This is a genomic window from Aurantimonas sp., assembly GCF_964217435.1.
GTDB classification, from domain to species: Bacteria; Pseudomonadota; Alphaproteobacteria; order Rhizobiales; family Rhizobiaceae; genus Aurantimonas; species Aurantimonas coralicida.
Genome location: NZ_CAXPJM010000055.1, coordinates 227,898 through 283,546 on the forward strand (window position 1 = coordinate 227,898; position 55,649 = coordinate 283,546).

Consider the following 55,649-nt stretch of genomic DNA (forward strand, 5'->3'; position numbering starts at 1 on the left):
GGATACCGAGCGTGACCGAGGGCAGGACGAGATGCGAGAAGGTGCCGTAGCCACCGATCGGGAACCAGTCGAGGCGCACCGCGAAGACGTAGAGAAGCAGGAGGCCGACGACGAATTGCGGCGCCGAGACGCCGACGAAGGAGCCGACCATCAGCGTCTGGTCGGTTGCCGAGCCACGCTTCAGCGCCGCCACCAGCCCCATGGTCAGGCCGAGCACCAGTTCGCAGACGATGGCGCCGAGCATCAGCAGCAGCGTGGCCGGCAGCCGTGCCGCGATCAACTCGGAAACCTCCGAGCGCTGCAGATAGGAACGCCCGAAATCCAGCTGCACGAGGCCGAGCAGATAGCGGCCGTACTGGACGAGGAAGGGCTGATCGAGGCCGAGTTCGCGGCGGATGTTCTCGACGGTCTGGGCCGTGGCGCTGCGGCCGGCGATCTGGCGCACCGGGTCGGCCGGCAGCAGGTAGAGCAGCGCGAAGGTGATCAGCGACACGCCGAGCAGGATCAGGGCCGACTGGATCAGCCGACGGGCGAGATAGGCGATCATGACAGCCGCCCCCGCTGGGTAGGATCGAGGATATCGCGCATCGCATCGCCGACGAGGTTGAAGGCCAGCGCCAGCGCCAGGATGGCCGCGCCGGGGAAGAACACCAGCCAGGGCGCCGCCTGGAAATAGGTCTGGTTCTCGAAGATGATGTTGCCCCAGGACGGGGTCGGGGGCTGCACGCCGACGCCGAGATAGGACAGGGTCGCCTCGAGCAGGACCGTGGTCGAGATCCCGAGCGTGCCCCAGACGATGATCGTCGGCAGCAGATGCGGCAGGATGTGGCGGAACAGGATGCGCGGCGTCGAGGCGCCGATGGAGCGCTCGGCGTCGATGAACTCGCGCTCGGCCAGGGAGCTGGTCTCGGCGAAGACGATGCGCGCGGTCTGCACCCAATTGACCAGCGCGATCACCATCGCGACGATCCACAGGCTCGGCGACAGCACGGCGGCGAGGCAGATCGCCAAGAGCAGCGCCGGAAACGCCATCATCAGGTCGGTGAAGCGCATCAGGACCGCCCCGATCCAGCCGCGGAAGAAGCCGGCGGTCACGCCGACCAGAGTGCCGATGATCAGCGCGACGCCATTGGCGACGATGCCGATGATCAGGGATGTGCGGGCACCGTAGAGCATGCGCGTCAGGAGATCGCGGCCGAGCAGATCGGTGCCGAGGACGAAGGCGCCGCCCGGCGCCATCGGCGCGCCCTGCAGCGTCAGCCCGTCGAAGAGCTGGTCGTTCGGATCGTAGGAGGTCAGCCAGGGCGCGGCGATCGCGCCGACGACCGTGACGACGATCAGCACGAGGCCGATCACCGCCAGCGGGCGGCGCAGCAACTGCGCCAGGACGCCGGCCGGCTTTGCGACCACCACGGGCGCCGTCGGCTCAGAGACGAGTTCTGCGCTCATCGCGACCTCCCTCTTCGAGTGCGAGGACGCGGCGGGCCGCTTCTTCCATCGTCGTCTGCCAGCTCATGGCGAGCGCCCGCAGCTGGGCATAGGCCCTCTCCTCGCCGACGCCGCCGGCGCTGAGCGCCACGGCAGCGCGCACGATCGTCTGGCGTTCGGCAACCCGCCCCTTCAGGCCGCGAACCTCGTCGGCGAGGCTCCGGCGCGCCTCGAAGCCCTGCCGGGCGATCAGCAGCGCCGAATAGATGCCGGAATTGGCCACCGGCTTGACGAGGTGGGAGTGGGCGCCGTGCGACAACGCCCATTCGATGCGTCCGGGCGCCTCAGAGCCGATCAAGGCGATCATCGGCATCGGGGCCTCGCCCGGCGTCCACGGAAACTGCGCGTCATAGCCGAGATCGGCGTCGAAGAAGATGAAGTCGGCCGCCAGCGCGTCGGCCGGCAGGTCCGGCCAGCATTCGACGGGATCGAGCCCGATCGCCGCCAGCTGGCGAACCAGCGCGGCAGTGGTCGCATGCGGTGGGTGCAGCACGAAGGCCTTGGCCCCGCCGAGATTGGGAATACGACTGCGGCGGGTCACGAGACGGCTCGCAGCGAAGGACGCGGGAAGATCCGCGCCGGATCGTAGCGCGAGAGATAGGGGTCGGGATCGACCCGCTGCGCGCTCTCCTCCACCACGTCGAACCCGCCGTCCCGCACACGACCGATGCGGATCGGCAGGCTGGCATGCTGGGTCTGCGGGTCGATCGCGATTTCGCCGAAGGGCGTGGCGAACCGCCGGCCGGTGAAGTCGGGAATGCGGCGCGCCGCCCCCGCATCGGCAGCAAGCCGGTCGGCAAGGACGAGAACGGCGCTGTATGCGGCGGCGAAGAAGGACGAGGGCCGCGACGTGAAGGCCGGGTCCGTGGCCTGGCTCGGCCAGGGCTTTGCCCTGTCGTGGAAATACGGCCCGACGGCGATATGGCCCTCTGCCGCGGCGCCGATCGCCGGCAGTTCGATCTCCGTCAGATTGCAGGAGAGGATCGGGCAGGACGCGGCGGCGAAATGCGGATCTTCCCGCGCCAGCTCGTCATAGGCCGCGAAGAAGGCATAGGAGGACGGGCCGATCAGGTGGTTGAGGATGAAATTCGGCCGTGTCGCCCGGATCTCGTCGATCAGCCGGGACACGTCGGTATCGCCAAGCGGCAGATAGCGTTCGCCGAGGACGCGTCCGCCGGCATCGCCAACCAGATCGCGGGCGACGCGATTGGTCTCCCAGCCCCAGATGTAGTTCGAGCCGACCAGGAAGGCGTCGGCGCCGAAGCGCGGCACGACATGACCGAGCAGCGGCACCAGATGCTGGTTCGGGCAGGCATTCATGTAGACGACGTGGTCGTTCGTTTCGAAGCCCTCGTAAGGGCAGGCATACCAGAGGGTCCCGCCGGTCTTCTCCAGCACCGGGATGACCTCCTTGCGGCTCCAGGAGGTGATGCACCCGATGACATGGCGGGCGCCGCTGTCGCGCAGGATTTCCTCGCAGAGCGGCGCATAGCGATCGACCTGCCCCTCCGGATCGCGCTCGACCGGTACGAACTCGATGCCGAGCGCCGGGTCGCGATTGACCGCCGCGATGGCGCTCAGGGCGCCGGCGCGGCAGGCGTCCGACAGCAACTGGTAGTTGCCGGAGCGCGAGTAGAGAATGCCGATGTCTATGCGTTGCGTCACGTCGATCCCACAAAAAAGCCCCGCCGCCCGTCGACAGGAATCGACGGGCGGGCGGGGCTCGAATGCCGTCCGGCGAACAAGGCCGGTATGTGAGGTCAGCGTAGCAGGGAGCGAGGCCGAGTCAAGCGCTTCTGCCTCGCACCGGGCACGCCTATTTTTTGAGCGTGAGGCAGCCGTGACGCTGCAAACGGACCGTGCAGTCCAGACGGTTCAGCCTTCGACCTCGGGTTCTTCGTAATTCACGATGTCGCCCTCAGGCGCGTTCGAGGCTTCGGATCCGTAGAAACCGATCACCCCGACGATGATGAAGAGCACGACGCCGATGGCGACGATGATGCCGGTTTTCCCTGCCATGCCGATCTCCCTGGCTTGCGCTTTGCGCAGCAATGCCCCTCCCGGCCCGCGGGTTCCCGGACGCTTAGCCGCCGAAGGATAAGGTTCGACGGCGCGGAGGATGATCGTGCGCAACCCGAGGGTTACTGGCGCTTGCGCTTGGTGAAGACGCGTTCGACATGGTGGGTTTCGACGAAGGCGGCGAGACGTTCGGCGATCTCCGGTGGCATCGGCGCGATCTCGACCATCAGATCGCCGATCTCGGTCAGGGATTCGCCCTCGGCCGGATCAGCGGTCACCGAGATGAGCCGGATCCCGGGCTCTTCGTCGGCGAGGGCCAGGGTCACCCAGAGACCGGGGCTGCCCGAGGTCAGATTGTCGCGGTAATTGCCGGTCTCGACCCGGTGGAATTCCACCGACCGCGCGCCGGCATAGAGCAGCACCGCGTCGCCGTCGTGGCCGAGCACATGGCCGGGCTCGGTGCCGATCGCCTCGGGAATGATCGCCACGATGCGCCAGGCATGGTCGACCCAGGGGCTCTTCGACGGCCGCCGCTCGACCACCACCCCGACGCGAAAGGTCGGCGCATCCATGCTCACGCCACCTCCGCCGGCGAGCGCAGCGGCAGGCCGACAATGAGGTTCTGCGGCTTCAGCCGCACGACGCCGTCCTTCGGCCTGGCAAGGAACAGCCAGACCGGCCGCGCGCCGATGGCCGGCAGCGCCTCGGCCGGATCGGCGAAGGTCAGGGCGAAGATGCCGATGATCTTCTCCAGATCGGCGGGGGCCACCGTATCGCCGCGCCAGACCTGGTTGCCGATCCGGCTGGCCTCGGCGTCGAGCCCGACGAACCAGGCCCAGTCGTCGTCATCCACCCGGGCGACCGGCTCGACCTTCACCCGCACCCCGAGGAGATGCGCGATCCAGCGCTCGATCGCCTCGGCAAGGCCCGCCCGCGCGGCCGGACCGGAGGCGAAACTCAGCACCAGCTCGAAGGCTTCGTCGCGGTGGAAATAGGAGGCGGCATTCTCGGCATCGAGGACGTCGAGCTCGCTCACCGTCGGCTCAGCGAACATCGCCAGAAGCGGCGAGGCATGGCGATCCTGCTCCTGCATCTCGACGATCTCGGCATCGGCGAGAAGCAGGGCGCCGTCATGGACGCTTGCCCGCTGCGGCCGGAAGAACAGCTCGGCCGAGCGCAGGACGAACGGGTCCGTGCAGCCATCCAGCGCATTGCGCAGGACGACCTGGGCGAGCTGGTTCACGAACAGATGCGGCGTGCCGGACATGTCGCCGCGCACCAGCGTCAGATAGGCCGCCTCCAGCGTCGGCGCCGCCATGAGCCGGTCGCGGAAGGCCAGCATCACCTGCCAGTTCTCGCGTGCATCCGCATCGTCGAGCCCGGCGATCTCCGCCTCGCTCACCGGACGGCGCGGATCGGCCAAGAGGCTGGCATGCAGGGCCAGCTCGGCGGCGCAGGCCTCGGGCGGCGGCACCAGTTCGGGCCGGGCGAAATAGGCCTTCAGGAATTCGTCGGTCAGCAGCAGATGGCCCAACGCATTGCGGTCGAGAAGCTGATGGCCGCAGGATACCCAGAACTCGCTCATCTCGTCTCTCCAGCGTCCGGGTTCATGGCTGCGTCTTGCCGAGGGTGCGGATGTCCATATGCTCGGCATAGGCGTCGTCGTCCTCGTCGATCTCGACGAAGCCGAAGGCGCGGGAATGGTCGACGGCGCCCTCGCGCCGATGCAGGGTGCGGAAACGCTCGCGAATGTCGCCATTCTCGACGCTGCGCTGCACCGCCAGCATGGTGTTTACCGGGTGGTCGCAGAGCGAGGCGGCGAAGGCCACCTCTTCCTGCGCCGCCGGCCGGGCGGTGGCGACATCCGGCGCGCCGAGATGGGTCACGAGATGGCGCGCCAGTTCCTCCACCACCGCGTCGCGCTCGGCCTCGCTGGCCTCGCTGACGATCGCCAGGGTCGACCAGCCGAAGCTGGCAACGCCCAGAAGCCCCGAGCGAAACGCCTGGCGCTCCTTGCCCTCGAGCGCCGCGACGTCGCGGTTCCAGAAGCGGAAGGTGCCGCTGACGGCCCATTCACCGGGTTCGGCCGCGTCCGTGAAGACGAAGGCGTCGGACGGGTCCATGCGGATCGTGCGCGGCAGTTTCAAAGCCATGGGGCCCCCTTTGCGGGCGCGCGCCGTAACGGCGGCGTCATGGCCGCAGCGAGCAGCCGGCGCTCCCCATCGCGCATCGGCCCATCGCTGTCCAGCCGCGCCCGTTCATGACGATCCGCCGTACGGGAACGCCCCAACGCGGGATAACGCCGCAGGCGGACCGGCGCATCGGGACCGATGCGGAAGACGCAAAGGCGGTGGCCGCCCGCCTTGCGGGTTCCAGATGGGGAGACAAGGCCGCGAAACGGGCGGTGATCGAGCCCGAGGGTCGATGGCGACGACATGAAAAAACCACGTGATACTATTGACTTGCGCCAGTTTAAAATCGTTCTACGCCAATGGTGGACGGTGAGACAACCGGCTGCCTGAAATGCCGTACACGCCCGAAGGATTGCGTCCATCGTGACCGATACGCCAGCCCATACCGGCCCCCGCGACACAGCCGAGGCGGCGCTCGCCGCCCTGCCCCCGGCGCAGCCGCCGATCTTGTCCCTCGTCAGCGATGGCACGATCCTGATCTGCGGCGACGGCGCGGCCGCGATCGATGCGGGCCTGCGGCTGGCGACGTCCCTCGACGTGACGGTACTCCTCGACGATGGCGGCCTGACGGCGGTGCCCGATGGCCTGCCGTTTCCGGTGGCGCGCGGCCGCATCGCCGGCGCCACGGGGCATTTCGGCGCCTATCAGGCCGTCGTGGACGGCTACATGCCGCCGGACGGCATGGCGCTGCCGCGCGACGGCGCCGTGTCGCGCTGCGACGTGATCCTCGACCTCGCTGCCCGGCCGCCGCTGTTTCCCGCCCATGAAGCGCGCGACGGCTATCTGCGGGCCGATGTCGCCGACCCGGCCGGCCTCGACGCGGCGATCGCCGAAGCGTCCGAGCTCGTCGGCGAATTCGAGAAGCCGCAATATATCGCCTTCCGCAAGGAGCTCTGTGCCCATTCGCGCTCGTCGATCACCGGCTGCACCCGTTGTCTCGACGCCTGCGCCATGGAGGCGATCGCGCCGGCCGGCGAGCATGTGACGATCGACGCCTATGTCTGTGCCGGCTGCGGCAATTGCGCCGCCGTGTGCCCGACGGGCGCGGCCTCCTACACGCTGCCGACGGTGGACATGCAGCTCGACCGCCTGCGCACGCTCCTGACCAGCTACCGGTCCGCGGGCGGCCGTGATCCGGTCGTCCTCTTCCATGACGGCTATGTCGGCCAGCCGCTCATCGACGCCGCCGGATCGGCGCTGCCGGCCCATGTGCTGCCGATGGCCGTCAACGAGATCAAGCAGATCGGGCTGGAAAGCCTCGCTGCGGCATTCGCCTATGGGGCAGCCGGCATCGGCATCCTGGCGCGCCGCGCGCCGCGGAACGGCATTGCCACCCTTGCCGGGACCGTCGATCTGGCCGGCGCCTTTGCGGCAGCGCTCGGCTATGGCGAGGATTCCTGCCGGATCCTCCATGCCGATACGCCGGACGAGATGCTCGCCGAACTGGCGGCCCTGCCGCTCGGCCGCGCCGCACCGGCGCCCGCCAGCTTCGCACCGGCCGGCAGCAAGCGCGAGCTTCTGGAGCTGAGCCTGCGGATGCTGCATCGGGTCGCGCCGGCACCGGTCGAGCAGGTGGCGCTGCCGCAGGGCGCGCCCTTTGGCAAGGTTCATGTGCAGACCGATGGCTGCACGCTGTGTCACGCCTGCGTGACCGCCTGCCCCACCGGCGCGCTGTCGGCCAGCGAGGACCGGCCGCTGCTCAGTTTCTCCCATGGCGCCTGCGTCCAGTGCGGCCTGTGCGAAGCGACCTGCCCGGAACAGGTGATCACCCTGGAGCCGACGCTCGATTTCGCTGCCTGGAACGCGCCGCGGCAGATCCTCAAGGAGGAAGAGCCCTTCTGCTGCATCCGCTGCGCCAAGCCCTTCGGCACGAAGAGCACGATCGAGCGGATCATCGCCAAGCTGGAAGGCAAGCACTGGATGTTCGCCGGCGAGAATGCCCGCCGCCTCGACGCGATCCGCATGTGCGAGGACTGCCGGGTGGAGGCGGTGCTGAACGAGGGGATCGATCCCTATGCCGGCACCGCCCGGCCGAAGCCGCGCCTTGCCGAGGATCACCGGGCGCCGACAGACTTTGACGGCCACCGACATTGATGCGGCCGACACCCTCGACCCGCTCGGATCGCAGGCTAGTTTTCCCTGCGGCAGATCTGAACGCACGAACAGGACGGCAAGGGCGACCGGTTTGAGCAGTGATTTCCTCTCCCGCTGGTCCCAGCGCAAGCGCGAAGTCGCCGACGCGGATCGAACGTCCGCCGCCGTTACGGATGCGGGCCCTGACGCCGAGGCCGCTGGCGTATCGCTTGAGCAGGCTGCGCCGGGCGACGCGCCGCAGCCTGCGGTCGATGCGCCGATCACCGCCGAGGAACTGGCGGCGCTGCCCGACCCCGAGGATCTGACCGCCGCGTCGGACATGACGGCGTTTCTGCGCAAGGGCGTCCCGGCCTCCCTGCGCAATCGCGCCATGCGGCGGCTCTGGTCGCTCGATCCCGCCATCCGCGACTATGTCGGTGACGCCAGGGACTATGCCTGGGACTGGAACGTGCCCGGCGGCGTGCCGGTCTCCGGCCCCTTGTCGGCGACGACCGACGTCAAGCAGATGGTCAAGGACATCTTCGGCCGCGAGAAGGCTGCGCCCGCCGAGGCCGCGGAACCGACCGTGGCGACCGATCGAACCGACCCCGCCGAATCGCCGCCCCCCATGACCGCGGCCGACGCCACGCAGCCTTTGCCGAACGAGACGGTTTCCGCCGCGCCCGGCCCACAGGGTTCGACCCTACCGGGGACGCCGGAAAACATCCCCGAAACCGCTGCGGAAACAGCGCAGCAAGCTCCGCGAAACCGGCCGCTGCGACATGGCAGCGCGCTGCCGATTTGAATAGCCGTCAACGAAACTGGAATGGTTCAAAAGAGGCTTGCACAAACCCCGGAACCATCTAGGTTCTCGTTCCAGATCAACGGGTAACCGGACACCCATGAAAGCGCCACGATGACCGACGGGCCTTCCGAACAGAGCGCTCACGACGTTGCCGCAACGGCGACGGCGCCCTTGCGCGCGGCGCTCGATCCGGTCGACCAGTTCCGGGTCCAGCATTACGGCCTTCTCGCCGTTCTCATGGCCCGCGAGCCGAGCCCCGAGACGCTGGCGCTGGTCGCCGGCCTCAGCGGCGACGCGACCCCGCTCGGGCGCAGCCACGCGGCGCTGGCCGAGGCCGCCCGCCGGGCCGATCCGGCGCGTCTGGAGCGCGAGTATTTCGACCTCTTCATCGGCGTCGGCCGCGGCGAACTGGTGCCCTACGGCTCCTATTACCTGACCGGCTTCCTGCGGGAGAAGCCGCTGGCCCGCCTGCGGCAGGATCTCGCGCGGCTGGGCATCGAACGGTCCCGCTCCCTCGTCGAGCTCGAGGACCATGTCGGCGTCCTTTGCGAGACCATGGCCGGGCTGATCGACGGGCGGTTCGAGGCTCCCGAGGGCGCCGCCCGTGACTTTTTCGCCCGCCACATGCAGCCGTGGATGGGCCGCTTCTTCGCGGATCTCGAAACGGCCCGGTCGGCGGATTTCTACCGCTGTGTCGGCCGTGTCGGCCGCAGCTTCATGACAATCGAGACCGAGTCGCAGGCGCTGGTCGCATGACAGTGCCGCGAAACGACCGCACGGCCCGCGCGCCGGCAGGGAAATGGGAGACGACCATGGCGACGGACAAGCCTGATCTCAATCGACGCGCCTTCCTTCGCAAGGCCACGGGTGCGGCTGGCGCGGCGACCGCGGCGGCCGTGACGGCGCCGGCCTTCGTCGACGAGGCCGAGGCCTACGATCCGGGGACCGACGAGACCCAACCGAAATATCAGCCCGGCAGCCCGGACGTTCAGGCGTTCTACCGGACCAACGGCTACGAAACGCTGCAGGACAAGTGAGGCGGACATGCTCACCAAACGCAAGGCCGGTCAGCCCGGCCAATTCTGTTCTTCCGTCTCGTCGACCCGTCCTGCCGGACTCGATCGCCGCGCCTTCCTGAAGCAGTCGGGCCTCGCCGTCGGCGGCCTCGCAGCTTTCGGCACCATGATGCCCGGCGCTGTGCAGAAGGCCGAGGCGGTCAGCGCGCCGATGCCCGGCGTGCCGATCGAGATCAAGAAGAACATCTGCACCCACTGCTCGGTGGGCTGCACGGTGACCGCCGAGGTGCAGAACGGCGTCTGGACCGGCCAGGAGCCGAGCTGGTCGAGCCCGATCAACCGCGGCACCCACTGCGCCAAGGGCGCCGCGATCCGCGAGATCGTGCATGGCGACCGGCGGCTGAAATATCCGCTGAAGCTGGTCGACGGCCAGTGGCAGCGGCTGTCCTGGGAGCAGGCGATCGACGAGATCGGCGACAAGATGCTGGAGATCCGCGAGGATTCCGGCGCCGACGCCATGTATCTCCTCGGCTCGGCCAAGTTCACCAATGAAGGCGCCTATCTGTTCCGCAAGTTCGGCGCCTTCTGGGGCACCAACTCGGTCGACCACCAGGCCCGCATCTGCCACTCCACCACCGTGGCCGGCGTCGCCAACACCTGGGGCTACGGCGCCCAGACCAATTCCTACAACGACATCCGCAACGCCAAGACCATGATCATCATGGGCGGCAATCCGGCGGAAGCGCATCCGGTCGCGATGCAGCACGTCCTGGCCGGCAAGGAGCTGAACCGCGCCAATCTGATCGTCATCGATCCGCGCTTCACCCGCACCGCGGCCCATGGCACCGAATATCTGCGCCTTCGCGCCGGCACCGACATTCCGGTCATCTGGGGCATTCTCTGGCACGTCTTCGAGAATGGCTGGGAGGACAAGGAGTTCATCCGCACCCGCGTCTACGGCATGGACGAGGTCCGCAAGGAAGTCGCCAAGTGGACGCCGGAAGAGGTCGAGCGGGTCTCGGGCGTGTCCGGCGAGCAGCTGAAGCACGTCGCCTATCTGTTCTCGCAGGAGCGGCCCTCGACGCTGATCTGGTGCATGGGCGCCACCCAGCACACGGTCGGCACCGCCAATGTGCGCGCCTACTGCACCCTGTGCCTGGCCACCGGCAATGTCGGCAAGCCCGGCACCGGCGCCAACATCTTCCGCGGCCACACCAATGTGCAGGGCGCGACCGATCTCGGCCTCGATGTCACCTCGCTGCCGCTCTATTACGGCCTGACCGAGGGCGGCTGGAAGCATTGGTCGCGGGTCTGGGAAGTCGAATATGAGTGGCTGCAGAGCCGCTTCGACGAGGTCCCGGCCAAGGGCGGGCGCGAGCCGCGCACCCGCAAGGAAAACATGGAGACGCCGGGCATCACCTCGACCCGGTGGTTCGACGCAGTCAGCATGCCGCCGGAGGAGATCGACCAGCGCTCGCCGCTGCGCGGCATGTTCGTCATGGGCCATGGCGGCAACACCGTCACCCGCATGCCGGAAATGCTGCAGGCGCTGGAGAAGCTGGAACTGCTGGTGGTCGCCGACCCCCATGCCACCACCTTCGGCGCCATCAAGGGCCGCCGCAACGGCACCTATCTCCTGCCCATCGCTACCTCGCTGGAGACCGACGGCTCGCGCACCGCGTCGAACCGGTCGCTGCAATGGGGCGAGCAGATCGTCGAGCCGGCCTTCGAGTCCCGCGACGACTACGCGGTGATCCACGACTTCGCGGTCAAGCTCGGCTTCGCCGACCGGATGTTCAAGAACATCGCCGTGGAGAACAGCAAGGTCTCGGCCGAGGACATCCTGCGCGAGATCAATCGCGGCGGCTTCTCCACCGGCTATTGCGGCCAGTCGCCGGAGCGGCTGAAGGCGCATATGCGCAACCAGGACAAGTTCGACCTGGTCAGCCTGCGCGCCCCGGCCGACACGCCGGAAGTCGGCGGCGAATATTACGGCCTGCCCTGGCCGTGCTGGGGCACGCCGGAGATGAAGCACCCGGGCTCGCCGATCCTCTACCGTACCGACGTGCCCATCTGGGAAGGCGGCGGCACCTTCCGCGCGCGCTTCGGCGTCGAGCGGAACGGCGAGACGCTGCTGGCCGAGGATTCCTATTCGGAGGGCTCGCAGCTCACCGACGGCTATCCCGAGTTCAATTACGGCATCCTGCGCAAGCTCGGCTGGGACGCCGATCTGCGGCCGGAGGAACTGGCGACGATCCAGCGGGTCGGCGGCGACAAGGTCGACGCGGTGAGCTGGGCGACCGATCTGTCGGGCGGCATCCAGCGCGTCTGCATGGATCATGGCGTCATGCATTACGGCAACGGCAAGGCCCGGGTGGTCGCCTGGAACCTGCCCGACCCGGTGCCGGTGCACCGCGAGCCGATCTATACGCCACGTCCGGACCTCGTCGAGAAATACCCGACCCGGCCCGACGAGCGGCAGTTCCGTATCCCGAATATCGGCTATTCCGTGCAGCAGGCCGCGATCGAGCGGAACGTCGCCGGAAACTTTCCGATCCTGCTCACCTCGGGCCGGCTCGTGGAATATGAGGGCGGCGGCGAAGAGACCCGCTCCAACCGCTGGCTGGCGGAGCTGCAGCAGGAGATGTTCGTCGAGATCAATCCGGCCGACGCCACCGCCCGCGGTGTCGAGGACGGGCAATATGTCTGGGTCTACGGCACGGAGAACGACGCGAAGACGCGGGTGAAGGCGCTGGTGACCGAGCGCGTGGCGCCCGGCGTCGCCTTCATGCCCTTCCACTTCTCCGGACATTACCAGGGCGAGGACTGGCGCGAGCACTATCCGGCGGGCACCGACCCGATCGTGCTCGGCGAATCCGTCAACACCATCACGACTTACGGTTTCGACCCGGTCACCGGCATGCAGGAGACCAAGGTCGTGCTGTGCCAGATCGCGGCGGCATAAGGGGAGCGACAGACAATGGCGCGGCTTAAATTTCTCTGCGACTCCGATCGCTGCATCGAGTGCAATGCCTGCGTGACGGCGTGCAAGAACGAGCACGACGTGCCCTGGGGCATCAACCGGCGTCGCGTGGTGACGCTGAACGACGGCAAGCCGGGCGAGCGCTCGGTGTCGATGGCCTGCATGCACTGCACCGACGCGCCCTGCGCGGCGGTGTGCCCGGTGGACTGCTTCTTCACCACCGAGGACGGCGTGGTGCTGCATTCCAAGGATCTGTGCATCGGCTGCGGCTACTGCTTCTACGCCTGCCCGTTCGGCGCGCCGCAATATCCGCGCGTCGGCAATTTCGGCTCGCGCGGCAAGATGGACAAGTGCACCTATTGCGCCGGCGGTCCGGAAGCCGACAGCTCCGAGGCGGAATACGCCAAATACGGCAAGAACCGCATCGCCGAGGGCAAGCTGCCCATGTGCGCCGAGATGTGCTCGACCAAGGCGCTTCTGGCCGGCGACAGCGACATCATCGCGACGATCTACAAGGAGCGGGTCGCCAAGCGCGGCTACGGCACCGGGGCCTGGGGCTGGCAGACAGCCTATCGCGAAACGATCGAGGCCTGAGATGGCGACGATGACCACGCTTCGCACCATCCTCACCGCCGGCGGTCTGGCGCTCGCCCTCCTGGCGACGCCCGTTGCCGCCCAGCAGGGCGACGACAATCTCGCGCCCCAGAGCGACGTCGCGCCGACCGACGGCGCGCAAACCGATCCCAGCGGCCAGAACCCCACCGCCGAGGCGCCGACCGAGCAGCAGCTCCTCAACGCGCTGCAGGGCGGCCAGATCAGCGGCCGGGTCAGCATCCCGGACAGCAAGGCGGCGGTGCTCGAGCAGCCCGAGGGGCGCGACTACCAGAGCTTCCATGAAGGCTGGCTGCCGTGGATCGGCGCCATCGCCATCATCGGCATGGTCCTCGCGCTTGCCGCCTTCTACTTCTCGCGCGGGCGGATCATGATCGAGGACAGCCCGGAGGTCGGCCGCAAGCTGCTGCGCTTCAGCTTTTTCGAGCGGCTGAACCACTGGATGACCGCCACCGCCTTCATCCTCCTGGCGATCACCGGCCTCAACTACGTCTTCGGCAAGCGGTTGCTGTTCCCGCTGATCGGGCCGGACGCCTTCTCCACCTGGAGCTACTGGGCGAAATACGTCCACAATTTCGTCTCCTGGGCGTTCATGGTCGGCCTCGTCTTCATGATCATCGTGTGGATCAAGGACAATCTGCCGAGCCGCACCGACATTCGCTGGATTCGCGAATTCGGCGGCTTCGTCGGCGACAAGCATCCGCCGGCGCACCGCTTCAACGCCGGTCAGAAGATGATCTTCTGGTCGGTGACGCTGGGCGGCCTCGCCCTGTCGATCAGCGGCCTCCTGATGCTCTTCCCCTTCTCGGTGCTGAACATCGAGGGCATGCAGATCGCGCAATATGTCCATGCCACGGTCGGCATGGTGCTGATCGCCATCATCATCGCCCATATCTATATCGGCTCGCTCGGCATGGAGGGCGCCTACGACGCCATGGGCAACGGCAAGGTCGATCTTGCCTGGGCCCGCGCCCATCACAGCCTCTGGGTCGAGGAAGAACAGGCCAAGACCGCCAAGGGACCGCAGCCGATCCCGCAAACCCATCCGGCGGAGTGAAGACCATGCGCCACAGTCTCATCCTACTCTTCGCCACCACGGCGCTGGCCACGGCGGCCGCCGCCCAGACGACGTCAGAGCCCGCCACCGGAGCGCCGCAGGCACCGGCGGCAAACGAGGCTCCGGCCGCGAACGCCCAGCAGGCGCCCGCGCCTGACGGCACGCAGCCGGCGGAGCAGAATCCGGCCGCCGACGCTGCTCCGGCAAATCCCGCGGCAAATGCCGGCACCGCGACACCAGCGCCCGGCGCGACCGGCACGGATACGGCCTCGTCCGGCCCCGCCAATATCTGCACCGAGCTGGTGGCGTTCCTGACCCCGGCTCCAGCCGAGGATGCAGCGACCGCGCCCGGCCAGCCGGCAGCCGCTCAGGCGAGCGCCGACCAGGCCCCTGCGGCGCAGGCTGGTCAGGCACAGGTCGGTGAAGCTCCAGCCACGCAGCCGTCGGCCGAAAGCGGCACGGACAAGGAGTCCGCCGGTGGTGCGGCCTCGGACCAGCCGCAGCAGCAGGCGACAAGCAGCGGCGAAGCGGCGGCCGAGAACGAGCAGCAGGCCGCGGGCGTGCCCGACGGCAACCAGTCGGGCTCGGCGCAGGAAGCCTCCAACCAGGCCGGCGCCGCCGTCGAGGCCCCCAGCGACGCCAATGCGCCGGCTCCAAAGGCCGGCAATGCCGACAACGCGCCGCAGACCTCGGGTCTCAGCGCGCCGATCCCCGAGACGCCCGAAGCGACCAAGAAGCAGCCGGACATGACCCTCGCCGAAGGCCAGGCGTTGGCCGATGCCAACGATATCGCCGGGTGCCATGGCGCGACCCGCGAGATGCGGCGCGCGGGCGTCGACCTGCCCCCGGCGCTGATCGCGCTGGCGGCGCTCGACCTGCAATATCAGCGGAACGCGGCGCCGGCAGCGCCGACGACGGGAGACGCGCGTTGAAGGCCATTCTCATCGGCATCGCGATCGCCGCCGTGATCGGCGTGGTCGCCGGGCTCGTCCTCCCCATGGCGCAGGTCCCGGCCTTCCAGGCCTACGCCACCGACAGCGTCCGCGTCGGCAATCCCGGCGAGAACCTGATCGGCCCCGAATGGGACGAAGCCGCCGAGGACCAGGAACGCCATTGATCCGACGCCCGGTCGCCATCGCGGCCGGGCGCGGGACACATGCGGCGCATGCGTCGCCTGCCCTGTGGCGCTGCCCGACAGTGACCTCCGGGCGGTGAGCTCAGGCAAATCAGCCAAAGACGCGGCCCGCCGTCGAACCGGCCTCACCCCTTCCTGTCGCTCAGACGCGGTCGCCTCTCACCCGGGCTGAGCACGACCGGCCGGATCTTGCGCCAGAATGCTGTGTGCGAGCGCGGCGATCAGATCGGTGCGGGTGACGACGCCGACGATCCGCGCGTCCTCGATCACCGGCACGGCATCGGTCTGGCTTTCGGCCATCAGGTGGAAGAAGGCGGCCACCGGGGTCGAGGGTTCCGCGCGCGGGCTTGCGGTATCCATGATGTCTTCCGCCCGCAGGCGCCGCTTCTTTTTGCCGAGCAGCGACCGCGTATCGCTCCCTCTCAGGGCGATCAGGTGGATCTGCAGGATCACGCCGAGGAACCGGCCATCCGCGGTCTGGACGGGGAGCGAGGTGAATCGGTGTTGCGCGAACAGCGCCGTGATCTCTGCAAGCGAGGCTTCCGGCCCCACCGTGACGAGGTCGCGCGACATGAAATCCGAAGCGACGGTCGGATCGATCCTGTGGGTCGCGGCCTGCATCTGCGCTGCGCCGATCAATCGCGCCAGATCCTCGACCCCCAGATTGAACGATTGCCGGTATCGCTCCAGGATGTTCGTCAGCTCCGCGCTCGACAGCCCGAGCCGCTCGAATGGTTGGCGATCCACCGTTCCATGCGGGTTCGGGTCGTCGAACTGGCGGAACGGATAGCGCCTGCCGGTCATCCGCGCGTAGACGATGGCGATCAGAACCAGGAGCACCGTGCCGATCGCGACCGGCGCGAGGGCGAAGCGGAACCCCAGTTCGGTGATGGCCTCGGGGTTCATGGCCGCCGTCATCGCGACCGCGCCTGCCGGTGGATGGACGGCGCGGCACAGGATCATCGCCGTGATGGCCAGGCCGACGGCGAGCGCGATGCGCAGGGCCGGATCGGCGACGAGAAGGCAGACCGCGACGCCCACCAGCGCGGCGATCGTATTCCCGCCGATCGCCGACCACGGCTGCGCCAGCGGGCTGTTCGGAACCGCGAAGAGCAGGACCGAACTCGCACCGAACGGAGCGATCAGGTACAGACCGAGTTGCAGATCGACAGTCGGCGCCAGCACCAGCAGGGCGCACAATCCGAGCCCGATGAAGGCGCCGGTTCCGGCCCGCACGGCTTCCATGGGTGTCGTCTGCGGCACGGCCGGGCCGAAGGATTTCAGGAATGACGGCATGACGGTCCTTCACGGGTTGAAGCGACCGGGATCGCAGGCGCCGTCCGCCCCGGCAAGGGATGGAATTTCGCCCGATGCGCCAAGTGTGCAACGCCATGCTTTCGTCAGCGCCCCCAGCGTTCCTCACTGCGTCAGCCCTCTCGAGCCGTCTGCTGGACGCCGTCGGACTGCTTCGGCAGGCGGTGCAAGAACAGGCCCCCAACCGGATTGTGGTTCCGAGACCGGGGAAATCACCGAAACCTGGTGCCTAGGGGAGTCCCCGCGACTGACTGCGAGGGAGCAGCATCCAAGGGACCGCCGGCCGCGAACCACCGTGAATGCCCGAAGACCTCATTTTTCGGCAGAGCAGGTCCACCTACGCGACAGCCGCATGCCGCCGACGCACCGCATGCGACGGGTCGGCCGCTGGCGGAATTCCCTGTCACGCAAGCGCATCCAGCCCTGCCCGCACGGCATCCGGGTCGGGGACCGCGGCCTCGACTGCCGCCTGGGTCGCGTGCCAGAGCGGCACCGCCTCCGCGAGGACGGCCCTCCCCTCCTGCGTCAGCGAGAGCAGCCGCGCCCGTCGGTCGGCGGGATCCGGGGTCACCGTCAGAAGGCCGCGTTTCTCGAGGGGCTTGATGTTCGCCGTCAGGGTGGTGCGATCCATCGCCAGAAGCTCGGCGACGGAACCGAGCGTCGGCGGCTTGGGGCGATTGAGCGACATCAGCAGGGAGAACTGGCCGCTGGTGATGCCAATGGAGCGGAACGCCTCGTCGAAACGCCGCGCCATGGCGCGCGCCGCGCGCTGCGCCCGCAGGCAAAGACAATGATCCCGGACCAGAAGCGTGGTCTCGTATGGAACCGGTGTCGGCGAATCGCTGAACGTTGACATGACCTCTTTATGTTGATATCAACATTTTAGTCAAGCAGATAAACGGCGCCGTGGATTGGATCCGGTCTGTGGACCATCGGGAAGCGCCGTGCCGATACCAACCGTCAGGTCAACGCGACGCCGGGTCGTGCACGACCCGGCAAGGCTTGAGGACGCGACCATGCAGAATTCCACCATCGGTGTGACGGCCTATGACTGGGTGCCGTCCTTCGCCCAGGGACTGGTGCGCGATCTGCGCGTTCGCTGGGCGCTGGAAGAAGCCGGGCTGGCATACAGGCCGATCATTCTCGAACAGGGGTCGCAGCGCGGCGCGGACAATATCGCCCGCCAGCCCTTCGGCCAGGTTCCGGCGATGGAGATCGATGGGCAGACCATGTTCGAATCCGGGGCCATTGTCTGGCGGATCGCCGAGGCAAGCGACAGGCTGCTGCCGTCCGATCGCCATCAGCGCGATCTCGCCCTCTCCTGGGTCTTCGCAAGCCTAAATACGATCGAGCCGCCGATTGCAGCGCTTGTCGATCTCGACTTCTTTGCCGGCGACGCCGATGCGGCAGCGAAATTGCGCGATGGCGCCATCAAGTCCGTCGACAAACGTCTCGAGCAGCTTCAGGCAGCGCTCGGCGATCGCGACGGGCTTCTCGGCGATTTCTCGGTGGCCGATTTGATGATGACGGCGGTGCTGCGCATTCCGCGCCACACCGACATTCTCCAGAATTTTCCAGCGCTCGACGCCTATGTCACGCGCCACACGGCGCGTCCGGCCTTCCAGAAGGCCCTCGCCGATCAGCTCGCCCCGTTCCGGGAGAATGCGGCGCGCTACGAACGCGCGGCCTGAGCCTGAGGATCTCGGACTGGGAGACGCCTTGCATCGCGTGCGGTTGAAGACGGGAGAGGAAGAGGGTCGAGATGCGTCAGATCACGGCAGGCCTGTTCCAGTCGATGGACGGCGTCGTCCAGGCACCGGGCGGTCCCGACGAGGACCGCAGCGACGGTTTCTCGCTCGGCGGCTGGATCGTGCCCCATGTCGGCGAGACGGTCGGGAGCTTCATCGACACAATCTTCGACGGGGAGTTCGACCTGCTGCTCGGCCGAAGGACCTACGACATCTTCGCCGCGCACTGGCCCCGCATTACCGGCGACGCCTTTGCCGACAAGTTCAATCGCGCCGCGAAATACGTCCTCACCTCGTCGAGCGAGCCGCTTGCCTGGGCCAATTCCCATGCACTGCCGGACATCGATGCGGTGGCGGCCCTCAAGCGCACCGAGGGCCCGAAGCTGATCGTCCAGGGCTCCACCACGCTGTACCCCGCGCTGCTGTCGGCCGGTCTCGTCGACCGGCTCTACCTGATCACCTTCCCGCTGATCCTCGGCCGCGGCAAAAGGGCCCTGCCCGGCGCAGACCCCGGCGCCTGGCGCCTCCTGGAACACCGCGTCTCGGAAGGCGGCGCGATCGTCGCGGTCTACGCGCCGGCCGGTGCCGTGGCGACGGGCTCCTTCGCGCTGGACGATTGAGGCCGCCCATGCTGACGCTCTTTTTCCATCCGTTCTCGTCCTACTGCCAGAAGGTGCTGATCGCCCTTTACGAGAATGGCACGGCCTTCGAACGCCGCATCCTCGGCCCCGACGATCCGGCAGCGATGGACGAACTGCGGGCGATGTGGTCGATCGGCAAGTTTCCCCTCCTGGTCGATGGCGGCGACACGGTCGCCGAGGCCTCGATCATCATTGAGCATCTGGCGCTTCGTCACCCCGGCCCGGTCGCCCTGCTCCCCGCCGACCCGGTCGCGGCGCTGAAGGTCCGGTTCTGGGACCGGTTCTTCGACAATTACGTCGCGACACCGCAGCAGACGATCGTCCTCGACGCGTTGCGTCCGGACGGCAAGCGCGATCCCGAGGGCGTTCGCATCGCACGACAGTCTCTCGATGCCGCCTATGCGTATCTCGACAGGCGGATGGCGGATCGGGACTGGGTCGCCGGCGACAGCTTCAGCCTCGCGGACTGCGCCGCCGCTCCGCAACTCTTCTACGCCGACTGGACCCATCCGATCGCCGAGCGCTTCGCCCATGTGCGCGCCTACCGCAATCGCCTGAAGGCCCGACCGTCCTTTGCCCGTTGCATCGACGAGGCCCGCCCGTACCGTCCATTCTTTCCGCTCGGGGCGCCGGAGCAGGACTGATCGCCACGGCCGGAACGGGTCCGTCGCGACCGCTCTCGGCATGTACCAACGCCATCGGCCCTAGCCGGCGAGGACAGGGCATATGGGACCCTGGAAAGGCGTGCCTTTCCTATGGAGACGGAGGAGATGGGCATGGCCAACCCCGCAGGAACACCGATCTGGTACGAGCTCCTGACGCCCGACCCGGACGCGGCGCAGGACTTCTATACCCATGTCGTCGGTTGGACGATTGCGCCTTCGAACCATCCAGGGATGGATTACCGCATCATCTCGGCGCCGGACGGCGTGCCCGTCGCGGGACTTCTGAAGCAGCCGGACGGGATGACGGCCGGCCCAGTATGGTTGAGTTATCTTGCCGTTGCGGACGTCGACGCCGCGGTCGATGCCATCGAGAGGGCCGGCGGCGCAACGCATATGCCGGCGATGACGATCGACGGCGTCGGCCGCATGGCCCTGGTCGCGGACCCGCAGGGCGCGACGCTCTATGTCATGCGCGGAGAGAGCGCCGAGGAAAGTCTGGCCTTCCGGCAGGCGGAGGAGGCAACACCCGGCCATGCCGTGTGGAACGAACTTTCGGCACGAGACCCGGAAGCTGCCCTCGACTTCTACGCCGCAGCGTTTGGCTGGCGCCAGGACGGTGCGATGCCGATGGGGGAACTTGGCGACTACCGTTTCGTGTCATGCGGAACGACGCGTCTCGGCGCCATCATGGGCGAGGTGCCGAACGGCCGCATCGGCTGGCAGTACTACTTCATGGTGCCGGACATCGATGCCGCGCAACAGCGCCTCGGATCGGCTGGCGGCAAGACGATACAGGGGCCCGACGAAATCCCCGGCGGTTCGTTCGCGCTGGTCTGCGAAGATCCCCACGGCGCCCGCTTCGGGCTGGTCGGCTCCGGCGGCGCGAGCCGGAGGAAGGAGGATCCGATCTGACGAGACGGTCTATTTCAGCGGACCGAACCGCCTGAGCACTGCCCAGCTCCGCAGATCCCACAGGGCCCCGGCGGTCGCGGCGAGGACGAGGGCGCAGAGAGCGACCTTCGAGACCGTGCCCATCGTGCCCTCGATCAGCAGCGCATGGACGACGCTGCCGACCACGACCACGCTCGCCAGCGCCGTATGGGCGAACCGCCAGACCGGCGGTCGCAGGCGCAGCGTCCGGCGCAGGGCGGCCAGCAGAGCCGCCGCGAACAGCGCCCACATGGCGATGACGCCCCAGTCCGAAAACGGCGTCGGCGAGGTGAAGAGCAGCGCATCCACGACATCCGGCGGGCTCGTCAGCCAGAGCCCGGCCACATGGGCGACGATCGCGGCAACAAGTGCCGTGCCGACCCAGCGGTGAATGCGGCGCCCGTCCCGCATGCCGATGCCGGGCAGATAGCCGGCCGCCAGAAGCGGCTGGAAAAGGAGCAGCGCCATCGCCACGATCCCGGCGAAGCCGGCCGCAATATAGATCCCGCTGCGATAGGCGAGATACTCGCTCGTCGCCGCAATGGCGACCGGACCGAGAACCGCGACGGCCAGCGCCGACCAGCCGAGAACGGCCCGGATGGACAGCGTCACGGAGTCAGGCCGGCTGCAGGACGAAATCGGCGCTGAGGCTCGTATCCTTGGGGCTGGACATGACCGGCCGCAGGAAGACCGTCTCGAATTCGGGATCGTCATAGGCCAGATGGCCGTGCGCCTGGCCGAATGCGGGCACGATCTGCGGCATTTCCAGCCGGAACGTGCCGTCGGGACCCGTGAGCGTCGCTCCATGGCTTTCCGGATCGCGCTCATAGGCCTCGGTCGTATGGGCCCAGATCTGGATACGGATGCCTTCGAGCGGCGCACCGTCGCCGGCCTGGCGCACGCGCCCCGACATCCAGAAGCCGCCATTACCGATCCGTTCGACGACCGGCGCGCCGGGACGATAATTGTTCGAACCGCCGCGCATGGAGGGGGTCGGCGCAAGGCCCTGTGCCCGCGCGGGAACGAGCAGGCCGGACATGCCACTCGTCGCGAGGGCACCGCCGAAGGCGACACCAGCCGCCAGCATCGTTCTGCGGTTCAGACGGGTCCGAGACAAGGCAGCCTCCCAGTCGCTTCGGCAGACGACACGGTCGTCCCTCAAGATCGCGGATCGGACGCGACCGTCCGCGGATCGCTCGACAGCGGCATCGCTCACCAACGCCGCGCGTCACCCTTGAAATGGAGACCGCGCCAAGCCGAAGCAAGTCGGCACGCTTCACAAAGCGCTGAGGTGACGTTCAGGTCGCAGGCATCATCGCCTTCCGGTCTGATCGCGCGCCCAACCCTAGCTGTTGAATTGCAGGCTACTGGTTTTCTGCAAGGCGGTCTGGGTGAATTCCATGAAGGCGCGGACCTTGGCCGAGACGTTGTTGCGCTCGGGATAGACGCCGTAGATGTCGGCGTCGACCTGGGCGTAGCGCGGCAGCACCAGTTCCAGCTTGCCCTCCCGGATCAGCCGGACGATGTCCCATTCCGACCGCAGCATGATGCCGTGGCCGTCGATCACCCATTGCAGGGCGATCTCGCCGTCATTGCTGGACAGGCGCCCCTTCACCTTGATCGACTCGGTCAGCTGCCCGCGCTGCAGGCGCCAGACGTCGTAGATCTGGTTGTGCTGGCGCAGGACGATGCATTCGTGATCGGTGAGATCGTGCAGCCGCTGCGGGCGGCCGTATTCCTCCAGATAGCTCGGCGCCGCGCACAGGAAGCGCCGGTTGCGATGCAGCCGGCGGCTGATCAGCCGCGAATTCGGCGGGCTGCCGAAGCGCACCGCGAAATCGTAGCCCTCCTCGACCAGGTTGATCGGCGCATCGGTCAGGACGAGCTGGGCCGAGATGTCGGGATATTCCCGCGCGAATTGCGACACGATGGGCGCGATGAACTCCCGTCCGAAGCCGAAGGTCGCGTTGATCCTCAGGAGCCCCTGCGGCTTCTCGCCGGCCGAGCGGATACGGTTTTCCAGGCTCGCAATGTCCTCGAGGATCGCGGCGCTCTCGTTCAGGAACGTCTCGCCCTCGCTCGTCAGGCTGACCCGGCGCGTGGTCCGGTTCATCAGCCGCACGCCCAGCCGGTTCTCGATCTTGGCGAGCCGCTTGCTGACGCCCGAGGTCGACAGGTTCAGCTCGAGCGCCGTCTCCGAGAAGCTGGCCTTGCGGGCAAGAAGCGCGAAGAAGGCAAGGTCACTGTCCATGGATTGTGTCCGTCAGTGCAATAATCATTTTCCATATTCGATATTATCCCTTCTCCATCATCAATTACAGTGGCCGTGATCGAAGCGACAGGAGGGTCGTCGATCGACAGGTCCGGCTTGCCGGGCCGGCCCGGTGGAGGAGCGGGTCGAGGAGAGAGGGACGCGGTGCACGGCGCCGCCCCGAATCCCGCAGCTCCATCGCAACAGTCCATCGCTGGCGTCGCGGGCATAAAGCCGCGCCGACGGCGCCAACGCTTCGACGAGCGCAGGCGATGAGCGCCGGTGCTCCATTTCGAATTGGGAGGTTCTTATGAAGTTCACCGCGATCGCACTCGCACTGCTCGCCAGCACGGCGACGGCCAGTTTCGCCCAGACCGCCGGCGACTATCCGACCAAGCAGGTCGACTACATCATCCCCTTCAATGCCGGCGGCGAATCCGACGTGTCGGCGCGCTTCCAGCAGGCGAGCTGGGAGAAGATGTTCGACCAGCAGCTGATCATCCAGTACATGGCCGGCGCCGGCGGCGCCCAGGCCTGGTCGCAGCTGAACGGCCTGCCCGACGACGGCTACACCATCATGGGCATCAACCTGCCGCACACGGTGCTGCAGCCGATGGAGAAGGACATCGGCTACAAGACCGAGGACCTGACCCCGGTTAATTACTTCCACTACACGCCCGACGCGATCTTCGTGCCGAAGGACAGCGAGTTCCAGACGCTCCAGGACCTGATGGACTACGCCAAGGAAAACCCGGGCATGGTCACCTTCAGCGGCTCGGGCTCGAACTCGTCCAACAACCTCGCCCAGGCCCGCTTTGATGGCCTGACCGGCCTGACCACGACCTATATTCCGTTCTCCGGCACCGGCCCGGCGGTGACCGCCGTCCTCGGCAGCCAGACCATGGCCGGCTTCAACTACGCCACGTCGGGCGTCAATCAGGGCGACGCCCTGCGCATGCTGGCCGTCGCCTCCGAAGAGCGCCTGCCGGTCTTCCCGGACGTGCCGACCTTCACCGAGCTCGGCATCGATCTGGTCGGCGGTGCCTATCGCGGCGTCGCGGTGCCGAAATCGACCTCCGAGGAGATGCGCAAGGCCGTCTCGGACGCCGTCTCCAAGGTCAATGCCGACCCGGATTTCGTGAAGAAGATGGAAGATGGCGGCTTCGTCCTGACCGACATCCCCTACGAGAAGATGCAGGACTTCGTCGCCGAAAAGACCGAGGAATATGCGGCCGGCGCCGAACAGCTCGGCATCGTCAAGAAGTAACGGATCGGGCCAGGCCACCCCATGCAGCTCTTCGAGTACTTCCTCGACGCACTCACGCCGCTCAATCTGCTCCTCGCCCTCGTTGGCGTGGTGCTCGGCACAATGATCGGCGCCCTTCCGGGCCTGTCAGCGACCATGGCGGTGGCCGTCCTCGTCCCCTTCACCTTCACGATGGATCCCGCCTCGGGGCTGATCGCCCTGGGCGCCATCTACACCGGCGCGATCTATGGCGGCTCCTACGCCGCCATCCTGGTCAACACGCCGGGCACGCCGTCGGCGATCGCCACGACCTTCGACGGCTACCCCATGGCAAAGAAGGGTGACGGCGGCCTTGCCGTCACCCTCGCCACCCTCGCTTCGGTCTTCGGCGGTCTCGTCGGCGGCCTGTTCCTGCTGTTCCTGTCGCCGCCCCTCGCCCGCGTGGCGCTGGCCTTCGGTCCGCCGGAGTATTTCTGGCTGGCGATCTTCGGCCTGACGCTGATCTCGGCGCTGTCCGTCGGCAACACCATCAAGGGCCTCATCGGCGCCTGCCTCGGCCTGCTGATGTCGATGATCGGCGTCGCCGTGGTCGGCGGCGACATCCGCTACACCATGGGCACCAACGTGCTCCTCGGCGGCATCGACATCACCTCGGCGTTGATCGGCCTCTATTGCGTGCCCGTCGTCATCGACCTCGTGGCGACCCGTGCCCAGCATCTCACCGTCGAGGACGATCTGAAGGGCATTCGCCTCAGCGAAGCCCTGTCGATCAGCTGGGCCCGCAAGTTCAATGTCGTCCGCAGCTCGGTCATCGGCACGGTGATCGGCATTCTGCCCGGCGCCGGCGGCTCGATCGCCGGCCTCGTCTCCTATTCGGAAGCCCGGCGCGCCTCCAAACATCCCGAGCGCTTCGGCCAAGGCGAGCCGGACGGAGTCATCGCCACCGAATCGGCCAACAACGCCACGGTGGGCGGCGGCTTCATCCCGACGCTGGTGCTGGGCATTCCCGGCACCCCGCCCGACGCCATCATCCTCGGCGCGCTGCTCGTCCAGGGCATCAAAATCGGCCCGACGCTGTTCACCGCCCAAGGCAACATCGTCTACACCTTCATCTTCGGCCTGCTGATCGCCACCGTGCTGATGCTGCCGGCGGGCCTGCTGATCGGCAAATACGCCTATCGCTCGATCATCGCGATCCCCAAGCCGCTGCTGGTGCCGACCGTCGCCTTCCTGACGATCATCGGCAGCTTCGCGATCCACAGCAACCTGCACGACACCCAGACCATGTTTGTCCTGGGCATCCTCGCCTGGATCCTCAACCGCTTCGGCTTCACCCCGTCGCCGATCGTGCTGGGCCTGGTCCTCGGCCAGATCGCCGAACAGGGCTTCGTCCAGAGCTATCTCATCGGCAATGCCCAGCAGGCCGTCCTCGGCATGTTCTTCGGCCGCCCGATCAGCATCGCGATCATCGCCGGCGCCGCGCTGACGCTGCTCTATCCGCTGCTCTCCTCGTATCTGGCGAAGCGCCGCACCCTGAAGACGGTACCGGTCGATGCCGTGGAGGACGCCGCACCGGTCCAGGCCGTCTGGCGCGACGTTCCGAGCATGGTCTTCGCGGGCCTGTTCGCGGCGATCGGCGTCGCCGCCGTCATCGGCACCGGCGACATGACCCCGATGGGCTCGGTGTTCCCGACGACCATCGCGGTCGCCCTATCGGTCCTGTCGGTGATGCTGATCGTCCAGCACATGCGCCGGCCGGTGGCCCCCGCGGTCGCAGAGGGCGGCGTCGATGCCGACGGCGCGGCGCTGAAACCGGCGCGGGAGCCGGTGGGCTGGCGCCGCATCGCCGCCACGATCGCCATCGGCATCTGGATCGCCGCCATGCCGCTGCTCGGCTTCACCGCCGCCGGACTTCTCGGCTTCGCCCTGCTGATTGCGGCGGCGTCATGGGAAACCCCGACCGGCCGGACGCTGGCGACCTACGCCGCCGTCTCGGTGGCCATCGTCCTCGGCTTCTACCTGTTGATGGCCAACGTCCTGCTGATCCGCATGCCACAGGGACTGTTCTTCTAAGGGCTGGCAACACGGCGCCGGCATCTCGCGAACGGCGGCTTCGGCCGCCGGCCGGAGACCTGCGCCGCCACGCCGGCCAGCGTGACACCCCAACCCGACGCGGGCTCGAGCGAGCGCCGCGACCCGATCCATCAGACGAAAGGGATCCTCCCATGAAGCACTACAACATCGCCGCGATTCCCGCCGACGGCATCGGACCGGAGGTCATCGCCGCCGGGCTGCAGGCGCTCGAGGCGCTGGCGCGCCGCGACGGCAGCTTCCAGATCGACGTCACCAGCTTCGACTGGGGCTCGGAGTACTACCGCAAGCACGGCGTCATGATGCCGGCCGACGGCACCGACCAGCTCAAGCCCTTCGACGCGATCTTCTTCGGCGCGGTCGGCGCGCCGGACGTGCCGGACCACATCACCCTGTGGGGCCTGCGCCTGCCGATCTGCCAGGGCTTCGACCAGTACGCCAATGTCCGGCCGACCAAGATCCTGCCCGGCATCAGCTCGCCGCTCGCCGGTGTCGGCCCGGGCGATCTCGACTGGGTGATCGTGCGCGAGAATTCCGAGGGCGAATATTCCGGCCATGGCGGCCGCGCCCACAAGGGCCTGCCGGAAGAGGTCGGCACCGAGGTGGCGATCTTCACCCGGGTCGGCGTCACCCGCATCATGCGCTACGCCTTCAAGCTGGCCCAGTCGCGGCCGCGCAAGCTGCTCACCGTGGTCACCAAGTCGAATGCCCAGCGCCACGGCATGGTGATGTGGGACGAGATCGCCGCCGAGGTCGCGACGGAATTCCCGGACGTGACCTGGGACAAGATGCTGGTCGACGCGATGACCGTGCGCATGACGCTGAAGCCCCAGAGCATCGACACGGTCGTTGCGACCAATCTGCACGCCGACATCCTGTCCGATCTCGCCGGCGCGCTGGCCGGCAGCCTCGGCGTCGCCCCCACCGCCAACATCGATCCCGAGCGCCGCTTCCCCTCGATGTTCGAGCCGATCCACGGCTCGGCCTTCGACATCACCGGCAAGGGCATCGCCAATCCGGTGGCGACCTTCTGGACCGGTGCGCAGATGCTCGACCATCTCGGCGAGAACGCCGCCGCCGCCCGGCTGATGCAGGCCGTCGAGAAGGTCACCGGCGAGGGCATCAAGACCCCCGATGTCGGCGGCACGGCCACCACGCAGGAGGTGACGGACGCGGTCTGCGAGGCCATTCGCGCCTCCAACATCTGAGAGCGGCGAACCTCAAGCGTTTCGGCGCGGCGACCCGTGCGTTGCCGCGCCGACGCGATCGTTACGGGAAGGCGGCGACCGCTGCGCCATTTCTCGCCTGCCCGGTGCGACAGGCAGGCCCGATCAGGGCAGCGCCGCCCAGGCCGCTTCGATCGTCGCCCCCTGCCGGCCCTTGTGCCGGTAGAGCCGGATCTCGATCGGGATCGGCATGGCGCCCGACGCGACGCGAACCAGCGTTCCCGCCTCCAGACTGTCTTCGGCAAGGGTCATGGGCAGCCACGCCAGCCCCTCCCCCGACCGCGCCATCGTCAGCAGCGTCGCGGCCAGATGCGACGTGAATACCTGTTCGATCCGGCCGGCCGAAGGCTCCTTGCGCCAGACGGCCGAAATGATCCTGCCGAGGCCGGACGGCTCGCTGTAGCCGAGGTAAGGCGCCGGCCGTCCGGCATCGAGCGACCAGAGCGGCTTGCCCTCGCCATCCGGGGCGCTGACGAGGACGAGGCTGTCCGATCCGACGACCATGCTGTCGAACTGGCCCGGCTCGAACTGGCTGCGCATGGCCGGGTGATGATGACAAAGCATCAGCGACGCCTCGCCCCGCAGCATGATCTCTTCGCAGGCCATCATGCTGTCGGAGACGAGATTGAGATTGCCGCGGCCGAACAGCGCGTCGTTGCCCCGGATCCAGCGGGGGAAGAAGGTGAAGGACAGAGCGTGCGTCGCCGCGATGGTCAGGACACCGGCGTCGATGCCGGCCGCGGCCCGTGTTTCCTGCCGCAGCCGCTGGATATCCCGGCTCAGCATTGCCGCCTGCGCTTGGAAGACGGTGCCGGCCGCCGTCATCGCGACATTGTGCGTCGTGCGGGTGAACAGCGGCGCGCCGACCCAGGTCTCGAGGGCCCGGATGCGGCGGCTGAAGGCCGGCTGCGTGATGTGCCGCCGTTCCGCCGCGCGTGAAAAGTTCAGCTCGGATGCGAGGGCGAGAAAGTCCTCGAGCCAGATCGTCTCCATCGGCAATGCCCAATCGGTATGACCACAGACCGATCTAGCATTGGCCTTTGCCCGCGGCCAGCGCTACCGACGGTCCAGCCGAACACGCCAGAACCGGAGCTTTGCCATGCGTATCGTCGACGTCGTCGAGGTCACCAAGCCGATCGCCTCGCCGATCCGCAACGCCTATATCGACTTCACCAAGATGACGACGAGCCTCGTCGCCGTCGTCACCGACGTGGTGCGCGATGGCCGCCGCGTCGTGGGCTACGGCTTCAACTCGAATGGCCGCTACGGCCAGGGTGGCCTGATCCGCGAGCGGTTCCGCGATCGCATTCTCGAGGCCGACGGCGCGTCGCTGATGAACGACGCAGGGACCAATCTCGATCCGCACCGCATCTGGGCGACCATGATGATGAACGAGAAGCCCGGCGGGCACGGCGAGCGGTCCGTCGCGGTCGGCACGGTCGACATGGCGGTCTGGGACGCGGTCGCCAAGATCGCCGGCAAGCCGCTGTTCCGCATGCTGGCCGAGGAGAAGGGCCGCGAGGCCGATCCGCGCGTCTTCGTCTACGCCGCCGGCGGCTATTATTATCCCGGCAAGGACAATTCGGCGCTGCGCAGGGAAATGCGCAGCTATCTCGACCGCGGCTACACGGTCGTGAAAATGAAGATCGGCGGCGCCTCGCTGGACGAGGATCGCGGCCGCATCGAATCCGTCCTCGAAGAGCTCGGATCGCAGGCGCGCCTCGCCGTCGACGCCAATGGCCGCTTCGACCTGGAGACGGGCATCGCCTACGCCAAGATGCTGCGGGAGTATCCGCTGTTCTGGTACGAGGAGGCCGGCGATCCGCTGGACTATGCGCTGCAGGCGGCGCTGGCGGAGTTCTACCCGGGACCGATGGCGACCGGCGAGAACCTCTTCTCACACCAGGATGCGCGCAATCTCCTGCGCTATGGCGGCATGCGGCCGGATCGCGACTGGCTGCAGTTCGACTGCGCCCTCTCCTACGGCCTCGTCGAATACCAACGCACGCTCGAGGTCCTCGCCCAGTTCGGCTGGTCGCCCTCGCGCTGCATTCCGCATGGCGGCCACCAGATGTCGCTGAACATCGCAGCCGGCCTCGGCCTCGGCGGCAATGAAAGCTACCCGGACCTCTTCCAGCCCTATGGCGGCTTCCCGGATGGCGTCACGGTCGAGGACAGCCACATCGTCATGCCCGAACTTCCGGGCATCGGCTTCGAGGGTAAATCCGACCTCATCAAGGTCATGCGCGACCTGGCGGAATAGGGCCGAAGGGCGGGAAGGCATGCGGGTTGTCGGTCGTTCGTCCGGAACGCCGCTTCCGCCCTGCCTTCCCGTATTCTCGGGCACCGCTGGGCGCGATGCCGCGGGTCCGGGGTCCGGTCGCGCGCAATCTGGTTGCTCGCGGGCCCGGACCCCGGTTCCGGCCAACTCAGCTGAAGAGCATGCCGCCGTTGATGTCGACATTCGCGCCGGTGACGAAGGAGGCCTCGTCGCTGGCGAGGAAGCAGACCATGTTGGCGACGTCTTCCGACCGGCCCTGGCGCTTCAGCGGGGTTGCCGCCTCGACGTTCTTGCGCACTTCGGGCTTGGTGAAGATGTTGTGGAAGTCGGTGTCGATCATACCGGGGCACAGCGCATTGACGCGAATGTCCGGGCCGAGTTCTTTGGCGAGACCGCGGGTCATCGCCATGATGGCGCCCTTGGAGGTGGCGTAGGCGACCGCCCCCGGTCCGCCGCCGTCGCGGCCTGCCTGGCTCGCGATGTTGACGATGGCGCCCTTGCTCATGTGGGCGAGAACCGCCTTGGTCATCAGGAAGGTGCTGGTGACGTTCAGGTCCATGACGGCCTGCCAATGCTCCAGCGGCATCTCGCCGACGGTCTTGCGGGCGATCAGGCCGCCGGTGTTGTTCACCAGAATGTCCACGGTGCCGTAGGTCTCGACCGCCTTGGCCACCAGCGCGTCGACGCCGTCCGGCTTGCTCAGGTCGCCCTGCACCGCGATCGCCTGACCGCCGGCGGCCGTGATCGCGTCCACCGTGGCATGGGCGCGGTCGGCGCTGGCGAAATAGTTGATGACGACATTGGCCCCTTCCCGGGCCAGTCGGATCGCGCAGGCGCTGCCGATGTCGCGGCCGCCGCCGGTCACGATTGCTGTCTTGCCACTCAGTATCATCTCATCTTCCTTCTGTTCGTGCTGCGTGCAGCGGGTGTGTTCGTCGCACCCGATGGACGCCGGGGCGCCCCGGGACACCGGGGGTTTCTCATAGGCCATTCGCGTCGGCGACTGACGGGTGATCCGCGCCCGCATCCCGCGACCGCGAGACCCCGGCGCCGACAGGTCTGTCGCCGGAGCTGCGCCTCGTCAGTTGAGCAGCGAGGGAAGCCAGAGCGAGATGCCCGGCACGTAGGTGACCAGCAGCAGGGCGGCGAGAATGGCGAGGTAGAAGGGCCATATCGTCCGCATCGCCGCTTCCAGCTTGATCCGCCCGACGGCGCAGCCGACGAACAGACAGGTTCCCACCGGCGGCGTGCAGAGCCCCAGGCCGAGATTGATCAGCATCATGATGCCGAACTGGGTCGGGTCCATGCCGAGGCCCTTGGCGATCGGCAGGAAGATCGGCGTGCAGATGAGGATCAGCGCGGCCATGTCCATGATCATGCCGAGGACCAGCAGGATCACGTTGATCATCAGGAGGATCATGATCGGGTTGTCGGAGATCGAGACCAGCAGCATGCTGAGCTTGGTCGGCACCTGGTAGAGCGCCAGGAGATAGGCGAAGGAGCTGGCGAAGGCGATCAGGATCATCACCATGGCGGTCGTGCGAACGGCACTTGCGAGGGCGATGAGGAAGGAATTCAGCGTCAGGCTGCGATAGTAGAAGGCCGTCAGGAGGACCGCATAGATCGCGCCGAAGGCCCCGGATTCGGTGACCGTGAAGACGCCCGAGAGCGTTCCGCCGACGATGATGACCGCCGTCATGAAGCCGGGAATGGCATCGGCCGCCGTCCGGCCGACGACGCCCCAGCCCGGAAACGGCTCGGCCGGGTAATTGTGCTTCACAGAGATGATGTAGGCGGCCACCGCAAGGCAAACGCACATCAGGATGCCCGGCAGGACGCCGGCAAGAAACAGGCCCGAGACGGAGATGCCGCCGCCGGCCGCCACGGCGAAGATGATCATGTTGTGGCTGGGCGGAATGACGATCCCGGCGATAGACGACGTCACCGTCACGTTGACCGCGAAATCGGGCCGGTAGCCGCGCTCCTTCATCACCGGGATCAGCAGCGAACCGAGGGCCGAGATATCCGCCACGGCCGAGCCGGAGATGCCGCCGAACAGCATCGAGGAGAAGATGTTGACCATGGCCAGGCCACCGCGCAGATGGCCGACGATCGCCGAGGCGAGCTTCACCAGCCGGCTGGCGATCCCGCCATGCAGCATGATCTCGCCGGCGAAGACGAAGAAGGGAATGGCCAGGAGCGAGAAGACGGAGACGCCGGCGGTTGCCCGCTGGAACGTGATCAGCGTCGGGAAACCCTCGTACCAGAAGGCCGCGGCCGCCGCGATGCCCATGGCGAAGGCGACCGGCGCGCCGATGATCACTCCGGCGCCGAAGACGCCGAGCAGAATGGCAAGTCCCACGTTCAGAGATCCTTGAGTTCGGCTTCGGGATTCCAGTCCCGGAAGGACAGGATCCGCAGAAGTCCGCGGGCGCCGGAGAACAGCATGACGAGGCCGCCGCAGGAGGTGATGGCCAGCGTGCGGAAGCTCTCCGGTATCCGCAGCATCGGAAGCAGCGTGTCCCAGCCGAACTGCATCAGCGTGATCCCGGCGACGAGCATCGTCGCGCCGAAGGCGGCCAGGCAGACATCGATGGCGATCATCACGATCTTGCGGGCCGTCGGCGGCAGCATGTCGCGAAACAGCGTGACCCCGATATGGGTGTCTTCCTGGACCCCGACCGCTGCGCCCAGGAACGCGATGTAGCAGATGAGCAGAAGCGCCAGCTGCTCCACCCATGTCGGCGTGACGTTCAGGACATAGCGGCCGAAGACGAGCCATCCGAAACTCGCGATGAGCAGCGCCAGGGCGGCTGTCGCGACGATCATGCAGGCCTTGCGCAGGTGCTCGAGCGTGCGCCGGAGCGTCAGAACGGGGAATGAGGATGGCGTCATGGCTGCCTCGGACGATGCGGGCCGCAGGGCGGCCGCTCCGCCTCCGCAGGGAGACGAAGCGGCATATTCGACCTTAAGGAGCTCAGTCCGCTTCGCGGATCATGTTGACGAGGTCGGTCATGCCCGGATTGTCGGCAAGATACGCCTCATAGACCGGCGCCATCGCATCCTGGAACGCATCCTTGTCTGCGATGGTGTTCACCTCGGTGCCGCCCGCCTTCACCGTTTCCAGACTGGCCGCCTCGCGCTCGTCCCAGAGCTTGCGCTCCATGGCGGCGCTGCTGCGGCCGGCCGCCATGACGATCTCCTGCTGCTCGGGCGTCAGCTTGTCCCAGGCCTTCAGGCTCATGCACAGGCATTCGGGAATGATCAGATGCTCGGTCAGCGAGTAGTATTTGGCGACTTCGTAATGGTTCGTGGATTCGTAGGAGGGCGGGTTGTTCTCCGCCCCATCCACGACGCCGGTCTTGATCGACTGATAGACCTCCGCGAAGGCCATGGGCGTGGCGTTGCCGTCCATCGCCTCGACCATCTTGACGAAGAGATCGTTGCTCATCACCCGGACCTTCAGGCCCTCGACATCGGACGGTGCGTTGATCGGCTTCACCGAATTATAGAAGGACCGGGCGCCCGCGGAGTACCAGCCGAGCGGCACGATGCCCTTGGCCTTCATCCCCTCGCCGATGGCGTCGCCGACCTCGCCGTTCATCAGCTCGTACATCTGCGGCACGCTCTTGAAGATGAATGGCAGGGCCGTGACGTTCGCTTCCGGAACTGCCTGCCCCATGGGGCCGAGATTGAACTCGCCGAAGTCGATCACGCCGAGCCGGACCTGCTCGATCGCGTCGGGCTGATCGCCCAGGACGCCGTTGTGATAGATCTTGGAGGTGACCTCGCCGCCCGTCTTCTCGGCCACTTCCGCGGCAAACGCCTCCATGGCGATCGAGACCGGATAGTCCTCCACATGGATGTTCCAGCCGCGCAGTTCGGCGGCCGATGCGGCCCCGCCCAGCGTGGCGAATGCCATCAGCGCGGTCAGCGCGGTTCCGGCGGCAGCGCGGCGGCGCAGTGTCTGGGTCACGGTCATGTTTCCTCCCTGTTTGGTTCGGATTTCGCGACCGCCAGGCCTCCACCACGCCGGTCCGCGAAACGTCATCGACCATGCTCAGCGATGGCCTGCGCCAACTTGTATACTAGTCGACGTTCGGTTTGTGAAGCGTAAGTTTGCAGCCGACGGTGATGCGTTCGCAGCGCCAGGGGCCAAAGGGATGATCGGAGCGTGAAAGGGCGCCGCATCTGCGTGGCAGAGCCAAGGCTCCGCTTCTCCCCACATCGACCGGCCGCCCGGACACAAGCGGAAGCCCGTTCGCAAACGACCTGCGGGGCCGCGGCACGCAAGCGGTCAGGCGGCAAAGACCGCCGGTCACCGCGCCGCCTATGATGCGATTAGCTTCGGGATGCCGTGGCCGGTCGGCGGCTGACACCCGGGAACCAACTACCGGCGGCGCGCGACGTTCGTCACGCCAGCGACGCCTTCAGTCCGCGTCGTCGAAATAGGAGGCGTGCTGCTGCTTGATCAGTTCGATCGTCGAATCGAGGCGTGTCAGATGCAGCATGCCCGCAGCGACGGCCTCCTCGGGGCGCTGCGCCTTGACCATCTCGGCGATCTGCTGGTGATCCTCGACGAGCTGCGGCATGCGGTCTTCCTTGGACAGCGACAGCATGCAGAGCCGATCGACCTTGGCTTTCTCCGTCGCGATGACGTCGAAGGCGTAGTCGACGCCGGCGATCTCGCAGAGCGTTCTGTGGAACTCGTAGTCGAGCGTGATGAAGCCTTGCGAGTCCGACCGGCTCAGGGCGCTGCGCTGCTCTTCGAGACTGAGGTCCAGCCGCCGCGCGTCCTCGTCCCCGCAGAATCGGGCGGCCCGCCGCAGCACCTCGGACTCCACCGAGGCGCGGACGAAACGCGCCTTCTCGATGCCCTTGTTCGAGAAGCGCTTCACCTCGGTCGATCGCTGCGGGCGGATCAGCAGGAGATCGAGATTGGCCAGCCGGTTGAACGCGTCCCGGACCGGCTGGCGGGACACGCCGAAGCGGGCGGCGATCTCGGTTTCGGAAATCTTGGCGCCCGGCAGAAGGCGCAACGAGACGATCTCGCCGTAGAGATAGCTGGTGATCCGGTCCATGCCGGTGCGGCGATCCCAGGCCTGCGTTTCGTCCATCATGTGCAGTGCTCTCGTCGCTGGCTCTTGCCCGAAACCGGGTTCATGTTTCCGTTCAGGGGCCAACGCATGCGGATGATCATGGCGTTCGGGTCTGCTCGTGGTTCGAAGACGGCCACGGCCCGGATCGGGGTCGAAGGCCGCCGGTCGCGAAACGGTCGCAGGTCGGGCAGAGAGCTTATAGCCCCGAATGCCGCATTTCACGCAACACTTACCCGGGCCGGAGATCCACGGCCCATCCTTCTCCTAGACGAGACCCTCGATCGTCCGCATGAGGGCTTCGCGCTTGTCGGCGTCCTGTGCATCGGCATGGGGGAAGGCGAAGCGGCGGCCGTCATTGTCGTAGTATCGGCCGGATTCGCCGGCGAACTCGTCCGACGTGGCGGCGCGCGAGAGGATGTCGACGCCGATGCCGACGTCGTTTCCGCTCGTGCCGAAGGCGGCCTTGACCATCTTGGTGCCCAGCAGCGATCCCGGATTGACGGCGACGACGACCGGGCCGTCCTCGCCCAGCTCGTCGGCCAGCGATCGCGACCACATGGTCAGCGCCAGCTTGCTCTGGGCATAGGCGGCGCCGTCGGACAGGCGCTTGCCGCCTTTCAGTGCCTCAAGGTCGACGGGCGCCTGGGCCGCGGAGGAGAGATTCACGATCCGCGATCCCCGTCCCATGATCGGCAGGAGCTCGCGGGTCAGCACGTAAGGGGCGATCGTGTTGACCGCGAAGCGCATGTCGAGCCCCTCGGCGGTCACCGTCTCCGCCGTCCCGTAGACGCCGGCATTGTTGATCAGCACGTCAAGACTGTCGTGCCGGTCCCGGACCGCCTTCGCCAGCGATCGCACCGCGTCCGGCCGGGACAAATCGGCCATGTAGGTCTCGACCGACGCGCCGTCGGGCATGGCGTTCGCGGCCGCCGCCAGTTTGTCGGCGCTACGGCCGTGCAAGAGGATCGCATGGCCGTCGGCGGCGAGCTTCTTTGCCGTTTCCAGCCCGATACCATCGGTCGAACCGGTGATCAGAATGGTCTTGGACATGGTGGACATCCTCAGTTCGAGAAGGCTGGCAACAGCTCGTCGGCCAGGCGTTTCATGGTGGTTTCGGTATCCGCACGATTAAAGCGCAGGTTCAGCGCGACATGGTTCACGCCGATCGCCTCGCGCGCCTTCAGGTAGCGTGCCAGATGGTGCATCCCCAGTCGCAGGCCGAGATGGATCGGCTGGGGCGGTGCGTCGGGATCGTCCTCCAGGTCGAGATAGAGCGGCTCCATCGCCGGTTTCGCGGCGCCGCCCGCATTGTCCGTCCGGGTTCGCCAGTCGCCGATGATCCGCGCCTGCGTGGCCGCGTCGCGCGGATAGAGCATCCAGCCGTCACCGTGGCGTGCGATCCATTCCGGATCCTGCTGACTGCCGCCGGTGACGAGAAGCGGCAGCCGCCCGCCGACCGGCTTGGGCAGCATGTCGATGCCGCCGTCCAGACTGCCGAACGGGCTGTCGAAGGCCGGGGCGTCGGCGCCCATGTGCCGGATATAATCGTAGCTTTCGCGAAACCGCATGCCGCGGTCGGCGAAAGACGTGCCGGTGGCCGGAAACTCGTCGGGACGGTCGCCCGATGCGATACCGAGAATGAGCCGACCGCCCGACAGCACATCGACGCTGGCCGCCGCCTTCGCGACATGCGCGGGATGGCGCAGCGGCAAAACCACGCTGGCCACGCCAAGAGCAATCCGCTGCGTCATCCCGGCCAGAAGGCTGAGATAGACGAACGGATCGTAGGTCTGGCCTGCATCGCCGAAGGACGGAACGTTGAACGGCACGTCGCGCAGCCACAGCGCCGCAAAGCCCAGTTCGTCGGCCAGCCGCACCCGCTCCAGATGCCGCGTCATCGAGGGCACGGCCCGCGTCGCGTAGGTTTCCAGGGGCACGACGAGCCCCAGGGTGAGCCGGTTCGGCCGGAACACCGCATTGTAGGCGCGGTTGATCGTTGGAAAGTTCCGACTTGCGGCGCGGTCCAGCATGTCCAGGCTTTCGCTCTCTCACCCATGTTCGGCTCTCGCCGCAGCAAGAGAAGGCGCCGCCTCGCCGTCAGGCCGACGGTGGCGCCCCCTCCGATGCTTAGTTGGCCAGGGCGTCCTTGCCCTCGACCAGCACATGATGGCTCACCGAGCCCTCGGCCCGCGCCTTCAGATGCGGGCTGTACTCCGGATCGTTGACGAACGCCTCGGCGGCCTCAGGCGAGATCGTCCCTGCCCTCAACGACGGCGTGAACACTTCGCGAGTTCGCCAGGCGCTGCTGGAGATGCGGCGTGTATTCGGGATCACTCTGGAAGGCTTTCGCCGCTGCGACCGACGGCCATTCGATGATGATCCGCAGCGCAACGTCATACGGCTCCCCCTCGATCTGCTCGTGCGACTGCGTGCGGGCGAGATACCTGCCGCCGTGGCGCGCGATCACCTTGTTCGCGGTGGGCAGATAGTCCTCGACCCAGTCTGCGTTCGTGGGCGTCACTTCGAGTACGGAATAAGCGGTCATGGTCTCATCTCCTGGATTGCGGACGACGGACGCCTGTCCGGTGCGGCTCGGTTCATGTCCTGGATGCGGCGCGCGACGGCATTCCGATGCGGATCTACACACTGAACTGCCGGGCATGTCGGCAACCCGCCGGAGCATCCGCCTCCGTGCTGACACTAGGAAAGATCGCTATTTCCGAAAGCTGAGTAAATCGCGCATACTGTTATTCAGTATTTGCGATACGGATATAATCGATGGATACCGACAATCTGCGTCTGTTCGTCCTCGCTGCGGAGCGGCTGAACATCAGCGCGGCGGGGCGCGCTCTCGGGATGACGCCGGCGGCGGCCAGCACCCGGCTCGCCAAGCTGGAGCATTCGCTCGGCGCGGAACTGCTTCACCGATCGACGCGCAAGGTGTCGGTGTCGATCGAAGGGATGGAGTTCCTGCCCTTTGCGCGCGAGATCCTCGCCCAGCAGGATGCGGGCCTTGCCGCGCTGGGGCGGGGCAACCCGACCATCACGGGCACGCTGCGCTTTGCCGCCTCGTCGACCTTCGCGGTCGAATATATCGCACCGCTGGTCCCCGACTTCCTCGACAGCTATCCGCATCTGAAGCTCGATCTGCGGCTGTCGGATGCGCCCTTCGATCTCATCGAGGGATCGTTCGACCTGGCGCTCCGCAGCGCCCCGCTGGCGGATTCCTCGCTGAAGGCGCGTCGCCTGGCGGACGATACGCGCATCCTTGTCGCCGCGCCGGCCTATCTCGCCCGGAACGGGACGCCGACAAAGGCCTCGGACCTCAGGGACCATCGTCTCATCGGCTTTCGCAACGCCCTGCCCCGACCGCTGCGCGGGCCGCAGGGGACCGACCAGACCTTCGACCCGGGGGCGACGAACTGCCGGCTGATCGTCGACGATGGTGCGAGCCAGAAAGCCGCAACGCTGGCTGGCGCGGGCATCTCGATGAATTCGCTCTGGTGCATTCACCGCGAACTGGCGGAGGGCACGCTGGTCCGGGTTCTGGCCGACCACGAAATCGACGATGGCTCCGTCCTTTGGCTGGTCTATCCGAAGTCGAATGTCCTCTCGCCCAAGGTGCGGGTGCTGATCGACTTCCTGGTCGACCGGATCGGCCGCAACCCGCCCTGGCTGCAGGCATAGCGGCCGTCGCCACTCGGCGGACGCGGACGATTATATTCTTTACACGAAAACTGAACTCTGAAATCCGCCGTTTATCGCATTATCCTGCGGTGTAGCTTCATTGGGAAACCAGCCAATGGAGCATGACCATGCAGACGATGATCCTTGAAGAATACGGGCCGACCGCTGCATTTCGCCCCCGGGAGCAGGCCAGGCCGTCGGCGTCCGAAGGGCATGTCGTGGTTCGCATCGCGGCGACCAGCGTCAATACGATCGACATGATGATCCGCAACATGGGGTCCGATCTGGGCTTCGCGCCCGCACTTCCGGCGATCCTCGGCATGGATTTCGCCGGTACGATCGAGGAAGTCGGCGCCGGGGTCACGGATTTCGCGGTCGGGGACGAGGTCTATGGCTGCGCCGGCGGCCTTGCCGACCTGCAGGGGGCGCTGGCGGAGTATATGCCGGCCGACGCCAGACTGATCGCCCACAAGCCGAAGTCCCTGTCCATGCGGGAGGCCGCGGCCCTGCCGCTCGTCGGCATCACGGCCTATGAGGGTCTCACCCGTGCGGGCGTCACCAAGGGACAGAAGGTCCTGGTGCACGGCGGGTCCGGCGGCGTCGGTCATGTCGGCGTGCAGCTCGCAAGAGCCTTCGGAGCAGAAGCCTACGCGACCGATAGCGGCGCCGAGCGGATTGCCGTCGTGAAGGAGCTTGGCGCGGAGCCGATCGACTTCAGGACCGAAGCGGTCGCGGATTACGTCGCCGCCCATACCGGCGGGGCCGGGTTCGACGTCGTCCTCGACACGGTGGGCGGGGCCAATCTGACGAACTCCTTCGCGGCGGTTGCGCTGAACGGGCATGTCGCGACGACGCTGGCAATGGCCGAGCTGGATCTGACGCCCGCACATCTCAAGGGCGCGTCCCTGCATGTCGTCTTCATGCTGATCCCGATGCTGCACGACAAGGATCGGAGCGCCCATGGGGCGATCCTCGCCGAACTGGCCCGTCTCTGCGACGAGGGCGCGCTGAAGCCGGTGGTGGACGAGCGGCGGTTCAAGCTTGCCGAGGTCGAAGACGCCTATCGGCACCTCGCCAGCGGCAAGGCGATCGGCAAGGTGGTCGTCGTCGTCTGACCGACCCCGAGAGCGGGAGCGGCCCCGGGGACGCCGCCGCTCTCGCTCGCGAAACCGAACCTGCACGATCGCGGACCCGCTGAAAGCGGATCGCCCGTACCTGTTGGGGCGCCACACCCTGCTCCGCGCGCGCCGTTTGTCCGCGATCCTCCCCGGAGGCGTCTCAGGGCACCGCTGGGCTCAGCTCCGCAGCCCCGGGGCCTCCTGGCCGGTGCGCTCGACATATTCGGCATAGCCGCCGCCATAGAGATGCGGCCCCTCCGGCGTCAGCTCCAATACGCGGTTGGAGAGCGCCGCCAGGAAATGGCGGTCGTGGCTGACGAAGAGCATCGCGCCTTCGTAGCGCGACAGCGCCTCGACCAGCATCTGCTTGGTGGCGATGTCGAGATGGTTGGTGGGCTCGTCCAGGACAAGGAAGTTCGGCGGGTCGAACAGCATCCTGGCCATGACCAGCCGGGCCTTCTCGCCACCTGACAGGACGCGGCACTTCTTCTCGATCTCGTCGCCATAGAAGCCGAAGCAGCCCGCCAGCGAACGCAAGGGCGCCTGGCCCGCCTGCGGAAAGCTGTCTTCCAGCGTCTGCAGAACGGTACGGTCGCCTTCGAGCAGCTCCATCGCGTGCTGGGCGAAATAGCCCGTCTTGACGCTCGGCCCCCGGGTCACGTGGCCGGTATCCGGCTCCGAGGCACCGGCGACCAGCTTGAGCAGCGTCGACTTGCCGGCACCGTTGACGCCCATCACGCACCAGCGCTCGCGCCGTCGCACCTGGAAGTCGAGGCCCTGATAAATGGTGCGATCGCCGTAGCTCTTGTGGACGCCCTTGACGGTTGCGACGTCCTCGCCCGAGCGCGGTGCCGGCTGGAACTCGAAGCGCACCGTCTGCTGGCGCTTGGGCGGCTCGACGCGCTCGATCTTGTCGAGCTTCTTGACCCGGCTCTGCACCTGCGCGGCATGGCTGGCACGCGCCTTGAAGCGCTCGATGAAGGCCACTTCCTTCGCCAGCATCGCCTGCTGGCGCTCGAACTGCGCCTGCTGCTGCACCTCGGCGATGGCGCGCTGCTGGCGATAGAACTCGTAGTCGCCCGAATAGGAATTCAGCGCGCCGCCGTCGATCTCGATGATCTTGTTGACGATGCGGTTCATGAATTCGCGGTCGTGCGAGGTCATCAGGACAGCGCCGTCGAAGCCCTTCAGGAAGGTTTCGAGCCAGATCAGGCTTTCGATGTCGAGATGGTTCGACGGTTCGTCGAGGAGCATGATGTCGGGGCGCATGAGCAGGATCTTCGCGAGAGCCACGCGCATCTTCCACCCGCCGGACAGTTCGCCGACATCGCCGTCCATCATTGCCTGGCTGAAGCCGAGGCCGTCCAGCACCTCGCGGGCGCGCCCGTCCAGCGCATAGCCGTCGAGTTCGTCGTAACGCTCCTGCGCTTCTCCGTAGCGGGTGATGATCTCGTCCATCTCGTCGGCGCGGTCCGGATCGGCCATGGCCGCTTCCAGTTCCGCCATCTCGGCGGCCAGGGCGCTGACCGGTCCCACCCCGTCGATCACCTCGACCACCGCGCTGCGGCCCGCCATGTCGCCGACATCCTGGCTGAAATAGCCGATGGTCACGCCACGATCGACCGAGACCTGGCCTTCGTCCGGCAGTTCCTCGCCGGTGATCATGCGAAACAACGTCGTCTTGCCCGCGCCGTTCGGGCCGACAAGGCCGACCTTCTCGCCGCGCTGTAATGCGGCCGACGCCTCGATGAAGACGATCTGCTTGCCGTTTTGCTTGCCGAGGCTTTCAAGGCGGATCATGCGGGGATTCCAGGTGGGAGCGAGGGAGGAGCCGCCTCAAACCATCCCACCCGCTGCCGTGCAAGAGGCCGCGACGCCAGCGGCCGGTTTTGCCGGCGCTCGTACGGCCTTGGACTTACGGCGCAGCCGCAGCCGGTTTGAGCCTGAGGGCCATTTCAGTTGGGAGAATTCTCTCCAGCCGAGACCCGAGATCAGCGATTTCAGCGGGATGGAGATTCTTGGCTGGGGCGGCAGGATTCGAACCTGCGAATGGCGGCACCAAAAGCCGCTGCCTTACCACTTGGCGACGCCCCAAGGCGCATGGCGGTCCTATAGCCTCTGGCCGGCGTCCATGCAACGACCCGTGACGGGGTTCGCACGCGGTGCGGCGCGCCGGATTGTCGCCAAGCGATCAGAGCCGTTTTCGCGTGCTGCGATGGCGGCCGGTGCGCCATGTCCACGGCGCGATGACCGGGACCGAAGGGGCGTCGGCCAGCCGCCGTCCCGAGGCGATGATCGCCTGCGCCCTTGCTTGCGGCGCTCCCCGCGCGATGTCCTCGAGCATCCGCAACGACGAGACGCTGTCATGGCCAAGAACCGGCGCCCCCGCCTGCCCGCCGCCGAGGCAACCGCGATCGACAAGTCCATGGCCCTCGACCGGTCGCGGTCCGGCACCGTCGATCTGACATTTCGGGCGATCGACGAGCTGGCCCATGTCCACGATCCGATCTGGGAGGACGTCTCGGCGCTGGCGGTCATCGGCCGGTCGATCTTCTGCACCTGCGACGAGACCGCGACGATCGAGCGCGTGGTGCTCGACGAGGCCGGGACGAACGCCGCCGGGCACACGAATTTCCCGCTCGGCGAAGCCTTCGACCTGCCCGACGGGCCGTCTGGGGAGATGGACATCGAAGGCCTGGCGATCGCCGACGGCTATCTGTGGATCTGCGGCTCCCATTCGCTGAAGCGCGACGATCCCGAAGAGGGTGGCCTGGCGGACATGGAGGACATCGACTGGGACCCCAATCGCGGCTTCCTCGGCCGGGTACCGCTGATCGACCGCGGCGACGGGGTGTTCGAGCCGGTCGCCGCCATCGATGCGCTGGACGGCGTGCCGGGCCGGCGCGCGGCGATGGTGAAGATGTCGAAATCGTCCAGGACGCCGATCCGCAAGATGCTGGCGAAGGATGCGCTGATCGGGCCCTTCGTCGACCATCCCTGCAAGGAGAACGGCCTCGACATCGAGGGCCTGGCGGTGCAGGGCGACACGGTGCTTCTCGGCCTGCGCGGGCCGGTGATCGGCGGCCATGCGATGATCGTGCGGCTTGAGATGAAGGAAACCGGCTCCGGCGCCCTCAAGCCCCGCAAGCTGGAGAACGGCCAACGCTACCAGTTGCAGGCCGTCGATCTCGACGGACAGGCGATCCGCGACCTCGAATGGCGGGGCGACCGGCTGCTGATCCTCACCGGCGCGACCACGGACCTGGAGGCGATGCAGTCGGTGGTGGTCATCGACGACTACGATCCGGGCCGGCCGGTCTATCAGGCCGGGCTCCTGGCGCGGATCCTCGACCTGCCGGTGATCCGCGGCTCCGACCATGCCGAGGGCCTTGCCACGATCGAGATCGACGGGCAGGACAGGCTGCTGGTTGCGTACGACTCGCCGCACGAAACGCGGACCGACCCCGCCCTGCGCCGCCTGACGACGGATCTGTTCGAGATCGCCGAAGCGGCGGCGCAAGCCGATCGCCCTGCCCCGGCGGCGAGGAAGGGCGGCAAGAAGCGAAAGGCCCGATCGCGCCAACATGCCTGAGTTCCAGACGGATTTCGATCCCGCCTATGGCCGGCTGGTCCCGGTCGCCGCCCATATCGGTCGGGTAACGGCCAACAATCCCAGCGCCTTCACCTTTGCCGGCACCAACAGCTACGTCGCCGGGCGGACGGGCTGCTTCGTGGTCGATCCCGGCCCGGACGACGACGCCCATCTGGACGCCCTCGTCGCGGCGATCGCCGGCCGGCCGGTCGAGGCGATCCTGCTGACCCACACCCATCGCGACCATACCGGTCTCGTGCGGCGGCTGGCCGCCTCGACCGGGGCGCCGATCGTCGGCGGCGGACCGCACCGCGCCTCGCGTCCGCTGCGCGACGGCGAGGCCCACCGGCTGGAAGCGGCCGGCGACACCGACCTCGCCTTCGACCGGATCCTGTCCGACGGCGAGCAGCTGACGCTCGGCGGCCTGCCGGTTGCCGTCGTCGCGACGCCGGGCCATTGCGCCAATCATCTGGCCTTCGCCGTCGGCGAGGACGGCGTGCTTTTCTCCGGCGATCACGTCATGGGCTGGTCGACCTCCATCGTCGCGCCGCCCGACGGGGCGATGCGCGACTACATGGCGTCGCTCGAGCGCCTGCTCGCGCGCGACGACCGGCTCTATCTGCCCGGTCATGGCGGCGTCATCGCCGCGCCAAAGCCCTTCGTGCGCGGGCTGATCGGCCATCGCCGCATGCGCGAGACCGCCATCGTCAAGCGCCTCGCCGAGGGCGACCGGACGATCCCTGAGATCGTCGCGGCGCTCTACAAGACGGTGGATATCCGCCTGCACGGGGCGGCCGGCCTGTCGGTGCTGGCGCATCTGGAGGACCTGGTCGCGCGCGGCGTCGTGGCCTGCGACGGGCCGCCGACACTGGCCACGACCTACACCGCCGCCTGAGACGGCGGAGCCGCGTCCGGGGTCCGCTCAGCCGGCGTCGATGGTTTCCAGACCCGACATGGCGAGATCGAGATCGGCCAGGAACGCCTCGATGAAGCGGCGGTTCTGGCCGAGATCCAGCCCGGTGGCGCGCGAGACGGCGCGCAGGTCGACAAAGGTCTCCCCACCCTCCTGCACCAGCCGGATCGTCACGTCGCTCGGCAGGGCGAACAGGCGGTCGCGCGCCACCGCGGCGACGCGGTACTGGTCGCTGTCGGGCCGGTCGAGCCCGTCATCGGCGACCATCGCGTCGATGCCGGCCCGCGGCGTCGGCAGCGGGACCGCGCCGGTGCTGACGCCGAGATCGTCGGATTGCCGCTCTGCCTCCGCTCCCGCCAGAGCCGGATCGCCGACGATGACCTCGCCCACCGTCCAGCCGTGATCGGCCAGGACGGTGCGCGCGGCCTGGTAGACCCGCGGGGCGTCGGCGAGATAACGCCGGCCCGGCACCACGCTGGGCATCTCCGTCGGCGCGGCGAAGGCCGATGCGGGGGCGGTCGCCGGCGCCGGCGCGGCGGTGGCCTCGGGGGCGAAGCCGTCCGTATAGGCAGCATTGGCCTGCGGATTGACGCGGGCGAGATAGGCGCCAGTGGCAAAGGGGGACAGGGCGATCAGCGACAGGACGAAGCCCGCGAACACCTTGTGCCCGCCGCGCACGCCGGCGAACCAGACGCGCAGCAGGCCGTAGCAGGCTACCACGAGGGCAAGCGCGGCAAGACCGCCGACCAGCAGCAGCAGGCCGATCAGCGCCTGGGGCACGATCCAGCCGAGGCGATAGAACACCACCGCCGCCACCATCAGCGCGATGGCGAAGGCGGCGAGCCCGCGGGCGAGCCCCGCGAAGCGCAGCCGCTTCTGAAGGTAGTGGCCGGAAACCGGCAGGCGTCCGTAGATCGAATTCATGGGCGGGACCTTGGCAGGGGTTCCGCGAACATAGAGGAAAGCCCGGGCGGCAGAAAGACCACCCGGGCCGCTCTCACCCGATCAGATGGTCGGCAGGCGATAGTCGCGGAACTGGTCGCGCAGCGTCATCTTCTGGATCTTGCCGGTCGCCGTATGCGGGATCTCGTCCACGAAGGCGACGTCGTCGGGCATCCACCATTTGGCGATCTTGCCTTCCAGATAGGCGAGAATGTCCTCCCGCGAGACACTGCGGCCTTCCTTGCGCACGATGACCATAAGCGGGCGCTCGTCCCATTTGGGATGGGCGAGGCCGATCACCGCGGCCTCGGCGACGTCCGGATGGCCGACCGCGAGGTTTTCCAGGTCGATGGTCGAGATCCATTCGCCGCCGGACTTGATGACGTCCTTGGCGCGGTCGGTGATCTGCATGTAGCCGTGCTGGTCCATATGGGCGACGTCGCCCGTGTCGAACCAGCCGTCCTCGTCGAAGGCCTCCGCGCCGGTGCCCTTGTAGTACGACGAGGCGACCGCCGGGCCGCGCACCTTGAGGCGGCCGAAGGTCTTGCCGTCCCAGGGCCGCTCGACATTCTCGTCGTCGGTGACCTTCATCTCGACGGCGAAGGGCGGATGCCCCTGCTTCTCCTCGATGTCGAGCAGCGCGTCGCCGGTCAGGTCCTGATATTCCGGCTTGATGGTGCAGAGCGAGCCGAGCGGGCTCATCTCGGTCATGCCCCAGGCGTGGATGACCTGCACGCCGTAGACTTCCTGGAACTTCTGGGTCACGGCGCGCGGACAGGCCGACCCGCCGATGACGACCTTCTTGAGGTCCGGCAGTTCGCCGCCGACCTTCTCCAGATGCTGCAGCAGCATCAGCCAGACCGTCGGCACGGCGGCGCTGAAGGTCACCTTCTCGGTGGTCAGGATCTCATAGACCGACGCGCCGTCCATCTTGGCGCCCGGCATGATCATCGCGGCGCCGGCCATCGGGCAGGAGAAGGCGAGACCCCAGCCATTGGCGTGGAACAGCGGCACGATCGGCAGCACCCGGTCGCGCGACGACAGGCCCATGGCGTCGGGCTGCTGGGCGATCATCGAATGCAGCAGGTTGGAGCGATGGGAGTAGAGAACGCCCTTCGGATTGCCCGTCGTGCCGGAGGTGTAGCACATGCCCGCGGCGGTGTTCTCGTCGAACTCCTTCCAGGCGAAGTCGCCGTCGGCCTCGGCGAGCCACTCCTCATAGGCGACGACATTGGCGAGCTTGGTCTCGGGCATGTTCGCGGCGTCGGTCAGGACGACGATCTTCTCGAGGCTCGGCACATTCGGCGCGATGGCCTCGAGGATCGGCATGAAGGTGACGTCGGCGAAGATGATGCGGTCTTCGGCATCGTTCATGATCCAGGCGATCTGCTCGGGGAACAGCCGCGGATTCAGCGTGTGGTAGATCGCACCGATGCCGACGATGCCGTACCAGCATTCCAGATGGCGCCAGGTGTTCCAGGCCAGCGTCGCGACGCGGTCGCCGAGCTTGATCCCCTCGCGGTCGAGCCGCTGCGCCAGCTTCATGGCGCGGGCCCGCACCTCGCGGTAATTGGTCCGATGCATCGGCCCTTCGACCGAGCGGCTCACCACCTCGCGTAGCGGATGATAGGTCGCGGCGTGGTCGATCACCTTCGAACAAAGCAGCGGCCACTGCTGCATCAAACCCTGCATTCCGTCCTCCCTGACTCCGGACCGAAACATGGGCCCGCGCGCCAATCTCGGTAAAGGCAAGCCGGATGTCCAGCGTCTGCAGGCAGCGCTTGCCATAGTTCAGCCGTTTCCCGGCCCGACGATCGGGGCAAGGGACGAACGGATTGAGTGGTGGTGCCATGCAGATTGCAGAACAGACCGTCGCAGTGCCGGACGTCGACGGCGACAGCTTCAGCGCCGTGGAGTTCGAGCTGGCGCTCGACATGCAGGACCTGACCGAGATCGACTTCGCCGACTGCGTGCGCGCGGCCGCCGGCAGCGTCGGCGGGGAATTCCTGTTCGACATGCCGGCTGACGGGACGCTCGACAATGTCTCGCGCATCGCCGCGGTGCGGGTCGAAAGCCAGAACCGCGACCGCATCGCCTTCGCAGTCCTCAACGACGAGGGCACCGAGATCCGGGTCCCGGACGACGACGAGGTGGACGAGCGCCTGCGCGGATTTGCCCGTGCCTTCGTCGGCGTCCTGACCCGCATCCGCGACGACCTGCCCTTCGGCTCGGTCAGGCCCGAAGGCACGGCCTGACCCGGCGCTCCGGCGGCGGCCGCGGTGTCGCGCCGCGGCGTTTCGGGCGGGCCGGGGCCGATCATTGGCGGGCTTTGCGCAGGCCAGGATGAGCGCGTGATCGGTATATCGTCGGACTGATCATACGCCCCCCTTGCAAAAGCCTCGGGCTCCTGCAGATCAGCGTTCCTGAACCAATATTGCATGGGTTACATGGACGCCTTCCTGACGGATTATTCCGCATTCATCGCCCTTGCGATCGTCGCATTGGTCTTCGTGGCGTTCGCGCTCGAACTCTATCCGCCGGAGGTCATCGCCACGGGCGGGGCCGTGTCCTTCCTCGTCCTCGGCTACATCAAGGACGACGAGTTCACCTCGGTCTTCCAGAACCCGGCGCCGATCACCATCGCCGCGATGTTCGTCCTGTCCGGCGCGCTGGTGCGCACCGGCACCCTCGAGGGGGCGGCCGGCTGGCTGGTCACCAGCGCCGAAAAGCGGCCGCGCATCACCCTGGCGATCATGGGCATCGGCGTCCTCGTCGCCTCCGCCTTCATGAACAACACGCCGGTGGTCATCGTCTTCATCCCGATCATGACCGAGCTGGCGCGAAAGATGGGCGTCGGCTCGACGAAGCTGCTGATCCCGCTGTCCTTCATGACCATTCTCGGCGGCACCTGCTCGCTGATCGGCACCTCGACAAACCTCCTGGTCGACGGCGTCGCGCGCGGTCAGGGGCTGGAAGCCTTCTCGATCTTCGAGATCACCCCGATCGGCATCGTGACCGCGATCACCGGCATCCTCTACCTTCTGTTCGTCGGCCCCAGGCTGCTGCCCGACCGCACCTCCGCCGAAGACGTTCTCGGCGGCTCCGATGCCGACATGTATTTCACCGAGATCGTCGTGCGCGAGGGCGCCAGCACCATCGGCAAGACCCTGAGCGAATCGGCGTCCTTCTCGGCGCGGGGCATCCGTCCGGTGGCGATCCGGCGCGGTTCGGAGACCATTCGCAAGGGGATCGCCGAGGTGGTGATCCAGAAGGCCGATCGGGTGATTCTCTTCGCCTCGCCCGAGGAATTGCTGACCCTGCATTCCAACGAGAATTTCCGCGTCGCGCGGGTCTCTGCCGCGGCGGCCGGCGATGAGGAACGGGTTGTCGTCGAGGCGACCGTCGCGCCGCATCGCCGTGGCATCGGCCGCAAGATTTCCGAGCTCGTCGATATCTCCGGTTCGGGCGTGCACATTCTCGGCGTGCAGCGCCATCGCCACGTGCCCGGCCCCTCGCTGCACGACACCAAGCTGCGCCCGGCCGACCGGCTGCTTCTGGAAGGCCGGCCCGACGCGATCGCCCGCATCGCCGAATCCAACGACCTGATCGGCGTCGATCTCAGCGAGGCGCGGCCTTATCGCCGACGCAAGGCGCCGCTGGCCATCGGCGCGCTGCTGGCGGTCGTGGTGCTCGCCGCCATGGGCATTGCCAGCATCCAGATCCTCGCCTTCGTCGCCATCGCGACGCTGCTGCTGGTCCGGGTGCTGGATGCCGACGAGGCTTGGCGCTCGATCCACGGCGACATCCTGATCCTGATCTTCGCCATGCTGGCGATCGGCCTCGGCATGCAGAACGCCGGCGCGGTCGAGCTTCTGGTCGAGCTGGTCGAGCCGCTGCTGCAGGGCGCCTCGCCCTTCCTGGTGCTGCTGATCATCTACGCGATCTCGTCCATCCTCACCGAGATCGTCACCAACAACGCGGTCGCCGTCGTCGTCACGCCGGTGGCGATCAGCCTGGCGACGTCGCTGGGCATGGACCCGCGCGCGGCGGTGGTGGCGGTGATGTTCAGCGCTTCGGCGTCCTTCGCCACGCCGATCGGCTACCAGACCAACACGCTGGTCTATGCGGCCGGAAACTACCGCTTCACCGATTTCGTGAAGATCGGCGTGCCGATGAACGTCATCGTCGGCTTCGTCACCTGCGTGGCGATCTACTTCTACTACGGCGTCTAGCGGCGGGCCCGGCCGCGCCGCGAGCGCTCGTCGCGGATGGTCGCCTGGGCCGCGGCGAGCCGCGCGATCGGCACGCGGAAGGGCGAACAGGAGACGTAGTCGAGCCCGGTCTGCTCGAAGAAGGCGATGGAGGCCGGATCGCCGCCCTGCTCGCCGCAGACGCCCAGCGAGATGTCCGGCCGGGTGCGCCGCGCCTTCTCCACGGCCAGCGCGATCAGTTCGCCGACGCCCTCGACGTCGATGGTCTGGAACGGATCGCGCTCGATGATGCCCTGGCGGACATAGGTCGACAGGAAATTGCCGGCGTCGTCGCGCGAGATACCGTAGACCGTCTGGGTCAGATCGTTGGTGCCGAAAGAGAAGAAGTCGGCGATCTCCGCAATGGTGTCGGCGCGCACGATGGCGCGGGGCAGCTCGATCATCGTGCCGACCGAATAGGTGATCTCGCAGCCGCGCTCGTCCATGACCAGGGCCGCGACCTTGTCGATACGCCCCTTCACGAAGTCGAGTTCCTTGCGCAGGCTGACCAGCGGCACCATGATTTCCGGCACCACCGCCTCGCCGGCCTTCTCGCCCGCCTCGATGGCCGCCTCGAAGATCGCCCGCGCCTGGGTCTCGACGATCTCCGGATAGGAGATCGCCAGCCGGCAGCCGCGATGGCCGAGCATCGGATTGAACTCCTGCAGGGCGGCGATGCGCTGGCGGACGACGGATTCGTCGACGCCCAGCATCGCGGCCGTCTCGGCGATCTCGCCGTCGCTCTGGGGGAGGAATTCGTGCAGCGGCGGGTCGAGCAGGCGGATCGTCACCGGCAGGCCGGCCATGATCTCGAACAGTTCGGTGAAGTCGGAGCGCTGGATTGGCAGCAGCTTTTCCAGCGCCGCGCGCCGGCCGGTCTCGTCGGAGGCGAGGATCATCTCGCGCATCGAACGTACCCGGTCGCCCTCGAAGAACATATGCTCGGTGCGGCAGAGCCCGATCCCCTCGGCCCCGAAGGCGCGCGCCGAGCGGGCCTCGATCGGGGTCTCGGTATTGGCCCTGACCCGCATGCGGCGGGCCCGGTCCGCATAGTCCATCAGCATGGCGAAATCGCCGGTGAGCGCCGGCCGCAACAACGGCACGGCCCCCTCGATCACCTCGCCGGAGGTGCCGTCGATGGTGATGGTGTCGCCCTCGCGCAGCACCTTGCCGGCGGCATGCAGCGTGGCCGTGCCGGCATTGATGCGCAGCGCGCCGGCGCCGGTCACGCATGGCCGGCCGATGCCGCGGGCAACGACCGCCGCGTGGCTGGTGGTGCCGCCACGGATGGTCAGCACGCCCTCGGCCACATGCATGCCGTGGATGTCTTCCGGATAGGTCTCGTTGCGCACGAGGATGACCGGCCGTTCCTCGTTGGCCAGTTCCTGGGCGCGCTCGGATGTGAAGACGATCTCGCCGGTCGCCGCGCCCGGCGAGGCGGGCATGCCGCGGCCCAGGACGACCAGGTCGGCCGTTCGCTCGAAGGTCGGATGCAGCAATTCGTCGAGCGAATTCGGATCGATGCGCAGGATCGCCTCGGCCTCGTCGATCAGCCCTTCGTCGACGAACTGCACGGCGATGCGGATCGCCTCCCCCGCCGTGCGACGCGCCACCCGCGACTGCATCAGGAAGAGTTCGCCGTCGCCGACCATGAAGTCGACCTCGACGACATCGCCGACATGCGCCTCGATGCGGCGCACATGCTCGGTCAGCTCGGCGAGATCGGCGGGAAAGCGGGCCGCGTCGCCATCCGACAGGGTTCCCAGATCCAGCACCGGCGGCTTCTCGCCGATCTCGCGCGCCCGCGGCGCCACCAGCCCGAATTCGCCCGACAGGCGGGATTCGCCGGTGGTCAGGTCGCGGGAGACGGCCCGGCCGGTACCGGAATTGTGGTCATGCTCGTTGAAGATCATCGCATGGGCGGTGATCGCCAGGCCGGCATTCTCCGGGATGCCCTGGATCAGCCGGTGCGAGGTCGCCAACGGGCTGCGCCAGGTCGCATAGGCCGCCTCGATGACGGCGGAGAGCTGTTCGAGCGGGGTCTGCGGCACGACGGCGCCGATCTCGGCGTCGAGATAGGTCTGGTAGCGCGCGATCAGCGCGCGCCAGCCGGCCCGGTCGCCCGGCTCCTCGGTCCAGCCCGCCTCGGCGGCTTCCGCGTCGGCGATGTCCTCGAACTCGGCCGGATCGACCGCCAGCACGAGATGGGCGTAGCTTTCGATGAAGCGACGATAGCTGCGATAGGCGAAGGCCGGGTCATCCAGCTCGGCCGCGAGAATATCCACCGTGCGATCGTTGAGGCCGACATCGAGCACCGATTCGGCCAGGCCCGGCATCTGGGCGCGGGCGCTGGTGCGCACGGCCAGCAGCAGCGGTCGCGTGTCGCCGTCGAAGCCGCGACCGGTGACGCCCTCGAGCCATTCGATCGCCATACGCAGATCGGCGCGCAGTTCCTGCGGCAGGCCATCGCCGCCGCTCTGCACCTCGCGCCAGACCGAGGTGGCGAGGGTGAAGCCCGGCGGCACCGGCACGTCCAGCGACGCCAGCAGCGCCAGATTGGCGCCCTTCAGCCCCAGGGCCTCGGAGGCGTCGGCCGTGCGGTCGGCCGCTCCGCGCCGGAATGTGAAGATCCGTTTGGGCATCGAATGCGGTCGACCGTCCCCCTCGAGCTCGACGGGTCCTTTGCGGACCGCGTCATTTTTCTGGTCGGCGCGGCGTCTGCGCCTGCCGGGAGACGACGTCCGTCCCGCCAACGCGCGCCGCAAGGCGGGAGCGGCAATCCCGCCGGTTCGCACCCCTCCCGCGAACCTTCCTTCATGTCTAGAAGAAATCCAATGCCCCGCCAATTGCTGCGACGCAAAAAAGCCCGCCGCGGCAGGGATGCCGCGGCGGGCCGGTCAGGCGGGGGTCCAGCGAGGCTGGACGGTTCAGGACCTACATGCGGGCGCGGATGGCGGCGGCCATCTGCTCGGCGCTGAGCGCGCCGGAGAACTTGTCGCCATTGATGAAGAAGGTCGGGGTCGCGTTGACGCCGAATTCGTTCTGACCCTTCTGCTGGATCTCGACGATCTTCTCCTGCATCTCCTTGTCGTTCAGGCAACTGGTGAACTCGTCCTGGCTCATGCCGGCGAGCTTGGCGATCTTCAAAAGCGCGGCCGAGGCGTTGTCGGCGCGGGCCCAGTCGTCCTGCTGGCTGAACAGGACATCGATCATCGCCGTGCGCTTGGCGTCGTCGCCGGTGCAACGGGCCAGCATGAAGCCGGCAAGCGCGCGCGGATCGAAGGGGAATTCGCGGATGATCAGCTTGGCCTTGCCGGTGTCCAGGAAGTCCGTCTTGATCTGCGGATAGGAATTCTCGTGGAAGTCGGCGCAGTGGCTGCAGGTCATCGACGCATATTCGACGATCGTCACCGGCGCATCGGCATCGCCGATCACCACGTCGGGCAGCGGGCCCTCGGCCATCAGATCGGCGACATCCACCGAACCGCTGGATTCGGGCGCCTCGACGGCCGGCGTCGCGGGCGTTGCCGGCGCGGTGTCGGCCTGGGCCATCAGCACGGCATCCGAATTGGGCAGAACGGCGCTGGCCGCGGTGCTCTCCGCCTCGTCCGTGCAGCCGGCGATCGCGAGCAGCCCGGCTCCGGCGAGGAAGGCGGCAATTCGGGGCGCCTTCGCCAGGCGGGTACGGGCGGTCAGCGGATGAGTCATCGATGGAGCCTCGCTTGCAAAGAGAAACGCGTTCTCACCGGGATGTACGGGAGAAATGCGGCATTTCCAATGCCTGCGGGTCGCGGCTGGCCGCCGGGCTGCGGTCGCCGAACTGCGCGATGTTCAGCCCTTGGAGCGGCGCAGGGTGGTCTCGGCGAAGTCGCGCAACGCCTTCTGCAGCCGGGGATCCTCGATCCGGGCGACCATCTCGGCGACGCGCTGATGCTCGACGGGGGCGAGATCGCGCAGCTTCGGCTTGCGGTCCGGCCGGTGCTGGTTGACGGCTTTTTGAACGATCTTGATCCGCGCCACGGCGGCAAAGCCGAAGAAGGCGTTGACCCGCGCCAGCAATTCGCCGGTCTGGTGCTGCAGGCGCAGCGCCGCCGCCGCCTCGCAGGCGATGACCAGCGTCGCCGGCTCGAAAGGGTCGCCCTCGTCGCGCCGGGCCGGCCAGACCAGCTTTTCCGGCCGGGTCAGATCGCGCAGGCCCGGCCCGGTGATCTCGCCCCAGGCGGCGACCAGCCCGGTGGTCATGCCGGCCTTGCGGCGCAGGATCGGGTCCATCAGGCCGCCGACGAGATCGGCGACCGGCTGCGGGGTGCCGGTGCGGCGCCTGGCGCGCGGGTCATAGGGCGATGTCACGGGACGACCTTTCCGGATCGATGTCTGCGGCTGTCCGACACGCGGCAACAGGGCATGTTGCCGGCACCGGACCCAGCGGCCGCACGGATAGCACGAAACGGTGCAGACGTCGCGAGAGCGGCCAGCCTCCTGCTTGCGACAGACGGCCGGCTCGCATTCGCCGCGCCGGGCCGTTACATCGCGCAGAGCGCGGCCCGCAACGAGCCCCGCCGATCTTCCGGCCCGCCATCAAGACAGAGCGTCTCCTGCCCATGCCCTCCGATCTCCGTCCGTTCGCGGATCATCTCCTTGCCTGGTACGACCGCCATGCGCGGGTGCTGCCCTGGCGCGTGTCGCCGCAGGACAGGGCGCGGGGCATCCGGCCGGAGCCCTACCGTGTCTGGCTGTCGGAGATCATGCTGCAGCAGACGACGGTGGCGGCGGTGAAGGCGTATTTCGCCAAGTTCACGACGCGCTGGCCGCATGTCGCCGATCTCGCCGCCGCGCCGCAGCCGGCGGTTCTCGGCGAATGGGCCGGCCTTGGCTATTACGCCCGCGCCCGCAATCTGCATGCCTGCGCGATCCGCGTCAGCGAGGAGTTCGGCGGCGTCTTTCCCCAGACGGCCGCTACGTTGCGGACCCTGCCGGGCATCGGCGACTATACCTCCGCCGCGATCGCCGCGATCGCCTTCGACGAGCCGGCGGCCGTCGTGGACGGCAATGTCGAGCGGGTCGTCACCCGGCTGTTTTGCATCGACACGCCCCTGCCCCAGGCCCGCAAGGACATCCGGCTGCGCACCGCGGAGCTGACCCCGCAGCGCCGGCCCGGCGACTTCGCCCAGGCGATGATGGATCTCGGCGCGACGATCTGCACGCCGAAGCGGCCGAGCTGCATGGTCTGCCCCGTGCGTCCCATGTGCCGCGCCAGCGCCGAGGGGCGTGCGGAAGACTTTCCGGTGAAGAAGCCGAAGGCGGCGGTTCCGGAGCGCAAGGGCGCGGCCTTCGTCGCGACGCGGCCAGCGGACGGCGCGGTCTGGCTGCGCCGGCGCGAGGCGCCCGGCATGCTGCAGGGCATGAGCGAGCCGCCGGGCACGGGCTGGCATGCCAAGGCCGACGGCGCGACCGGCGCCGATGCCGCGCCATTTGCGGCCGACTGGCGCTTCTGCGGCACGGTGGCGCACAGTTTCACCCATTTCCGGCTCGAACTCGAGGTCTACCGCGCGGAGCTAACCCGCGATCCGCCGGCCGAAGGCTGGTGGTGCCCGCCGGAGGCCCGCGGCGCCGAGGCCTTGCCAACCCTGATGCAGAAGGTGCTGGTGCGTGCAGAGGCCAGCCCGCCGGAACCCGCCGAGACACCGAAACGGAGACAGAGCCGATGACCCACCAGCATGTCGTCTTCGACATCGGCAAGGTGCTGATCCATTACGACCCGCACATCCCCTTCCGCGACATCATTCCGTCCGACGAACGCCGGCAGTTCTTCCTCGACGAGGTCTGCTCGCACGACTGGAACCTGGAGCAGGATCGCGGCCGGCCGTGGGAGGATGCGGAGGCCGAGGCGATCTCCCGCCATCCCCAGATGGCCGAGGAAATCCGCGCCTTCCGCCGCAACTGGCACCGCATGGTGCCGCATGCCTATGAGGGCAGCGTGACGTTGCTCCATGCGCTGATCGACGCCGGCGTCGACGTCACGCTGCTGACCAATTTCGCCTCCGACACGTTTCGCGAGGCGCAGGCGAAGTTCCCGTTCCTGACGGCGACCCGCGGGGTCACCGTGTCCGGCGATATCCGCCTGATCAAGCCGGACCCGGCGATCTACGACCATCACGCCCGCAGCTTCGATCTGGCGCCGGAGCGCACCCTGTTCATCGACGACAATCGCGCGAATGTCGACGCCGCCCGCGCCGCCGGCTGGAGCGCCATCCACTTCATCGACCCGGACCAGC

54 protein-coding genes and 1 tRNA gene (2 of these 55 cut by a window edge) are annotated in these 55,649 nt (G+C 67.5%); 25 read left to right on the forward strand and 30 right to left on the reverse strand.

Annotated elements, in window-relative coordinates:
- From ACEQX1_RS20380 to ACEQX1_RS20415, 8 genes are all read right to left on the reverse strand, one after another.
- Window positions 1–547, reverse strand: partial view of an ABC transporter permease gene (locus ACEQX1_RS20380; RefSeq protein ID WP_024350125.1) — the 5' portion only. It extends 374 nt beyond the left edge of the window; the window shows 547 of its 921 coding nt (coding positions 1–547); it begins with the start codon at window positions 545–547; its stop codon lies off the left edge, out of view.
- The gene (locus ACEQX1_RS20385; protein WP_370197564.1) at window positions 544–1,449 is read right to left on the reverse strand and encodes an ABC transporter permease; all 906 of its coding nucleotides are present in this window, start codon (window positions 1,447–1,449) and stop codon (window positions 544–546) included. Before ACEQX1_RS20385 ends, ACEQX1_RS20380 begins: the two co-directional genes overlap by 4 nt.
- Window positions 1,427–2,029: an ANTAR domain-containing response regulator gene (locus tag ACEQX1_RS20390; protein WP_370193615.1), complete on the reverse strand. Its 603-nt coding sequence runs from the start codon at window positions 2,027–2,029 to the stop codon at window positions 1,427–1,429. Before ACEQX1_RS20390 ends, ACEQX1_RS20385 begins: the two co-directional genes overlap by 23 nt.
- Window positions 2,026–3,153: a transporter substrate-binding protein gene (locus ACEQX1_RS20395; protein ID WP_370193614.1), complete on the reverse strand. Its 1,128-nt coding sequence runs from the start codon at window positions 3,151–3,153 to the stop codon at window positions 2,026–2,028. Before ACEQX1_RS20395 ends, ACEQX1_RS20390 begins: the two co-directional genes overlap by 4 nt.
- A gap of 210 nt (window positions 3,154–3,363) precedes the next feature.
- Window positions 3,364–3,540: a hypothetical protein gene (locus ACEQX1_RS20400; protein WP_372521957.1), complete on the reverse strand. Its 177-nt coding sequence runs from the start codon at window positions 3,538–3,540 to the stop codon at window positions 3,364–3,366.
- Window positions 3,541–3,629: 89 nt separating this feature from the next.
- Entirely contained in the window at window positions 3,630–4,079 is a 450-nt protein-coding gene (locus tag ACEQX1_RS20405; RefSeq protein ID WP_370193612.1) for a DUF3305 domain-containing protein, read from the reverse strand.
- Window positions 4,080–4,081: 2 nt separating this feature from the next.
- Window positions 4,082–5,092 (reverse strand): DUF6352 family protein, encoded by a 1,011-nt coding sequence (locus tag ACEQX1_RS20410; protein WP_370197566.1) that lies wholly within the window; start codon window positions 5,090–5,092, stop codon window positions 4,082–4,084.
- Window positions 5,093–5,114: 22 nt separating this feature from the next.
- Complete coding sequence (locus ACEQX1_RS20415) at window positions 5,115–5,660, reverse strand: DUF6505 family protein (RefSeq protein WP_370197568.1); 546 nt, start codon at window positions 5,658–5,660, stop codon at window positions 5,115–5,117.
- A 402-nt stretch (window positions 5,661–6,062) separates the two neighbouring features.
- Between ACEQX1_RS20415 and ACEQX1_RS20420 the strand changes: the two genes are divergently transcribed.
- From ACEQX1_RS20420 to ACEQX1_RS20460, 9 genes are all read left to right on the forward strand, one after another.
- Window positions 6,063–7,793: a 4Fe-4S dicluster domain-containing protein gene (locus ACEQX1_RS20420; protein ID WP_370197570.1), complete on the forward strand. Its 1,731-nt coding sequence runs from the start codon at window positions 6,063–6,065 to the stop codon at window positions 7,791–7,793.
- Window positions 7,794–7,884: 91 nt separating this feature from the next.
- Window positions 7,885–8,577 (forward strand): DUF3306 domain-containing protein, encoded by a 693-nt coding sequence (locus ACEQX1_RS20425; RefSeq protein ID WP_370193062.1) that lies wholly within the window; start codon window positions 7,885–7,887, stop codon window positions 8,575–8,577.
- A 111-nt stretch (window positions 8,578–8,688) separates the two neighbouring features.
- On the forward strand, window positions 8,689–9,333 hold the full coding sequence (locus ACEQX1_RS20430; RefSeq protein ID WP_370197572.1) for a molecular chaperone: 645 nt from the start codon (window positions 8,689–8,691) through the stop codon (window positions 9,331–9,333).
- The gene (locus ACEQX1_RS20435; protein ID WP_370193065.1) at window positions 9,330–9,614 is read left to right on the forward strand and encodes a twin-arginine translocation signal domain-containing protein; all 285 of its coding nucleotides are present in this window, start codon (window positions 9,330–9,332) and stop codon (window positions 9,612–9,614) included. Before ACEQX1_RS20430 ends, ACEQX1_RS20435 begins: the two co-directional genes overlap by 4 nt.
- 7 nt (window positions 9,615–9,621) lie before the next feature.
- Window positions 9,622–12,558, forward strand: coding sequence for a formate dehydrogenase subunit alpha (locus ACEQX1_RS20440; protein ID WP_370193066.1), 2,937 nt, complete (start codon window positions 9,622–9,624; stop codon window positions 12,556–12,558).
- A 15-nt stretch (window positions 12,559–12,573) separates the two neighbouring features.
- Window positions 12,574–13,170, forward strand: a complete 597-nt coding sequence (gene fdh3B / locus ACEQX1_RS20445) for a formate dehydrogenase FDH3 subunit beta (protein WP_009210530.1) — start codon at window positions 12,574–12,576, stop codon at window positions 13,168–13,170.
- A gap of 10 nt (window positions 13,171–13,180) precedes the next feature.
- Window positions 13,181–14,245, forward strand: a complete 1,065-nt coding sequence (locus ACEQX1_RS20450; protein ID WP_370193076.1) for a formate dehydrogenase subunit gamma — start codon at window positions 13,181–13,183, stop codon at window positions 14,243–14,245.
- Window positions 14,246–14,250: 5 nt separating this feature from the next.
- Window positions 14,251–15,177, forward strand: a complete 927-nt coding sequence (locus ACEQX1_RS20455) for a hypothetical protein (RefSeq protein WP_370197574.1) — start codon at window positions 14,251–14,253, stop codon at window positions 15,175–15,177.
- Entirely contained in the window at window positions 15,174–15,362 is a 189-nt protein-coding gene (locus ACEQX1_RS20460) for a hypothetical protein (protein WP_024350111.1), read from the forward strand. Before ACEQX1_RS20455 ends, ACEQX1_RS20460 begins: the two co-directional genes overlap by 4 nt.
- 177 nt (window positions 15,363–15,539) lie before the next feature.
- Here the strand turns inward: ACEQX1_RS20460 and ACEQX1_RS20465 are convergent, their stop codons facing one another.
- Window positions 15,540–16,625 (reverse strand): HPP family protein, encoded by a 1,086-nt coding sequence (locus ACEQX1_RS20465; RefSeq protein WP_370193068.1) that lies wholly within the window; start codon window positions 16,623–16,625, stop codon window positions 15,540–15,542.
- A 472-nt stretch (window positions 16,626–17,097) separates the two neighbouring features.
- Window positions 17,098–17,550, reverse strand: coding sequence for a MarR family winged helix-turn-helix transcriptional regulator (locus tag ACEQX1_RS20470; protein ID WP_370193069.1), 453 nt, complete (start codon window positions 17,548–17,550; stop codon window positions 17,098–17,100).
- A 160-nt stretch (window positions 17,551–17,710) separates the two neighbouring features.
- On the opposite strand from ACEQX1_RS20470, the gene ACEQX1_RS20475 reads away from it, so the two are divergent.
- The 4 genes from ACEQX1_RS20475 to ACEQX1_RS20490 all read left to right on the forward strand — a co-directional run bounded on the left by ACEQX1_RS20475 (window position 17,711) and on the right by ACEQX1_RS20490 (window position 20,660).
- A complete protein-coding gene (locus ACEQX1_RS20475) occupies window positions 17,711–18,385 on the forward strand; it encodes a glutathione S-transferase family protein (protein WP_370193071.1) in 675 nt (224 codons plus the stop codon).
- Window positions 18,386–18,456: 71 nt separating this feature from the next.
- A complete protein-coding gene (locus ACEQX1_RS20480; RefSeq protein ID WP_370193072.1) occupies window positions 18,457–19,062 on the forward strand; it encodes a dihydrofolate reductase family protein in 606 nt (201 codons plus the stop codon).
- Between the two features lie 8 nt (window positions 19,063–19,070).
- On the forward strand, window positions 19,071–19,727 hold the full coding sequence (locus ACEQX1_RS20485; protein ID WP_370197576.1) for a glutathione S-transferase family protein: 657 nt from the start codon (window positions 19,071–19,073) through the stop codon (window positions 19,725–19,727).
- A 132-nt stretch (window positions 19,728–19,859) separates the two neighbouring features.
- Window positions 19,860–20,660, forward strand: a complete 801-nt coding sequence (locus tag ACEQX1_RS20490) for a VOC family protein (RefSeq protein WP_370197577.1) — start codon at window positions 19,860–19,862, stop codon at window positions 20,658–20,660.
- Window positions 20,661–20,669: 9 nt separating this feature from the next.
- Here the strand turns inward: ACEQX1_RS20490 and ACEQX1_RS20495 are convergent, their stop codons facing one another.
- The 3 genes from ACEQX1_RS20495 to ACEQX1_RS20505 form a co-directional block, all read right to left on the reverse strand.
- Window positions 20,670–21,290, reverse strand: a complete 621-nt coding sequence (locus ACEQX1_RS20495; protein WP_370195480.1) for a ferric reductase-like transmembrane domain-containing protein — start codon at window positions 21,288–21,290, stop codon at window positions 20,670–20,672.
- Between the two features lie 4 nt (window positions 21,291–21,294).
- A complete protein-coding gene (locus ACEQX1_RS20500; RefSeq protein ID WP_370195479.1) occupies window positions 21,295–21,795 on the reverse strand; it encodes a twin-arginine translocation pathway signal in 501 nt (166 codons plus the stop codon).
- A 228-nt stretch (window positions 21,796–22,023) separates the two neighbouring features.
- Window positions 22,024–22,929, reverse strand: coding sequence for a LysR family transcriptional regulator (locus ACEQX1_RS20505; RefSeq protein WP_370195478.1), 906 nt, complete (start codon window positions 22,927–22,929; stop codon window positions 22,024–22,026).
- 310 nt (window positions 22,930–23,239) lie between these two features.
- Between ACEQX1_RS20505 and ACEQX1_RS20510 the strand changes: the two genes are divergently transcribed.
- The 3 genes from ACEQX1_RS20510 (at window position 23,240) to ACEQX1_RS20520 (ending at window position 27,474) form a co-directional block, all read left to right on the forward strand.
- Window positions 23,240–24,196 (forward strand): tripartite tricarboxylate transporter substrate-binding protein, encoded by a 957-nt coding sequence (locus ACEQX1_RS20510; RefSeq protein WP_228239565.1) that lies wholly within the window; start codon window positions 23,240–23,242, stop codon window positions 24,194–24,196.
- A 21-nt stretch (window positions 24,197–24,217) separates the two neighbouring features.
- Window positions 24,218–26,248 (forward strand): tripartite tricarboxylate transporter permease, encoded by a 2,031-nt coding sequence (locus ACEQX1_RS20515; RefSeq protein WP_370197579.1) that lies wholly within the window; start codon window positions 24,218–24,220, stop codon window positions 26,246–26,248.
- Between the two features lie 152 nt (window positions 26,249–26,400).
- A complete protein-coding gene (locus ACEQX1_RS20520) occupies window positions 26,401–27,474 on the forward strand; it encodes a tartrate dehydrogenase (RefSeq protein WP_277024230.1) in 1,074 nt (357 codons plus the stop codon).
- Window positions 27,475–27,597: 123 nt separating this feature from the next.
- Here the strand turns inward: ACEQX1_RS20520 and ACEQX1_RS20525 are convergent, their stop codons facing one another.
- Window positions 27,598–28,485 carry a LysR family transcriptional regulator gene (locus tag ACEQX1_RS20525; RefSeq protein ID WP_370197581.1) on the reverse strand — a complete coding sequence of 296 codons (888 nt, stop codon included), beginning with the start codon at window positions 28,483–28,485 and terminating at the stop codon, window positions 27,598–27,600.
- Between the two features lie 106 nt (window positions 28,486–28,591).
- Here ACEQX1_RS20525 and ACEQX1_RS20530 point away from each other — a divergent pair, with 106 nt between their 5' ends.
- Window positions 28,592–29,755, forward strand: a complete 1,164-nt coding sequence (locus ACEQX1_RS20530) for a mandelate racemase/muconate lactonizing enzyme family protein (protein WP_370195475.1) — start codon at window positions 28,592–28,594, stop codon at window positions 29,753–29,755.
- Window positions 29,756–29,921: 166 nt separating this feature from the next.
- On the opposite strand, the gene ACEQX1_RS20535 is transcribed toward ACEQX1_RS20530, so the two are convergent.
- From ACEQX1_RS20535 to ACEQX1_RS20575, 9 genes are all read right to left on the reverse strand, one after another.
- On the reverse strand, window positions 29,922–30,665 hold the full coding sequence (locus ACEQX1_RS20535) for an SDR family NAD(P)-dependent oxidoreductase (RefSeq protein WP_370195474.1): 744 nt from the start codon (window positions 30,663–30,665) through the stop codon (window positions 29,922–29,924).
- 189 nt (window positions 30,666–30,854) lie between these two features.
- On the reverse strand, window positions 30,855–32,135 hold the full coding sequence (locus ACEQX1_RS20540) for a TRAP transporter large permease (RefSeq protein ID WP_024350095.1): 1,281 nt from the start codon (window positions 32,133–32,135) through the stop codon (window positions 30,855–30,857).
- 2 nt (window positions 32,136–32,137) lie between these two features.
- Entirely contained in the window at window positions 32,138–32,668 is a 531-nt protein-coding gene (locus ACEQX1_RS20545) for a TRAP transporter small permease (protein ID WP_370195472.1), read from the reverse strand.
- 82 nt (window positions 32,669–32,750) lie between these two features.
- Complete coding sequence (locus ACEQX1_RS20550; protein WP_370195471.1) at window positions 32,751–33,755, reverse strand: TRAP transporter substrate-binding protein; 1,005 nt, start codon at window positions 33,753–33,755, stop codon at window positions 32,751–32,753.
- 448 nt (window positions 33,756–34,203) lie between these two features.
- Window positions 34,204–34,893 carry a GntR family transcriptional regulator gene (locus ACEQX1_RS20555; protein WP_024350092.1) on the reverse strand — a complete coding sequence of 230 codons (690 nt, stop codon included), beginning with the start codon at window positions 34,891–34,893 and terminating at the stop codon, window positions 34,204–34,206.
- Between the two features lie 243 nt (window positions 34,894–35,136).
- On the reverse strand, window positions 35,137–35,922 hold the full coding sequence (locus tag ACEQX1_RS20560; protein WP_370195470.1) for an SDR family NAD(P)-dependent oxidoreductase: 786 nt from the start codon (window positions 35,920–35,922) through the stop codon (window positions 35,137–35,139).
- Between the two features lie 11 nt (window positions 35,923–35,933).
- Window positions 35,934–36,902: an LLM class oxidoreductase gene (locus tag ACEQX1_RS20565; protein ID WP_370195469.1), complete on the reverse strand. Its 969-nt coding sequence runs from the start codon at window positions 36,900–36,902 to the stop codon at window positions 35,934–35,936.
- 97 nt (window positions 36,903–36,999) lie between these two features.
- Window positions 37,000–37,140: a hypothetical protein gene (locus ACEQX1_RS20570; RefSeq protein WP_370195468.1), complete on the reverse strand. Its 141-nt coding sequence runs from the start codon at window positions 37,138–37,140 to the stop codon at window positions 37,000–37,002.
- A complete protein-coding gene (locus ACEQX1_RS20575; RefSeq protein ID WP_370195467.1) occupies window positions 37,115–37,417 on the reverse strand; it encodes a DUF1330 domain-containing protein in 303 nt (100 codons plus the stop codon). Before ACEQX1_RS20575 ends, ACEQX1_RS20570 begins: the two co-directional genes overlap by 26 nt.
- Window positions 37,418–37,650: 233 nt before the next feature.
- Between ACEQX1_RS20575 and ACEQX1_RS20580 the strand changes: the two genes are divergently transcribed.
- Entirely contained in the window at window positions 37,651–38,559 is a 909-nt protein-coding gene (locus tag ACEQX1_RS20580) for a LysR family transcriptional regulator (protein ID WP_277024254.1), read from the forward strand.
- 128 nt (window positions 38,560–38,687) lie between these two features.
- On the forward strand, window positions 38,688–39,674 hold the full coding sequence (locus ACEQX1_RS20585; protein WP_370195465.1) for a zinc-dependent alcohol dehydrogenase family protein: 987 nt from the start codon (window positions 38,688–38,690) through the stop codon (window positions 39,672–39,674).
- 180 nt (window positions 39,675–39,854) lie between these two features.
- Here the strand turns inward: ACEQX1_RS20585 and ACEQX1_RS20590 are convergent, their stop codons facing one another.
- Together ACEQX1_RS20590 and ACEQX1_RS20595 are read right to left on the reverse strand one after the other, a co-directional pair.
- Window positions 39,855–41,477, reverse strand: a complete 1,623-nt coding sequence (locus ACEQX1_RS20590) for an ABC-F family ATP-binding cassette domain-containing protein (protein ID WP_370197584.1) — start codon at window positions 41,475–41,477, stop codon at window positions 39,855–39,857.
- 219 nt (window positions 41,478–41,696) lie between these two features.
- Window positions 41,697–41,771 (reverse strand) — tRNA-Gln (locus tag ACEQX1_RS20595).
- A gap of 271 nt (window positions 41,772–42,042) precedes the next feature.
- Between ACEQX1_RS20595 and ACEQX1_RS20600 the strand changes: the two genes are divergently transcribed.
- On the forward strand, window positions 42,043–43,269 hold the full coding sequence (locus ACEQX1_RS20600) for a DUF3616 domain-containing protein (protein WP_370197586.1): 1,227 nt from the start codon (window positions 42,043–42,045) through the stop codon (window positions 43,267–43,269).
- Window positions 43,262–44,164 (forward strand): MBL fold metallo-hydrolase, encoded by a 903-nt coding sequence (locus tag ACEQX1_RS20605; protein ID WP_370197588.1) that lies wholly within the window; start codon window positions 43,262–43,264, stop codon window positions 44,162–44,164. Before ACEQX1_RS20600 ends, ACEQX1_RS20605 begins: the two co-directional genes overlap by 8 nt.
- A gap of 27 nt (window positions 44,165–44,191) precedes the next feature.
- Here ACEQX1_RS20605 and ACEQX1_RS20610 read toward each other — a convergent pair whose 3' ends face one another.
- The gene (locus tag ACEQX1_RS20610; RefSeq protein WP_370197590.1) at window positions 44,192–45,106 is read right to left on the reverse strand and encodes a DUF1499 domain-containing protein; all 915 of its coding nucleotides are present in this window, start codon (window positions 45,104–45,106) and stop codon (window positions 44,192–44,194) included.
- An 81-nt stretch (window positions 45,107–45,187) separates the two neighbouring features.
- Entirely contained in the window at window positions 45,188–46,816 is a 1,629-nt protein-coding gene (locus tag ACEQX1_RS20615) for a fatty-acid--CoA ligase (RefSeq protein WP_370197592.1), read from the reverse strand.
- Window positions 46,817–46,974: 158 nt separating this feature from the next.
- On the opposite strand from ACEQX1_RS20615, the gene ACEQX1_RS20620 reads away from it, so the two are divergent.
- The gene (locus ACEQX1_RS20620) at window positions 46,975–47,379 is read left to right on the forward strand and encodes a hypothetical protein (protein WP_024350013.1); all 405 of its coding nucleotides are present in this window, start codon (window positions 46,975–46,977) and stop codon (window positions 47,377–47,379) included.
- Between the two features lie 183 nt (window positions 47,380–47,562).
- Window positions 47,563–49,356 carry an SLC13 family permease gene (locus tag ACEQX1_RS20625; RefSeq protein ID WP_370197594.1) on the forward strand — a complete coding sequence of 598 codons (1,794 nt, stop codon included), beginning with the start codon at window positions 47,563–47,565 and terminating at the stop codon, window positions 49,354–49,356.
- Here ACEQX1_RS20625 and ppdK read toward each other — a convergent pair.
- From ppdK to ACEQX1_RS20640, 3 genes are all read right to left on the reverse strand, one after another.
- Window positions 49,353–52,016, reverse strand: a complete 2,664-nt coding sequence (gene ppdK / locus ACEQX1_RS20630; RefSeq protein WP_370195172.1) for a pyruvate, phosphate dikinase — start codon at window positions 52,014–52,016, stop codon at window positions 49,353–49,355. The genes ACEQX1_RS20625 and ppdK overlap by 4 nt on opposite strands.
- Before the next feature lie 292 nt (window positions 52,017–52,308).
- On the reverse strand, window positions 52,309–53,082 hold the full coding sequence (locus tag ACEQX1_RS20635) for a DsbA family protein (protein WP_187391298.1): 774 nt from the start codon (window positions 53,080–53,082) through the stop codon (window positions 52,309–52,311).
- A 123-nt stretch (window positions 53,083–53,205) separates the two neighbouring features.
- Entirely contained in the window at window positions 53,206–53,724 is a 519-nt protein-coding gene (locus ACEQX1_RS20640) for a DUF721 domain-containing protein (RefSeq protein ID WP_024350009.1), read from the reverse strand.
- A gap of 251 nt (window positions 53,725–53,975) precedes the next feature.
- Here ACEQX1_RS20640 and mutY point away from each other — a divergent pair, with 251 nt between their 5' ends.
- Entirely contained in the window at window positions 53,976–55,082 is a 1,107-nt protein-coding gene (gene mutY, locus ACEQX1_RS20645) for an A/G-specific adenine glycosylase (RefSeq protein WP_370195174.1), read from the forward strand.
- Window positions 55,079–55,649, forward strand: partial view of an HAD family hydrolase gene (locus tag ACEQX1_RS20650; RefSeq protein WP_370197596.1) — the 5' portion only. 56 nt of this gene lie beyond the right edge of the window; the window shows 571 of its 627 coding nt (coding positions 1–571); its start codon is at window positions 55,079–55,081; its stop codon lies beyond the right edge, outside the window. The genes mutY and ACEQX1_RS20650 overlap by 4 nt, the downstream gene beginning before the upstream one ends.

What these genes read in the sequence shown, in the direction of transcription:
- ACEQX1_RS20385 (WP_370197564.1), bottom strand. Translation starts at nt 1,449, where the DNA reads ATGAGCGCAGAACTCGTCTCTGAGCCGACGGCGCCCGTGGTGGTCGCA.
- ACEQX1_RS20405 (WP_370193612.1), bottom strand. Translation starts at nt 4,079, where the DNA reads ATGGATGCGCCGACCTTTCGCGTCGGGGTGGTGGTCGAGCGGCGGCCG.
- ACEQX1_RS20410 (WP_370197566.1), bottom strand. Translation starts at nt 5,092, where the DNA reads ATGAGCGAGTTCTGGGTATCCTGCGGCCATCAGCTTCTCGACCGCAAT.
- ACEQX1_RS20415 (WP_370197568.1), bottom strand. Translation starts at nt 5,660, where the DNA reads ATGGCTTTGAAACTGCCGCGCACGATCCGCATGGACCCGTCCGACGCC.
- ACEQX1_RS20430 (WP_370197572.1), top strand. Translation starts at nt 8,689, where the DNA reads ATGACCGACGGGCCTTCCGAACAGAGCGCTCACGACGTTGCCGCAACG.
- ACEQX1_RS20435 (WP_370193065.1), top strand. Translation starts at nt 9,330, where the DNA reads ATGACAGTGCCGCGAAACGACCGCACGGCCCGCGCGCCGGCAGGGAAA.
- ACEQX1_RS20440 (WP_370193066.1), top strand. Translation starts at nt 9,622, where the DNA reads ATGCTCACCAAACGCAAGGCCGGTCAGCCCGGCCAATTCTGTTCTTCC.
- fdh3B (WP_009210530.1), top strand. Translation starts at nt 12,574, where the DNA reads ATGGCGCGGCTTAAATTTCTCTGCGACTCCGATCGCTGCATCGAGTGC.
- ACEQX1_RS20450 (WP_370193076.1), top strand. Translation starts at nt 13,181, where the DNA reads ATGACCACGCTTCGCACCATCCTCACCGCCGGCGGTCTGGCGCTCGCC.
- ACEQX1_RS20455 (WP_370197574.1), top strand. Translation starts at nt 14,251, where the DNA reads ATGCGCCACAGTCTCATCCTACTCTTCGCCACCACGGCGCTGGCCACG.
- ACEQX1_RS20465 (WP_370193068.1), bottom strand. Translation starts at nt 16,625, where the DNA reads ATGGAAGCCGTGCGGGCCGGAACCGGCGCCTTCATCGGGCTCGGATTG.
- ACEQX1_RS20470 (WP_370193069.1), bottom strand. Translation starts at nt 17,550, where the DNA reads ATGTCAACGTTCAGCGATTCGCCGACACCGGTTCCATACGAGACCACG.
- ACEQX1_RS20475 (WP_370193071.1), top strand. Translation starts at nt 17,711, where the DNA reads ATGCAGAATTCCACCATCGGTGTGACGGCCTATGACTGGGTGCCGTCC.
- ACEQX1_RS20480 (WP_370193072.1), top strand. Translation starts at nt 18,457, where the DNA reads ATGCGTCAGATCACGGCAGGCCTGTTCCAGTCGATGGACGGCGTCGTC.
- ACEQX1_RS20485 (WP_370197576.1), top strand. Translation starts at nt 19,071, where the DNA reads ATGCTGACGCTCTTTTTCCATCCGTTCTCGTCCTACTGCCAGAAGGTG.
- ACEQX1_RS20490 (WP_370197577.1), top strand. Translation starts at nt 19,860, where the DNA reads ATGGCCAACCCCGCAGGAACACCGATCTGGTACGAGCTCCTGACGCCC.
- ACEQX1_RS20505 (WP_370195478.1), bottom strand. Translation starts at nt 22,929, where the DNA reads ATGGACAGTGACCTTGCCTTCTTCGCGCTTCTTGCCCGCAAGGCCAGC.
- ACEQX1_RS20510 (WP_228239565.1), top strand. Translation starts at nt 23,240, where the DNA reads ATGAAGTTCACCGCGATCGCACTCGCACTGCTCGCCAGCACGGCGACG.
- ACEQX1_RS20515 (WP_370197579.1), top strand. Translation starts at nt 24,218, where the DNA reads ATGCAGCTCTTCGAGTACTTCCTCGACGCACTCACGCCGCTCAATCTG.
- ACEQX1_RS20520 (WP_277024230.1), top strand. Translation starts at nt 26,401, where the DNA reads ATGAAGCACTACAACATCGCCGCGATTCCCGCCGACGGCATCGGACCG.
- ACEQX1_RS20525 (WP_370197581.1), bottom strand. Translation starts at nt 28,485, where the DNA reads ATGGAGACGATCTGGCTCGAGGACTTTCTCGCCCTCGCATCCGAGCTG.
- ACEQX1_RS20530 (WP_370195475.1), top strand. Translation starts at nt 28,592, where the DNA reads ATGCGTATCGTCGACGTCGTCGAGGTCACCAAGCCGATCGCCTCGCCG.
- ACEQX1_RS20535 (WP_370195474.1), bottom strand. Translation starts at nt 30,665, where the DNA reads ATGATACTGAGTGGCAAGACAGCAATCGTGACCGGCGGCGGCCGCGAC.
- ACEQX1_RS20545 (WP_370195472.1), bottom strand. Translation starts at nt 32,668, where the DNA reads ATGACGCCATCCTCATTCCCCGTTCTGACGCTCCGGCGCACGCTCGAG.
- ACEQX1_RS20550 (WP_370195471.1), bottom strand. Translation starts at nt 33,755, where the DNA reads ATGACCGTGACCCAGACACTGCGCCGCCGCGCTGCCGCCGGAACCGCG.
- ACEQX1_RS20555 (WP_024350092.1), bottom strand. Translation starts at nt 34,893, where the DNA reads ATGATGGACGAAACGCAGGCCTGGGATCGCCGCACCGGCATGGACCGG.
- ACEQX1_RS20560 (WP_370195470.1), bottom strand. Translation starts at nt 35,922, where the DNA reads ATGTCCAAGACCATTCTGATCACCGGTTCGACCGATGGTATCGGGCTG.
- ACEQX1_RS20565 (WP_370195469.1), bottom strand. Translation starts at nt 36,902, where the DNA reads ATGCTGGACCGCGCCGCAAGTCGGAACTTTCCAACGATCAACCGCGCC.
- ACEQX1_RS20575 (WP_370195467.1), bottom strand. Translation starts at nt 37,417, where the DNA reads ATGACCGCTTATTCCGTACTCGAAGTGACGCCCACGAACGCAGACTGG.
- ACEQX1_RS20580 (WP_277024254.1), top strand. Translation starts at nt 37,651, where the DNA reads ATGGATACCGACAATCTGCGTCTGTTCGTCCTCGCTGCGGAGCGGCTG.
- ACEQX1_RS20585 (WP_370195465.1), top strand. Translation starts at nt 38,688, where the DNA reads ATGCAGACGATGATCCTTGAAGAATACGGGCCGACCGCTGCATTTCGC.
- ACEQX1_RS20590 (WP_370197584.1), bottom strand. Translation starts at nt 41,477, where the DNA reads ATGATCCGCCTTGAAAGCCTCGGCAAGCAAAACGGCAAGCAGATCGTC.
- ACEQX1_RS20600 (WP_370197586.1), top strand. Translation starts at nt 42,043, where the DNA reads ATGGCCAAGAACCGGCGCCCCCGCCTGCCCGCCGCCGAGGCAACCGCG.
- ACEQX1_RS20605 (WP_370197588.1), top strand. Translation starts at nt 43,262, where the DNA reads ATGCCTGAGTTCCAGACGGATTTCGATCCCGCCTATGGCCGGCTGGTC.
- ACEQX1_RS20610 (WP_370197590.1), bottom strand. Translation starts at nt 45,106, where the DNA reads ATGAATTCGATCTACGGACGCCTGCCGGTTTCCGGCCACTACCTTCAG.
- ACEQX1_RS20615 (WP_370197592.1), bottom strand. Translation starts at nt 46,816, where the DNA reads ATGCAGGGTTTGATGCAGCAGTGGCCGCTGCTTTGTTCGAAGGTGATC.
- ACEQX1_RS20620 (WP_024350013.1), top strand. Translation starts at nt 46,975, where the DNA reads ATGCAGATTGCAGAACAGACCGTCGCAGTGCCGGACGTCGACGGCGAC.
- ACEQX1_RS20625 (WP_370197594.1), top strand. Translation starts at nt 47,563, where the DNA reads ATGGGTTACATGGACGCCTTCCTGACGGATTATTCCGCATTCATCGCC.
- ppdK (WP_370195172.1), bottom strand. Translation starts at nt 52,016, where the DNA reads ATGCCCAAACGGATCTTCACATTCCGGCGCGGAGCGGCCGACCGCACG.
- ACEQX1_RS20635 (WP_187391298.1), bottom strand. Translation starts at nt 53,082, where the DNA reads ATGACTCATCCGCTGACCGCCCGTACCCGCCTGGCGAAGGCGCCCCGA.
- mutY (WP_370195174.1), top strand. Translation starts at nt 53,976, where the DNA reads ATGCCCTCCGATCTCCGTCCGTTCGCGGATCATCTCCTTGCCTGGTAC.